The 45948-nt window shown below is 69.1% G+C and carries 45 protein-coding genes, 2 tRNA genes and 1 pseudogene (1 of these 48 only partly in view); 21 read left to right on the plus strand and 27 right to left on the minus strand.

Translation table 11 applies throughout. The annotated features are described in order from the left end of the window. A protein-coding gene (locus ACFYOH_RS30890; RefSeq protein WP_388632254.1) for a penicillin acylase family protein crosses the window boundary here: on the minus strand, positions 1-133 show its start. Its footprint begins 2690 nt before the window's first position; 133 of the gene's 2823 nt are visible here — the first part of the coding sequence; it begins with the start codon at positions 131-133; its stop codon lies off the left edge, out of view. A gap of 217 nt (positions 134-350) precedes the next feature. On the opposite strand from ACFYOH_RS30890, the gene ACFYOH_RS30895 reads away from it, so the two are divergent. The 6 genes from ACFYOH_RS30895 (at position 351) to mscL (ending at position 6162) form a co-directional block, all read left to right on the plus strand. After that, a complete protein-coding gene (locus tag ACFYOH_RS30895) occupies positions 351-1907 on the plus strand; it encodes a potassium/proton antiporter (RefSeq protein ID WP_388632257.1) in 1557 nt (518 codons plus the stop codon). 283 nt (positions 1908-2190) lie between these two features. Further along, complete coding sequence (locus ACFYOH_RS30900; RefSeq protein ID WP_388632259.1) at positions 2191-3489, plus strand: MFS transporter; 1299 nt, start codon at positions 2191-2193, stop codon at positions 3487-3489. Between the two features lie 68 nt (positions 3490-3557). Further along, the gene (locus tag ACFYOH_RS30905; RefSeq protein ID WP_388632262.1) at positions 3558-3857 is read left to right on the plus strand and encodes an FmdB family zinc ribbon protein; all 300 of its coding nucleotides are present in this window, start codon (positions 3558-3560) and stop codon (positions 3855-3857) included. 99 nt (positions 3858-3956) lie between these two features. Next, positions 3957-4790, plus strand: a complete 834-nt coding sequence (locus ACFYOH_RS30910; RefSeq protein ID WP_388632265.1) for an S-methyl-5'-thioadenosine phosphorylase — start codon at positions 3957-3959, stop codon at positions 4788-4790. Between the two features lie 244 nt (positions 4791-5034). Next, positions 5035-5547 (plus strand): hypothetical protein, encoded by a 513-nt coding sequence (locus ACFYOH_RS30915; RefSeq protein ID WP_388632378.1) that lies wholly within the window; start codon positions 5035-5037, stop codon positions 5545-5547. Between the two features lie 138 nt (positions 5548-5685). Continuing rightward, positions 5686-6162, plus strand: a complete 477-nt coding sequence (mscL, locus tag ACFYOH_RS30920) for a large conductance mechanosensitive channel protein MscL (protein WP_388632267.1) — start codon at positions 5686-5688, stop codon at positions 6160-6162. Positions 6163-6181: 19 nt separating this feature from the next. Here the strand turns inward: mscL and ACFYOH_RS30925 are convergent, their stop codons facing one another. Beyond that, positions 6182-6358, minus strand: coding sequence for a hypothetical protein (locus ACFYOH_RS30925; RefSeq protein ID WP_388632270.1), 177 nt, complete (start codon positions 6356-6358; stop codon positions 6182-6184). Between the two features lie 181 nt (positions 6359-6539). Between ACFYOH_RS30925 and ACFYOH_RS30930 the strand changes: the two are divergent. The 4 genes and pseudogenes from ACFYOH_RS30930 to ACFYOH_RS30945 form a co-directional block, all read left to right on the plus strand. Continuing rightward, positions 6540-6722, plus strand: a pseudogene (locus ACFYOH_RS30930) (low temperature requirement protein A); the annotation flags it as partial. 37 nt (positions 6723-6759) lie between these two features. Continuing rightward, positions 6760-7785: a P1 family peptidase gene (locus ACFYOH_RS30935; RefSeq protein ID WP_388632272.1), complete on the plus strand. Its 1026-nt coding sequence runs from the start codon at positions 6760-6762 to the stop codon at positions 7783-7785. A gap of 176 nt (positions 7786-7961) precedes the next feature. Beyond that, positions 7962-9179, plus strand: coding sequence for an Ig-like domain-containing protein (locus ACFYOH_RS30940; protein ID WP_388632381.1), 1218 nt, complete (start codon positions 7962-7964; stop codon positions 9177-9179). Positions 9180-9336: 157 nt separating this feature from the next. Next, on the plus strand, positions 9337-10083 hold the full coding sequence (locus ACFYOH_RS30945) for a DUF6227 family protein (RefSeq protein WP_388632274.1): 747 nt from the start codon (positions 9337-9339) through the stop codon (positions 10081-10083). A 37-nt stretch (positions 10084-10120) separates the two neighbouring features. On the opposite strand, the gene ACFYOH_RS30950 is transcribed toward ACFYOH_RS30945, so the two are convergent. The 5 genes from ACFYOH_RS30950 to ACFYOH_RS30970 all read right to left on the minus strand — a co-directional run bounded on the left by ACFYOH_RS30950 (position 10121) and on the right by ACFYOH_RS30970 (position 16494). After that, positions 10121-10375 carry a hypothetical protein gene (locus ACFYOH_RS30950; RefSeq protein ID WP_388632277.1) on the minus strand — a complete coding sequence of 85 codons (255 nt, stop codon included), beginning with the start codon at positions 10373-10375 and terminating at the stop codon, positions 10121-10123. A 120-nt stretch (positions 10376-10495) separates the two neighbouring features. Beyond that, the gene (locus ACFYOH_RS30955; RefSeq protein WP_388632280.1) at positions 10496-12694 is read right to left on the minus strand and encodes a fructose-specific PTS transporter subunit EIIC; all 2199 of its coding nucleotides are present in this window, start codon (positions 12692-12694) and stop codon (positions 10496-10498) included. Positions 12695-12977: 283 nt separating this feature from the next. Next, entirely contained in the window at positions 12978-13925 is a 948-nt protein-coding gene (pfkB, locus tag ACFYOH_RS30960; RefSeq protein ID WP_388632283.1) for a 1-phosphofructokinase, read from the minus strand. Then, positions 13922-14683, minus strand: a complete 762-nt coding sequence (locus ACFYOH_RS30965; RefSeq protein WP_388632286.1) for a DeoR/GlpR family DNA-binding transcription regulator — start codon at positions 14681-14683, stop codon at positions 13922-13924. The genes pfkB and ACFYOH_RS30965 overlap by 4 nt, the downstream gene beginning before the upstream one ends. A gap of 230 nt (positions 14684-14913) precedes the next feature. Further along, the gene (locus tag ACFYOH_RS30970) at positions 14914-16494 is read right to left on the minus strand and encodes an MFS transporter (protein ID WP_388632288.1); all 1581 of its coding nucleotides are present in this window, start codon (positions 16492-16494) and stop codon (positions 14914-14916) included. Between the two features lie 62 nt (positions 16495-16556). Between ACFYOH_RS30970 and ACFYOH_RS30975 the strand changes: the two genes are divergently transcribed. Beyond that, positions 16557-17546 carry a helix-turn-helix transcriptional regulator gene (locus tag ACFYOH_RS30975; protein WP_388632291.1) on the plus strand — a complete coding sequence of 330 codons (990 nt, stop codon included), beginning with the start codon at positions 16557-16559 and terminating at the stop codon, positions 17544-17546. 4 nt (positions 17547-17550) lie between these two features. Here the strand turns inward: ACFYOH_RS30975 and ACFYOH_RS30980 are convergent, their stop codons facing one another. Beyond that, positions 17551-18390 (minus strand): TetR/AcrR family transcriptional regulator, encoded by an 840-nt coding sequence (locus tag ACFYOH_RS30980; RefSeq protein WP_388632294.1) that lies wholly within the window; start codon positions 18388-18390, stop codon positions 17551-17553. Positions 18391-18577: 187 nt separating this feature from the next. Between ACFYOH_RS30980 and ACFYOH_RS30985 the strand changes: the two genes are divergently transcribed. Beyond that, entirely contained in the window at positions 18578-19669 is a 1092-nt protein-coding gene (locus ACFYOH_RS30985; protein WP_388632296.1) for a MerR family transcriptional regulator, read from the plus strand. Between the two features lie 474 nt (positions 19670-20143). On the opposite strand, the gene ACFYOH_RS30990 is transcribed toward ACFYOH_RS30985, so the two are convergent. Continuing rightward, positions 20144-21142, minus strand: a complete 999-nt coding sequence (locus ACFYOH_RS30990) for an RNA polymerase sigma factor RpoD/SigA (protein ID WP_388632299.1) — start codon at positions 21140-21142, stop codon at positions 20144-20146. Positions 21143-21334: 192 nt separating this feature from the next. On the opposite strand from ACFYOH_RS30990, the gene ACFYOH_RS30995 reads away from it, so the two are divergent. Continuing rightward, positions 21335-21853: a GNAT family N-acetyltransferase gene (locus ACFYOH_RS30995; RefSeq protein ID WP_388632301.1), complete on the plus strand. Its 519-nt coding sequence runs from the start codon at positions 21335-21337 to the stop codon at positions 21851-21853. Positions 21854-21890: 37 nt separating this feature from the next. On the opposite strand, the gene ACFYOH_RS31000 is transcribed toward ACFYOH_RS30995, so the two are convergent. Then, positions 21891-22682, minus strand: a complete 792-nt coding sequence (locus ACFYOH_RS31000; RefSeq protein ID WP_388632303.1) for a dioxygenase — start codon at positions 22680-22682, stop codon at positions 21891-21893. 107 nt (positions 22683-22789) lie between these two features. On the opposite strand from ACFYOH_RS31000, the gene ACFYOH_RS31005 reads away from it, so the two are divergent. Further along, positions 22790-23299, plus strand: a complete 510-nt coding sequence (locus tag ACFYOH_RS31005) for a MarR family winged helix-turn-helix transcriptional regulator (RefSeq protein ID WP_388632306.1) — start codon at positions 22790-22792, stop codon at positions 23297-23299. Between the two features lie 31 nt (positions 23300-23330). Here ACFYOH_RS31005 and ACFYOH_RS31010 read toward each other — a convergent pair whose 3' ends face one another. Next, a complete protein-coding gene (locus ACFYOH_RS31010; protein ID WP_388632309.1) occupies positions 23331-24887 on the minus strand; it encodes an MFS transporter in 1557 nt (518 codons plus the stop codon). A 179-nt stretch (positions 24888-25066) separates the two neighbouring features. Beyond that, on the minus strand, positions 25067-25714 hold the full coding sequence (locus ACFYOH_RS31015; protein WP_388632312.1) for a TetR/AcrR family transcriptional regulator: 648 nt from the start codon (positions 25712-25714) through the stop codon (positions 25067-25069). A 475-nt stretch (positions 25715-26189) separates the two neighbouring features. Here ACFYOH_RS31015 and ACFYOH_RS31020 point away from each other — a divergent pair, with 475 nt between their 5' ends. The 3 genes from ACFYOH_RS31020 (at position 26190) to ACFYOH_RS31030 (ending at position 29301) form a co-directional block, all read left to right on the plus strand. Beyond that, complete coding sequence (locus ACFYOH_RS31020) at positions 26190-27422, plus strand: M6 family metalloprotease domain-containing protein (RefSeq protein WP_388632315.1); 1233 nt, start codon at positions 26190-26192, stop codon at positions 27420-27422. 93 nt (positions 27423-27515) lie between these two features. Beyond that, the gene (locus ACFYOH_RS31025) at positions 27516-29126 is read left to right on the plus strand and encodes an IclR family transcriptional regulator C-terminal domain-containing protein (protein ID WP_388632316.1); all 1611 of its coding nucleotides are present in this window, start codon (positions 27516-27518) and stop codon (positions 29124-29126) included. Positions 29127-29228: 102 nt separating this feature from the next. Next, positions 29229-29301, plus strand: a tRNA-Arg gene (locus ACFYOH_RS31030). A 413-nt stretch (positions 29302-29714) separates the two neighbouring features. Here the strand turns inward: ACFYOH_RS31030 and ACFYOH_RS31035 are convergent. The 11 genes from ACFYOH_RS31035 to ACFYOH_RS31085 all read right to left on the minus strand — a co-directional run bounded on the left by ACFYOH_RS31035 (position 29715) and on the right by ACFYOH_RS31085 (position 39148). After that, positions 29715-31886, minus strand: coding sequence for a hypothetical protein (locus tag ACFYOH_RS31035; RefSeq protein WP_388632319.1), 2172 nt, complete (start codon positions 31884-31886; stop codon positions 29715-29717). Positions 31887-32315: 429 nt separating this feature from the next. Then, on the minus strand, positions 32316-33473 hold the full coding sequence (locus ACFYOH_RS31040; RefSeq protein WP_388632322.1) for a tyrosine-type recombinase/integrase: 1158 nt from the start codon (positions 33471-33473) through the stop codon (positions 32316-32318). Further along, a complete protein-coding gene (locus ACFYOH_RS31045) occupies positions 33473-33685 on the minus strand; it encodes an excisionase family DNA-binding protein (RefSeq protein ID WP_208032738.1) in 213 nt (70 codons plus the stop codon). Before ACFYOH_RS31045 ends, ACFYOH_RS31040 begins: the two co-directional genes overlap by 1 nt. Continuing rightward, the gene (locus ACFYOH_RS31050; RefSeq protein ID WP_388632384.1) at positions 33678-34979 is read right to left on the minus strand and encodes a replication initiator; all 1302 of its coding nucleotides are present in this window, start codon (positions 34977-34979) and stop codon (positions 33678-33680) included. Before ACFYOH_RS31050 ends, ACFYOH_RS31045 begins: the two co-directional genes overlap by 8 nt. A gap of 140 nt (positions 34980-35119) precedes the next feature. Beyond that, positions 35120-35365: a SpdD protein gene (locus tag ACFYOH_RS31055; protein WP_388632325.1), complete on the minus strand. Its 246-nt coding sequence runs from the start codon at positions 35363-35365 to the stop codon at positions 35120-35122. 25 nt (positions 35366-35390) lie between these two features. Then, positions 35391-35585: a hypothetical protein gene (locus ACFYOH_RS31060; RefSeq protein ID WP_388632327.1), complete on the minus strand. Its 195-nt coding sequence runs from the start codon at positions 35583-35585 to the stop codon at positions 35391-35393. A 16-nt stretch (positions 35586-35601) separates the two neighbouring features. Continuing rightward, the gene (locus ACFYOH_RS31065; RefSeq protein WP_103809705.1) at positions 35602-35793 is read right to left on the minus strand and encodes a mobile element transfer protein; all 192 of its coding nucleotides are present in this window, start codon (positions 35791-35793) and stop codon (positions 35602-35604) included. Between the two features lie 11 nt (positions 35794-35804). After that, complete coding sequence (locus ACFYOH_RS31070; protein WP_388632331.1) at positions 35805-36425, minus strand: DUF2637 domain-containing protein; 621 nt, start codon at positions 36423-36425, stop codon at positions 35805-35807. Between the two features lie 34 nt (positions 36426-36459). Beyond that, complete coding sequence (locus ACFYOH_RS31075; RefSeq protein WP_388632334.1) at positions 36460-37836, minus strand: FtsK/SpoIIIE domain-containing protein; 1377 nt, start codon at positions 37834-37836, stop codon at positions 36460-36462. Beyond that, entirely contained in the window at positions 37836-38192 is a 357-nt protein-coding gene (locus ACFYOH_RS31080; RefSeq protein ID WP_388632337.1) for a hypothetical protein, read from the minus strand. The genes ACFYOH_RS31075 and ACFYOH_RS31080 overlap by 1 nt, the downstream gene beginning before the upstream one ends. A 167-nt stretch (positions 38193-38359) precedes the next feature. Further along, a complete protein-coding gene (locus ACFYOH_RS31085) occupies positions 38360-39148 on the minus strand; it encodes a GntR family transcriptional regulator (protein ID WP_388632340.1) in 789 nt (262 codons plus the stop codon). Positions 39149-39257: 109 nt separating this feature from the next. Between ACFYOH_RS31085 and ACFYOH_RS31090 the strand changes: the two genes are divergently transcribed. The 3 genes from ACFYOH_RS31090 to ACFYOH_RS31100 are packed head-to-tail and all read left to right on the plus strand — an operon-like array spanning position 39258 to position 40529. Further along, positions 39258-39665 (plus strand): NUDIX hydrolase, encoded by a 408-nt coding sequence (locus tag ACFYOH_RS31090; protein ID WP_360738425.1) that lies wholly within the window; start codon positions 39258-39260, stop codon positions 39663-39665. Positions 39666-39711: 46 nt separating this feature from the next. Beyond that, positions 39712-40140 carry an ATP-binding protein gene (locus ACFYOH_RS31095; RefSeq protein ID WP_388632343.1) on the plus strand — a complete coding sequence of 143 codons (429 nt, stop codon included), beginning with the start codon at positions 39712-39714 and terminating at the stop codon, positions 40138-40140. Further along, positions 40134-40529 carry a hypothetical protein gene (locus ACFYOH_RS31100; protein ID WP_388632345.1) on the plus strand — a complete coding sequence of 132 codons (396 nt, stop codon included), beginning with the start codon at positions 40134-40136 and terminating at the stop codon, positions 40527-40529. The genes ACFYOH_RS31095 and ACFYOH_RS31100 overlap by 7 nt, the downstream gene beginning before the upstream one ends. 494 nt (positions 40530-41023) lie before the next feature. On the opposite strand, the gene ACFYOH_RS31105 is transcribed toward ACFYOH_RS31100, so the two are convergent. The 4 genes from ACFYOH_RS31105 to ACFYOH_RS31120 all read right to left on the minus strand — a co-directional run bounded on the left by ACFYOH_RS31105 (position 41024) and on the right by ACFYOH_RS31120 (position 45342). Next, positions 41024-42007, minus strand: a complete 984-nt coding sequence (locus tag ACFYOH_RS31105) for a restriction endonuclease (RefSeq protein WP_388632348.1) — start codon at positions 42005-42007, stop codon at positions 41024-41026. Positions 42008-42382: 375 nt separating this feature from the next. Beyond that, on the minus strand, positions 42383-43285 hold the full coding sequence (locus ACFYOH_RS31110) for a DUF4365 domain-containing protein (protein ID WP_388632350.1): 903 nt from the start codon (positions 43283-43285) through the stop codon (positions 42383-42385). Between the two features lie 208 nt (positions 43286-43493). Continuing rightward, complete coding sequence (locus ACFYOH_RS31115; RefSeq protein ID WP_388632353.1) at positions 43494-44561, minus strand: hypothetical protein; 1068 nt, start codon at positions 44559-44561, stop codon at positions 43494-43496. A gap of 199 nt (positions 44562-44760) precedes the next feature. Continuing rightward, positions 44761-45342, minus strand: coding sequence for a DUF4365 domain-containing protein (locus tag ACFYOH_RS31120; RefSeq protein ID WP_388632355.1), 582 nt, complete (start codon positions 45340-45342; stop codon positions 44761-44763). Positions 45343-45709: 367 nt separating this feature from the next. Between ACFYOH_RS31120 and ACFYOH_RS31125 the strand changes: the two genes are divergently transcribed. Continuing rightward, a tRNA-Arg gene (locus ACFYOH_RS31125) sits at positions 45710-45796 on the plus strand. Positions 45797-45948: the final 152 nt, after the last annotated feature.

Genomic DNA, 45948 nt, shown 5'->3' on the forward strand with positions numbered 1-45948 from the left:
TGCCTCCGATGATGGCCAGTACCAGCACGAGCACGATCAGTCGGGCTTTGCGCCCCTTCTTCCTGCCGGACTTGGCGGGCGCGGCACCGGTGGTGGCGGTGTCACCCGTTGTGGCGGTGGTGTTGGGGGGCATCGCTGTCCTTGCTGTCCTAACGCGAGCGGCAGGTCGGGCTGTGACTTTGAATGAGCGCTGGAGCAACCATAGGCGCAGGGCCCCGTCCCGCTTGACGCGGAGTCGGGAACCAGCGCGCACGAGCGTTCGATCTTGCCTCGGCGAGCGTCAAGAAAGCGTCAAGACTTAGGTAAGGTAACGAAGTACTTGGGTGCGGTGCGCCGCAGCCTCGGGTCTTGTGTACACGAGCTCGCGCCCCTGGCGCGCGGGCCAAGGAAGGGAACCGCCGCTGACTGTTCACCACCTCAACCAGCTCCTGCTCGTCTGCTCCGTGGTCCTGCTCGTCGCCGTCGCGGCCGTCCGGATCTCCTCCCGCAGCGGGCTCCCCAGCCTGCTCGTGTACCTGGGGATCGGCGTCCTCATGGGCCAGGACGGCATCGGCGAGATCCACTTCAACAGCGCCGTGGTGACCCAGGTCATGGGGTACGCGGCCCTGGTCGTGATCCTCGCCGAGGGCGGTCTCGGCACGAAGTGGAAGGAGATCAGGCCGGTCCTGTCGTCCGCCTCCGTCCTGGCGACCGCCGGAGTCGCGATCAGCGTGGGCGTCACCGCGGCGGGCGCGCACTATCTGGTCGGGCTGGAGTGGCGGCAGGCGCTCATCATCGGCGCGGTGGTGTCCTCGACGGACGCGGCGGCGGTCTTCTCGGTGCTGCGCAGGGTTCCCCTCCCCGCGCGCGTGACGGGCACGCTGGAGGCGGAGTCCGGCTTCAACGACGCCCCGGTGGTCATCCTGGTCGTCGCCTTCTCCATGGCCGGCCCGGTCGAGCACTGGTACGTCCTGCTCGGCGAGATAGCCCTGGAGCTGGCCATCGGCGCGGCCATAGGGCTCGCGGTGGGCTGGTTCGGCTCCTGGGGGCTCAAGCATGTGGCCCTGCCCGCTTCCGGCCTCTACCCGATCGCGGTCATGGCGATCGCCGTGACAGCGTACGCCGCCGGCGCCCTGGGGCACGGCAGCGGCTTCCTGGCCGTCTATCTGGCCTCGATGATGCTCGGCAACGCCAAGCTCCCGCACTGGCCGGCCACGCGCGGCTTCGCCGAGGGGCTCGGCTGGATCGCCCAGATCGGCATGTTCGTCGTACTCGGCCTGCTGGTCACCCCGCACGAGCTGGGCGACGACGTCGTACCGGCCCTGATCATCGGGCTGGTCCTCACCATGGTGGCCCGCCCGCTGAGCGTGGTGCTCAGCCTGGCGCCGTTCCGGGTGCCGTGGCAGGAGCAGACGCTGATGTCGTGGGCGGGACTGCGCGGCGCCGTGCCCATCATCCTGGCGACCATCCCGATGGTGAACGGTGTCACCGGCAGCCGCACCATCTTCAACATCGTCTTCGTGCTGGTCGTGGTCTACACCCTCGTCCAGGGTCCGACGCTGCCCTGGCTGGCCCGCACGCTGCGGCTGGGCGAGGAGGGCGAGGCCTCCGACCTCGGCATCGAGTCGGCGCCTCTGGAGCGGCTGCGCGGACATCTGCTGTCCATCTCGATTCCCGAGGGCTCCCGGATGCACGGGGTCGAGGTCAGCGAGCTGCGCCTGCCTGCCGGGGCCGCCGTCACCCTCGTCGTCCGCGAAGAAGAATCGTTCGTTCCGCTGCCCGCGACGGTGTTGCGGCGGGGCGACGAACTGCTCGTCGTCGCCACCGACCCGGTCCGCGACGCGGCGGAACGCCGCCTGCGCGCGGTCGCCCACGGCGGCAAACTGGCGGGCTGGCTCGGCACCAACGGGGCGAGCAGCTCGCGTTGAGGGCGCGTTCCCTGCCGTTCACGCTCCCGTCCCGTGAAATCCCAGGCGGGCCCACGCGTGGTGCTCGTTTTCACAGATGGGGGAGGCGATAGCCCCTGTACCATGAAGGCGCACCTGATCGAACCAACTCTGCCTGACGCAGAGCTGGCGCGACCGTATGGCGGCCGGGTCGCCTCCCACTCGCAGTGGGCGCCGGTATCTACCGCAGTTTGCGCAAGAGGACAGCTCTCGGCGCCCGGGTCACACGAGGCCCGCGCTACCAGGCGGCAGAAAGGCACGGGCCGTGGGATCCACGGTCACCACCAACGAGCCGGAGAAGACCTCCCCGGCCCCGTCCCGCCCGGGATACGGACAGCTGCTGCGCACCCGCGGCGCCTGGACCTTCCTGCTCCCCGGTTTCGCGGCGCGCCAGCCGTTCGCGATGCTCACCATCTCCATCGTGCTGCTCGTGCAGCACACCACCGGCTCGTACGGCGCCGCGGGCGCCACCGCGGCCGCCACCGGTGTCTCCATGGCGCTGTTCGCGCCGTACAGCGGGCGCCTCACCGACCGCTACGGCCAGCGCGCCGTGCTCACCCCCGGCGTTGTGGTGCACACCCTGTCCGGCCTGTCGCTGACGGTGCTCGCGCTGGCGCACGCCCCCCTGTGGGCGCTGTTCCTGGCGGCCGTGCCGACCGGCGCCTCGGTGCCGCAGGTCGGCCCCATGGTGCGTGCCCGCTGGGGCGCGACGCTGCAGGGCTCACCCCTGATGACCACCGCGGCGGCGTTCGAGTCGGTCACGGACGAGCTGACCTTCGTCTTCGGCCCACTGCTGGCGACCGCGCTGTGCACCACCGTGACGCCGGCGGCCGGCCTGGTCACGGAGGGCGGCCTGACCCTCGTCGGCGGTCTGCTGTTCGCCGCGCAGAAGGGCACGCAGCCGCCGGTGAGCGCGGAGAGCGGGCACGCGCGCGTGCAGCACGCCTCCGCGCTGCGCGTACCGGGCGTGCGCGTGCTGGTCGTGACCTTCCTGGGCATCGGGTCCGTCTTCGGCGGCATGCAGGTGGGGCTGGCGGCGTTCACCGAGTCGATCGGCGAGCCGGGCCTGAACGGTGTCCTGTACGGCGTCTTCGCCGCCGGCAACATGCTGTCCGGCATCGTCTGCGGCGCGATCGCCTGGAAGACCGCCCCTCAGTACCGCCTGGTCGTCGGCTACACGGCGCTCGCGATCGTCGCGTCCGCCCTGTGGACGGCCCATTCGGTGCTGCTGCTCGCCGGGCTCGGCCTGCTGGTGGGCATGTGCATCGCACCGGCGCTGATCACCGGCTACACGCTGGTCGAGGGCCTGGTCCCGGCCGGCGCCCGCACGGAGGCCTTCACCTGGCTGACCGGCGCGGTCGCGCTCGGGCAGGCGGCCGCCGTCACGGTCGCCGGACAGCTGGAGGACCGGCTGTGGAACGGCGCGGGATTCCTGGTGCCGATGGCCGGCACGGTGCTCGCGCTGGCGACCCTGCTGACGCTGCGGTCGCGGCTGGCCGCGCGGCCCCAGAACCGTACCGTCGCACGTGGCGTCGGTCACCGCGTGCCGGTGACGGTGGACTGATCCCCGGGAATACGTCACTATGGACTGTCGTTAGCACTCATTGAGTGAGAGTGCCAGGAGGAAGACAAGTGCCGACCTACCAGTACCAGTGCACCGAGTGCGGCGAGGGCCTTGAGGCGGTGCAGAAGTTCACCGACGACGCCCTGACCGAGTGCCCCACCTGCGGTGGCCGCCTGAAGAAGGTGTTCTCCGCGGTAGGCATCGTCTTCAAGGGCTCCGGCTTCTACCGCAACGACTCGCGCGGTTCCACGTCGAGCAGCAGCCCGGCGTCCAAGCCGTCGAGCACCTCGTCGTCGAGCACGCCGAGCTCGTCCTCGTCCGACTCGAAGCCGTCCTCGTCGAGCTCCGCCGGCAGCTCCGCGGCCTGACCTCTTCCTTCCCGGACCCTGCTGTCGTACGACGGCAGGGTCTTCGGTGCTTCCCGGCGCCGCTCCCCCGCGGTTTCACCGCCCGCTAGGGTGCTGGTCATGGCGAACGCAGAGATCGGCGTGATCGGTGGCTCGGGCTTCTACTCGTTCCTCCACGACGTGACCGAGGTCCAGGTGGAAACCCCCTACGGGCCGCCCAGCGACTCCCTCTTCCTCGGCGAGATCGCCGGCCGGCGGGTCGCCTTCCTGCCCCGGCACGGCCGCGGCCACCACCTGCCACCGCATCGCATCAACTACCGGGCCAACCTGTGGGCGCTGCGCTCCGTCGGCGTCCGGCAGGTGCTCGGCCCCTGCGCGGTGGGCGGACTGCAGCCCGAGTACGGCCCCGGCACCCTGCTCGTGCCGGACCAGTTCGTGGACCGGACGAAGTCCCGGGTGCAGTCGTACTTCGACGGGCTGCCGCTGCCCGACGGCACCGTGCCGAACGTCGTGCACGTCTCCATGGCCGACCCCTACTGCCCCACCGGACGAGCCGTCGCCCTGAAGGCCGCCCGGGGCCGGGACTGGGAGCCGGTGGACGGCGGCACGCTGGTCGTCGTCGAGGGGCCGCGCTTCTCGACGCGTGCCGAATCGTTGTGGCACCGGGCGCAGGGCTGGTCGGTCGTGGGCATGACCGGTCACCCGGAAGCGGCGCTCGCCCGGGAACTGGAGCTGTGCTACACGTCGCTGACCCTGGTCACCGACCTCGACGCCGGCGCCGAGACCGGTGAGGGCGTCTCGCACGAGGAGGTGCTGCGGGTGTTCGCGGCCAATGTGGACCGGCTGCGCGGCGTGCTGTTCGACGCGGTGGCGGCACTGCCGGAGACCGGGGCGCGGGACTGCCTGTGCGTGAACGCGCTCGGCGCAATGGATCCGGGCTTCGAGCTGCCGTAGCGCCTTCGCGGAAAGCCCGGGATTCCCCGTTCGGGTGGCCGAGTTGTCCACAACCGGCCCGTGATCCACCGGCTCCGGCGGAATTCGGCGCGAGGCCTCATCGTGGCATCGCAAGCCGAATTCCTCGTCGCAGGCGGTGATTTCCGTGCCTCGGTCCTCGTCCTTGAATCCGTCCCCGAATCCGTCTCCCGTTCCGTCCCCGTCCTCTCCGCTTTCTCCGCCTCCGCTCCGGCTTCCGCGTCCGCTGGGCACGGACGCCCCGGCGACCTGCGCGGTCCCTCAGTTCCCGCCGGTGCGGGTGCGCGGCGGGCGGTATCGGCTGCAGCGGCTCGTACGGCACCGCGGTCGGGCCATCGCGGCCGGCCTCGCGGTGACCGCGGCCGCGCTCGTCGCCGCGGGCCCGCACACGGGTGCCGCACCGCATCGTGCGGAACAGGCCCGGAGCCGCCCGGTCACGGTGCCCGTACGCCGGCACACGGCCGTGGACGTGGTGACGGCACCGGTGCGGATCGCCGACGCGGCCACCGTCCGGCTCCTGCGGCCCGGCGACCGTGTCGACGTCATCGCCGCCGGGGACCCGACGGCCGGGGGCGTCGCGCGCGTGCTGGCGCGCGGCGTGCGGGTGACCGAGGTGCCCGAGCCGCTGGAGGACGGGGCCGAGAGCGGGGCGCTGGTCGTGCTGTCGGTGCCGCGTGGCACGGCGGCGCGGCTCGTCGGGGCGAGTGCCACGGCGCGTCTGGCGGTGACGCTGTGCTGAACCGGCTCGGACGCTTTCTCGGCAGTTTGCTGTCAAGTCGTTCGATGGTGCCACGGGGCTGGACACCTTGGCGACACCGTGCCGTAGGTTGCGGAGCGTTTCGTTCCACACCCTGCGCATGCGAGGAGAGTCCCCGAGGTGAGCGAGAAGAAGGAACCGAGCGTCTGGCACGGCTTCAAGGCCTTCCTGATGCGCGGCAACGTCGTCGATCTGGCAGTCGCGGTGGTTATCGGCGCGGCCTTCACGAACATTGTGAACTCGGTGGTCAAGGGGGTCATCAGCCCGCTGGTCGGAGCGATCGGCACGCAGAACCTGGACCACTACAGCTCGTGTCTGAAGCCTCCGTGCCAGGTGGGGGCGGACGGCACGGTCAAGAGCGGTGTGCCGATCCTGTGGGGCTCTGTCCTCGGTGCGACGCTGACGTTCGTGATCACCGCGGCGGTCGTGTACTTCCTGATGGTCCTGCCGATGTCGAAGTTCCTGGCGCGGCAGTCGGCCCGGAAGGCGGCGCGGGAGGGCACCAAGGAGGTCATCGAGGTGACCGAGCTGGAGGTGCTCAAGGAGATCCGCGACGCGCTGGTCGCGCAGCGCGGATCGGGACACGACGAGCGCTAGCGGCGCTGCTGCGGAAGGCTCAGAGGTGGTGGGGCGGCTTCTCGTCGAGGAAGCGCTTCAGGTCGGCGGCGCTGTCGCCGTCCGTGCGCCCGCCCCACCCGCGATCGGTGTCGTCCGAGGACTGCTGGTCCAGCGGGTCGTCGAAGACCAGGGCGGGCTTCGGGTCGCGGGGCTCGGATGCGGGGGCGGTGCTCATGCCACCAGGGTACGGCCCCGGCCCAGGCGCTCGTGCGCGTCCGGCGCCCCGGCGGGGGCCGCTGGTGAATGCGTTCCTTGTCTGTGCTGTCACAAGGCCTTCTGGACGCTTTTCTGCTGTGCTGAGAGGCATGACGTCGAGTTCCGCTCCTGCGCCCGCCCCCTCGGGCGCACCCCAGTCCATCGCCCAGCAACTGGTGCTGCCGGCCACGGCGCTGCTGGTGATCTGCTGCACCTTCCTGGGCCACTGGGCGGTGCTCGCGGCGGGGCTGGTGTGCTCGGCCGCGGTCGCGGTCGGGGTGGCGCTCACGGCGCGCATGGTCGGCCGGAAGCGTACGGCGAGCGCAACCGCTTTGGCCGGCTGAGTCCGCACGGGCGCCTGGACGGACGAGACTGGCCCGCATGACAGTTGACGCAATCACCGACGTCGCCGGGTTGCGGGTGGGGCACGCCACCCGCACCGGGGACGGCTGGCTCACCGGCACCACGGTCGTCCTGGCCCCGGAAAGCGGCGCGGTCGCCGCCGTGGACGTGCGCGGCGGCGGCCCCGGCACCAAGGAGACCGACGCCCTCGACCCGCGCAACGTGGTGCAGCGGGTCGATGCGGTCGTGCTGACCGGGGGCAGCGCGTACGGGCTCGACGCGGCATCCGGTGTGATGGCCTGGCTGGAGGAGCAGTGGCGCGGAGTGCGGGTGGGGCCGGGCCCGGCGCACGTCGTGCCGGTCGTGCCCGCCGCGTGCGTCTTCGACCTGGGGCGCGGAGGGAACTTCAGCGCGCGGCCGGACGCGGAGACCGGGCGTGCGGCGGTGGAGGCCGCGGCGGTGAGTGTGCCGGGCGCGCGGGTGTGGGAAGGGTGCGTCGGGGCCGGGACGGGCGCCGTGGCGGGGCGGATCAAGGGCGGTGTGGGCACCGCGAGCACGGTGCTCGACTCGGGGATCACCGTGGGCGCGCTGGTGGTCGTGAACGCCGCGGGGTCGGTGATCGAGCCGGAGACGGGGGCGCTGTACGGGGAGTTGTGCCTGGGACGGGTGGAGTATCCCGCCGAGCGCGTGCACGAGGCCGCGCGCCGGCGCCTCGACGAAACCGCCGCCAAGAACGCGCCGCCCCCGCTCAACACGACACTGGCGGTGGTCGCGACCGACGCGAACCTGTCCAAGGCGCAGGCACAGAAGCTGGCGGGCACGGCGCACGACGGGATCGCGCGCGCAGTACGGCCGGTGCACCTCATGAACGACGGCGACACGGTCTTCGCGCTGGCGACCGGGGCGCGCTCTCTTTCCGAGCGTCCGCTGGAACTCAACGACATCCTCGCCGCCGGTGCGGATGTCGTCACGCGTGCGATCGTGCGGGGTGTGCGCGCCGCCGAGCCGGTCGACGGGCCCGGCGGAGTGTGGCCGTCGTACGGGGAGTTGTACGGGGCGCGATAGGGGGCGCTGCGCGGCGGGCTGAGGACGGGACACAGCCGCCGCCCGCGTTGCATTGTCGCGGTTCTGTCACGTGATGGCGTTCACGGGAGGACGGCGGGAACCTTCCCGGCCGCCAGTGCCCTCTCTCTTCACGCACTGGAACGGATCACGCACATCACATGAACCTGGAGCAGCCCGTGACAACGCCGGACATTGCAGCGCGGCGCGTACTGGGGGCCTGTGCCGCCCTGGTGGTCGGCAGCCTCGCCCTGACCGCGTGCGGTGGCAACGCCGACGCCACCGACAACGGCAACGGCGGCAAGAACTCCCCCAAGGCATCGACGGCGCAGATCCTGATCTCGGCCAGGGACGGTTCGACCGGCGCGTCCATCAACGCGACCGGCGTGCAGGTCAGCGGCGGCAGGCTGACCGAGGTGAAGATGACCGTCGCCGAGTCGGGGCGGACCGTGGCGGGCGCGATATCCGCGGACGGCGGCAGCTGGAAGCCGAAGGAGCGGCTGGAGCGCGGGACGAAGTACGAGATCGACGCGACCGCGAAGGACTCCGGCGGGCGTACCACCACGACCAAGTCCGTCTTCACCACCGTCACGACGGCGAACAGCTTCATCGGCACCTACACGCCGGACAACGGCACCACGGTCGGGGTGGGCATGCCGGTGTCGTTCAAGTTCGACAAGTCGATCAGCGACAAGAAGGCCGTGCAGTCGCACATCACCGTCGACTCCAGCAGCGGTCAGCAGGTGGTCGGGCACTGGTTCGGGGACCAGCGGCTGGACTTCCGGCCGCAGGAGTACTGGAAGGCCGGCTCCAGGGTCACGCTGAAGATCGACCTGGACGGGGTTCAGGGGGCGCGAGGCGTCTACGGCGTGCAGAAGAAGACCGTCATCTTCACCGTCGGGCGGTCGCAGGTCTCCACGGTCGACGCCAGCACCCAGACCATGACCGTGGTGCGGGACGGCAGGACGATCAAGACGGTTCCGATCTCCACCGGCGACCCGCAGCACACCACGTACAACGGGCAGATGGTGATTTCCGAGAAGTTCCAGCAGACACCCATGGACAGCCGGACGGTCGGCCTCGGCAACGCGTACAACATCCCGGACGTGCCGCACGCCATGCGCCTGACCGACTCCGGCACCTTCATCCACGGCAACTACTGGTACAACAAGGCCAATCCGCCCTTCGGTCACGAGGGCACCAGCCACGGCTGCGTCGGGCTCGCGGACGTGCAGGGCGGGCAGGGCGCCACGTCGGCCAAGTGGTTCTTCGACAACTCGATCACCGGCGACGTCGTGATCGTGAAGAACTCTCCCGACAAGACCGTCACCCCGGACAACGGGCTCAACGGCTGGAACATGTCGTGGAGCGCCTGGACCGCCGGAAGTGCCGTCTGATCGGCGGTTTTTGACGTCATGTCCGGCCGCGCGGGAACTTCTCGCGCGGCCCGCGCGTTTTCCCGGCGTACGTTTTCTCGGTTCCCGGACATGATGTCCGACCGAGGGGCTACGGTATGCACCCACAAGGTGACATGCAGCAACGCCGGGAGATGTCTTGAGCGTTCCGTACGAGACGGCAGCGTACGAACCAGCCGAGTCGCCCGAGTCTCCTGAGGAGCATCTCGAGCGGCTCCTCGGCCGTGCCCTGAACTCCTTCGAGCTGCCCGACGAGGTGATACGGCAGCTCGACTGCGCGCTGGCGCACGACAGTTCGCTGCACTCCGCCTACCACAGCGCGGGACTGCACCGGGAGACCTACCGGCACACCTGGCTGCTCGCCGACGGCTCCGCGGTCACGCTGTGGGAGCTCGCGCACAACCCCGCCCCGGGCGGCGCTCCGGAGAGCGAGGTGTACGTCGACGAGGAGGAGCTGCAGGCGGCCACGGCGCGGCTCGGGATGCCGCCGGAGGCACCGGGGTTCGAGCTGCCCGCGCTGATGCGGCTGTGGGCGGTTCCGGAGCCCCGGCACGTGTTCGCCGCCGACGACTCGGCGGACCACGCGCGCAGGCTTCTGCGCCGTGCGGAGAATCCGGACCGGCCCGGTGCTCGGACGGCGGCGCTGCTGGCGACGGCGACGGCGCACGAGATCACGCAGGCGTTCGGGCGCCCGGGGCGCGCCGGGCGCGCGGGACTGAGCTACGCGCTGTACGAGCACGCGTTCCTGCTGCCGGACGACAGCGAGGTCTCCCTGTGGGAGGTGGAGCACACGGCGACGCCGGACGGGCGGCACATGTGCGAGGTGTACATGTCGGAGGACGCGGCGCGGGACGCCATGGAGCGGCGCGCGGCGCGGCAGGGCTAGCGCGCGTCCCGCGGAGCGGATGACGGCGCTTGTCCGGTCAGTGATCGCTGCCGAGTCGCCGTATCAGTCCGGCGAAGGCGTCCTGTTCCGCGGGCGTCAGCTCCACCTTCTCCCACGCGGGGCCGGCCTGCGGCTGGGGCGGGAGGAACGGGAGACGAGCAGCCGGGAGGTCCCTCAGGGCCGCCGCGCGGAAGCGGCGCAGCAGGCGTACGACCCCGATCGCCCACGCCACGCCGGCCAGGGTGAGGACGGCCGCGCCGGCCGACTGGAGAGTCGAGAGATGCTCGGGCATACACGCCAGTACACACCACGGTCCGGGACTTTGGCCCCGGACCGTGACGTATCTCGCAGGTGCCGTGAACAACTCACAGCGAACTAAAGGGACAAGGCGTGGCAGGGGGCGGTGCGGTCGTCAGGCCGCCACGGGCTGCTTGGGCTCCTTCGTCGTGCGGGCCGCGTTCGCGGCGGGGTCGGTGGCCGTGGTCTCCGGGGTCTGCTTGCGCATGCCCTTGAGGAGCACGACCAGGGCCGTGGTGGCGCAGACGCCGGCCGCGATGGCGATGAGGTACAGGAAGGGGTTGCCGATCAGCGGGATCACGAAGACGCCGCCGTGCGGGGCGCGCAAGGTGGCGCCGAAGGTCATCGACAGGGCGCCGGTGAGCGCACCGCCCACCATCGACGAGGGGATCACGCGCAGCGGGTCGGCCGCCGCGAACGGGATCGCGCCCTCGGAGATGAAGGAGGCGCCCAGCACCCAGGCGGCCTTTCCGTTCTCGCGCTCGGTCTGGGTGAACAGCCTGCCGCGCACGGTGGTGGCCAGGGCCATCGCCAGCGGCGGGACCATGCCGGCCGCCATCACCGCGGCCATGATCTTCATCGCCGAGTCGCTGGGGTTGGAGACCGCGATGCCGGCGGTGGCGAAGGTGTAGGCCACCTTGTTGACCGGGCCGCCCAGGTCGAAGCACATCATCAGACCGAGCAGGGCGCCGAGCAGGATCGCGTTGGTGCCGGTGAGGCCGTTCAGCCAGTCGGTCAGGCCCTTCTGGGCGCTTGCGATGGGCTTGCCGATCACGACGAACATCAGGAACCCGACGATCGCCGAGGAGATCAGCGGGATCACCACCACCGGCATGATGCCGCGCAGGGCCGCGGGGATCCGCACCTTCTGGACGGCCATCACCACGCCACCGGCGATCAGACCGGCCGCGAGTCCGCCGAGGAAGCCCGCGTTGATGGTCAGTGAGATCGCGCCGCCCACGAAGCCGGGGACCAGGCCGGGCCGGTCGGCCATGCCGTAGGCGATGTAGCCGGCCAGCACCGGGACGAGGAAGCCGAAGGCGACGACGCCGATCTGGAAGGACAGCGCACCCCAGCTGTCGGCCTGGGTCCACACGAAGTGGTCCATCACCGACGGCGCCTTGTTGATCTTGTAGCCGCCGATCGCGAAGCCCAGGGCGATGAGGAGGCCGCCCGCCGCGACGAACGGAACCATGTAGCTCACACCGCTCATGAGCCACTTGCGGAGCTTGCTGCCGTAGCCCTCGGTGGAGTCGCCCGCGCGCTCGACCGGTGTGCCGCCCGACGCGGGCGCCGGCGCGCTCGTCTCGCCGCGCGCCGCCTTCGCGCGCACCTCCGTGATGAGTTCGGCGGGGCGGTTGATGCCCGCCTTCACTCCGACGTCGACGGTCGGCTTACCGGCGAAACGGTCCTTCTCGCGTACGGGGACGTCGTGCGCGAAGATCACCGCGTCCGCCGCCGCGATGACCGCCGGGTCCAGCCGGGTGAAGCCGGCCGAGCCCTGTGTCTCGACGACGAGTTCGACGCCCGACTCGCGTCCCGCGTTCTCCAGGGACTCGGCCGCCATGTAGGTGTGCGCGATGCCGGTCGGGCAGGAGGTGACGGCGACGATACGGAAGGGGCGCTCGCCGGAGTCCGCGGCGGAGCCGGCGCCGGCCGGGGTCGTCTGCGCCGGGGTGGATGCGCCCGGCGCCTGCGCGGTGGTGTCCGCTGCGGCGTCGGCGGAGGCCGCCACCGACGCCGCAGCGGAGTCTTCGGAGGCGCCGCCTGCGCCCGCGGCGCCCTGAGCGGCGCTCGCCGCAGCCTTCGCGCCGCCGCTCGCGCCCGTGCCCTCCTCGGAGGACTCCACCGGCGCCTGCGCCGTGCTCGGCGTCGCGTCGCCGCGGATCAGCGCCGCCGCCGTCTCCACGTCGGTCACCGCGCGCAGTGCCGAGGTGAACTCGGTGTTCATCAGCTGGCGGGCCAGGGAGGAGAGGATCGTGAGGTGGGCGTCGTCGGCACCGGCCGGGGCCGCGATCAGGAAGATCAGGTCGGCCGGGCCGTCCGGGGCGCCGAAGTCGATGCCGGCGGCGCTACGCCCGAAGGCGAGGCTCGGCTCGGTGACATGGGCGCTGCGGCAGTGCGGGATGCCGATGCCGCCGTCGAGGCCGGTAGGCATCTGGGCCTCGCGGGCGGCCACGTCGGCGAGGAAGCCCTCCAGGTCGGTCACCCGGCCCTGGGCCACCATGCGCTCGGCGAGGGCGCGCGCCGCCGCTTCCTTGCTGTCGGCGGACAGGTCGAGGTCGACCAGGTCCGCGGTGATCATGTCGCTCATCGCGGGCTCCTATGCACGCGTATCGCCCGGGGGGAGGCGTGGGCGGAAAGGGGGACGGGGGTGCGGTGGGGGGATGGGGCCGTTCGGGAGACGGGGCCTGGGAGACCCTGCCTCCCCTGGGCGGCGCAGCGGCTGGGCCGGCCCTGCCGCTCGGGGGCAGCGGCGAGTAACGGGGAACCTCGTCGCTTCGAGCCGGGCGGGGTGGGAGCGTCCTGGGGTCCGGGCGCGGGGCGAGCGCCCAGCCGCCGGGTGCCGGGGCGGGTGCAGCAGAGCGCGAGGGCGTTCATGACACCGGCTCCGTCAGTTCGCGGTCGAGCGGGATCTCGGCGGTGACGGCCACGGCCGATGGGTCCAGGTCGGCGGGGGTCGGCATGACGCTGCCGGGGAGCTGGACGGCGGCGGCGCCGTGGGCGACGGCGGAGGCGAGGGCCTCGGGGCCGCTGCCGCCGGCGATCAGGAAGCCGGCGAGGGAGGAGTCGCCGGCGCCGACGTTGCTGCGGACGGTGGCCACGCGCGCGGTGGCGAACCAGGCGCCCGTGTCCTCGACGAGGAGCTGTCCGTCGGCGCCCAGGCTCGCGAGCACGGCGCGCGCCCCCATGCCACGCACCTCCTCGGCCGCTTTCAGTGCGTCGCCCACGGTCGCCAGGGGGCGTCCGACGGCTTCCGCGAGCTCCTCGGCATTGGGCTTCACCACGTCGGGCCGCGCGCGCAGCGCCTCCAGCAGCGCGCGTCCCGAGGTGTCGAGTGCGATGCGTGCACCCCCAGCATGCGCCCGCGTGACGGCGTCTGCGTACCAGGAGGGTGCGAGTCCCCGGGGCAGGCTGCCGCAGCACGCGATCCAGTCGGCGTCGCGGGACTGCTCGCGCACGGCGTCCAGGAGGCGTTCCTGTTCGGCCGCCGACAGCTCCGGTCCCGGCGCGTTGATCTTCGTGAGCACCCCGTCGGACTCCGCGAGCGCGATGTTCGAACGGGTGGCTCCGGCGATCAGGACCGGCGCGACCTCGATGCCCTGCGCGTCGAGCAGATCGGCGATGAGCGCTCCCGGCGCACCACCCAGGGGCAGAACGGCGACTGTGCGCCGGCCGGCGGCCGCGACGGCGCGCGAGACGTTCACGCCCTTGCCGCCCGGATCCATGCGCTCGCCGGTGGCGCGGACGACTTCGCCGCGCTCCAGGGCGGGGATCTCGTAGGTGCGGTCGAGGGAGGGGTTGGGGGTGACGGTGAGGATCATGCGCGCACTACTTCCGTGCCGCCGCGTTCGATGGCGGCGGCGTCTTCGGGGCTCAGCCCGTTGTCGGTGATCAGCAGGTCCACATCGCCCAGGTCGCCGAAGCGGGCGAAGTGCTCCTGGCCGTGCTTGGAGGAGTCGGCCAGCAGCACGACCCGCCGGGAGGCGGCGACCGCGGCCCGCTTGACCGCGGCCTCGGCGAGGTCGGGGGTGGTCAGGCCGTGCTCGGCGGAGAAGCCGTTGGCCGCCACGAACAGCACGTCGGCGCGGATCTCGCCGTACGCGCGCAGCGCCCAGGCGTCCACGGCGGCGCGCGTGCGGTGCCGTACGCGCCCCCCGACCAGGTGGAGTTGGATGCCCGGGTGGTCGGCCAGACGGGCAGCGATGGGCAGGCTGTGCGTGACGACGGTCAGGGAGGCCTCCAGCGGGATCGCGGCGGCGACCCGGGCGACCGTCGTACCGGCGTCGAGGATCATCGTGCCCTCGGTCGGCAGTTCGGCGAGGGCAGCCTTGGCGATGCGGTCCTTCTCGTCGGCGGCGGTGGACTCGCGCTCGGCGAGGTCCGGTTCGAAGTCGAGGCGGCCGACCGGGATGGCGCCGCCGTGCACCCGGCGGACGAGGCCCGCGCGGTCGAGGGCCTTCAGATCGCGGCGGATCGTCTCCGCGGTGACCTGGAACTCCTCCGCGAGCGACAGCACGTCCACCCGGCCGCCGTCACGTGCGAGCCGGAGGATCTCCTGCTGCCGTTCCGGTGCGTACATGTCCGCTCGCCTCCGAGTCGATGTCCGTTCGCTTCTGACTGATGCCCGAACGTGTGGTTTCAGTCGGGAGGCTACGCCGGGATTTCCAGAAAGTAAACAGGTCCGGGCTGCAAACGGACATGATCGGGCGTCCGGCCCTGGCAGGGGCAGGGGGCAGAGGCAGAGGCAGGCAGCGGAGCGTGCGAAAGGGGCCCGGCACCCGCAGGTGCCGGGCCCTGGTCGGGCGCGTTTCAGTGCACCAGCTCCGGCTCCCGCGCCGGCGCCTCCGCCTCGGCTGCCTCCGTCTGCTGGGCCGGCCGCTTCGGCAGGGCGGACATCAGGAGGAAGATCGCGGCCATGATCCCGGCGACCCACCACAGCGCGTGCTGGAAGGCGTGCACGAAGGCCCGGCCGACCTGGACCGGGGCCAGCCGGTCGCCGATCTCGCCGAAGAACACCACCGACACGAGCCCGAGGCCGAGCGCGTTGCCCATCTGCTGAACCGTGTTGATCAGCCCGGACGCGGACCCCGCGTGCTCGCGCGGCACCTCGGAGAGCACCGCGTCGGTCAGCGGGGCCACGATCAGCCCCATCCCGGCGCCCATCACGATCAGCGGGAGGGCCATCTGCCAGGAGGCGATGGCGAGGCCGTACCGGTGCGCCTCCCACAGATAGAGCAGTACGCCCGCGGCCATGACCAGCGCGCCCGCCTGGAGCACCTTCCGCCCGAACCTCGGGACCAGCTTCTGCACCGACATCCCGGCCGCCGTCGACACCGCGAGGGAGAACGGCACGCCGGTCAGCCCGGCCCGCAGCGGGCTCCAGCCCAGGCCGATCTGCATGTACAGCGTCCAGACCAGGAAGAAGATGCCGAGCGCGACCCCGAAGACGGTCTGTACGGCGATGCCCGCGGCGAAGCTCTTCACCCGGAAGAGGGACAGTTCGATGAGCGGGGAACCGTCCCTGGCCGCCTTCCGTTTTTCGTACGACACCAGCGCGGCGAAGACGACGAGCGCGCCGGCCATGCAGAGGTACCCCCACAGCGGCCAGCCCAGCTCGCGGCCGCGGGTGAGCGGGTAGAGCAGCATCAGCAGGCCCAGCGAGACCAGGGCGACACCGACCAGGTCCAGTTTCAGCGCCTTGGGGGCCTTCGATTCGGTGATGAAGCGGCGTCCGAGTATCCAGGCCAGGACGCCGACCGGGAGGTTGATGAGAAAGATGGGCCGCCATTCGAGGCCGAACAGGTTCCACTCCGTCAGCAGCGCGCCGAGCAGCGGTCCGGAGACCGCGCCCAGGCCGACGATCGCGCCGAACAGACCGAACACCTTGCCGCGTTCCCGGGCCGGGAAGGTGGCGTGCACGATCGACAGCACCTGCGGCACCATCATCGCCGCCATACCGCCCTGCAGGATGCGGGAGGCGACCAGCATCTCCGGGTTCGCGGCGAAGCCGCACAGGGCGGAGGCGAGGGTGAAGCCGCCGATACCGGTCAGGAACAGCCGCTTGCGGCCATGGATGTCACCGAGACGTCCGCCGGTGATGAGGGCTGCGGCGAAGGCGAGCGCGTAGCCGGCGGTGATCCACTGGATCTGGCTGACCGAGGCGTGGGCGCTGCGCTGGATGGACGGGATGGCGATGTTGACGATCGTCACGTCCACCAGGTCCATGAAGGCCGCGGTCATCGCGATGGCCAGGGCCAGCCAGCGGGTTCGGTCGGGTGAGGGTTCGGGGAGTGCCCTGGCAGTTGCCGTCGTGTGCCGGCCGTCCGTCGTCCTGGGCTGGTCGCGCAGTTCCCCGCGCCCCTCGCCGGTGTTGCTGTCGTTCGGGGTCATGAGGTGAAGGTAGGGCGGCAATAGGTCAGATCCCGTCCTAGTTGTGCGGCATTCTCGTCCGTATGACTACGGACACACCGGCCCGGCTGCTGCAGCTCCTCTCCCTGCTCCAGACCCCGCGCGAGTGGCCCGGTGGTGAGCTCGCCGAGCGGCTCGGGGTGTCCCGGCGTACCGTGCGGCGGGACATCGACCGGTTGCGCGACCTGGGGTATCCGGTGCAGGCCAGCAAGGGGGCCGACGGCGGATACCGGCTGGTCGCCGGCAAGGCGCTGCCGCCGCTGGTGCTGGACGACGAGGAGGCGGTGGCGATCGCGGTGGGGCTGCGGGCCGGTGCCGGGCATGCGGTGGAGGGCGTGGACGAGGCGTCGGTACGGGCCCTGGCCAAGCTCGAGCAGGTGCTGCCGGCCCGGCTGCGCCACCGGGTGTCCACGCTCCAGGCCGCGACGACACCGCTGACCAGCGGGGACGGGCCGACGATCGCGCCGGAGACGCTGACCGCGATGGCCTCGACGGTGGCGGGGCACGAGCGGCTGCGGTTCGCCTACCGCGACAAGGACGGCAGCGAGTCACGGCGGCTGACCGAACCGCACCGGCTGGTGTCGACCGGGCGGCGGTGGTACCTCGTCGCCTACGACCTCGACCGCGCCGACTGGCGGACCTTCCGGGTGGACCGGGTGAGCGAGCCGTTCGCGACCGGAGTCCGTTTCACGCCAAGGGAGTTGCCGACCGGGAGCGCGGCGGAGTACCTGCGGCAGTCCCTCCACCGACGGCAGGAGACCTACGAGTTCGCGGTGCGGTTCGCCGCGACGGCGGAGCAGGTCTCGGCGCGCTTGCCGGCGGGGCTCGGGGTGCCGGAGGACGACGGCGAGGGCGGTTGTGTGCTGCGGGGCACCTTCGGTGCGCCGCTGGAGTGGCTGGCGGTGCGGCTGGCGATGACGGGGTACGAGTTCGCCGTGCGAGGTCCGAGTGAACTGGTGGAGCGCATAAGGGAGTTGGCTGGGCGGCTGAGTCGGGCCGGGGCGAATGCCCTGGAGGAGGAGTCCCTTCGGTGACGGCTCAGCCCTCTCCGGCGCCCCACTCGAAGTCCCGCAGGGATCGGAGGTTGCGCAGGGCCAGGGCCGCGGGGCCTTCCGGGCCGGCGGGCGGGGAGGAGGTGGCGGCCCAGGACTCCACGGCGACCCGGACGGCGGCGCCGGCGACGGCCGCGGCGAAGCGGAGGTCGGGGGTGACCGGCGCGGGGAGTGCGGACGCCGGGGCAACGTTGTCGCGCCGGTTGTCGCGCCGTCCTGCGGTTGCGTCGGCCTCACCGGTTCCGCGACCGCCAACTCCACCGTGCTCTCGGCCAGTTGCCCCGATCCGGTCCGCGAGGATCTCGGCCAGGGTCCGCTCCGACGCCTGGCACACCTCTGCCCAGACCTTGCGCAGGGCGGGGCTGGCGTCGGCCAGGCGGATCAGGGTGCGGACCCATTCCCAGGACGCGGCCGACACCCGGACGCCGGGGGTGAGGGTGTGTTGTACGGCGTGCTCCAGCGCCTCGGGGACGCCGAGGTGGGCCGGGGCCGAGCGGACCGCTTCCGCCCAGCGCTGGGCACCTGCCGCGTAGAGGGGGGCGACCGCTTCCTCCTTGGTGGCGAAGTAGCGGTAGAAGGTGCGTGGTGCGATGCCGGCGGCCTGTGCGATGTCCTCGGCGCGGGTCGCGCGCAGTCCCTGGCGGACGAACAGGGCGGCCGCCGCCCGGGCGATCTCCGTCCGGGTCTCGGCCTTCCGGCGTTCGGTCAGCGAGACCGGAGTGGAGGCGGAAAGCGGCTGATGGGCAGCGCTGGAGGTGGTGCCGGGGGTGGTACGAGGGGTGGCGCTGGAGGTGTTGCCAGGGTTGGTGCCGGGGGTGGTGCTCATCTGGGCAGGCTATGCCCATGTGGCAGAATCTGCCATCCGACGGTCCACCCCGGGGTTCAGGTACGGGGTGGACCGTCGTCCCATGATGCTCACCACCCCACGCGCTGGCCACCGCCCCACGCCGCCCACCGCCTCGCCGCCCGTGCAGACTTGAGTCTCCCGCAAGGGGAGACCGGAAGGTGGGCTCATGCACTCCGGCATCTCGTACTCGATCGGTGAGCTGGCCCGGCGTACCGGGCTGTCGGTCAAGACGATCCGCTTCTATTCGGACCAGGGCCTCGTGGTGCCGGCAAGCCGTACCCCGGCCGGTTACCGCCGCTACGGTCCCGAGGCGGTCGCCCGACTGGCGCTGGTGCGGACGCTGCGCGAACTCGGCCTCGGCCTGGAGGTGATCCGGCGGATCGTGGACCGGCCGCTCTCCCTCGGCCGGGTCGCGGCCGAGCAGGCTGCCGCGCTGGATGTGCAGATCAGTGTGCTGTGCCTGCGCCGGGCGGTGCTGTCCGCCGTGGCGTCCAGAGGTGAGCCGACCTTCGAGGAGATGGAACGCATGCACCGGTTGGCGACCCTGTCCGAAGCGGAACGGCGACGCCTGATCGACGGTTTCCTGGACGCCGTCTTCGAGGCACCACCACAGCCCGCCCCGACCGACGCACCCCGACCCGCCCTGCCCGACCCACCCCAACCCGCCCTGCCCGACACACCCCGCCCCTCCCCGACCGACGCACCCCAGACCCCGCCGCCCAACGCACCCCACCCTTCCCCGGCCGACCCACCCTTCCCCGCCGAGGCCGGGCTCCGGCGTTCCCTCACCCCCGAGTTGCCCGGCCACCCGACCGAGGAGCAGGTGACGGCGTGGGTGGAGCTGGCCGAGTTGTCGCTCGACGACGAGTTCCGCACGGCCGTACGGCGTCTGGTCCAGGAGCATGCCGTGAACCGGCCCGGGCGTGCGGGCGGCGTCGGCGCCCCGCCCCTGCCCGACGTCGTCGCCGTCGCGCGGGATGTCGTATCCACCGCCCTGACGTCCGGCACCAGGCCCGAAGCGCCGGAAGCGGATCCGGTCGTCGCGGCCCTCGTCACCCGGTGCGTGCCCCCCTCCGGGCACCCGGGCCACAGCTCGCCGCACCAGTGGCTGCTCCAGTGTCTGGAAGCGGCCCGCGACCCCCGCAGGGACACCTATCTCCGCCTGCTGGCCCTCGTCAACGACTGGCCGGCCCCGGAGCCGTTGACCCCGGTGATCGACTGGGCGGCCGCAGCACTGCGCGCACGAGCGGTGGCTTGATGGGAACGTCCGGACAGCGGTGGCGAGTTGCCGGACGGCCCCTTGGCCGGCGTGAGGGGCACAAGCAGAAGCCGGGCCTCGGCACCCGGGGGGGGATAGGTGCCGAAGCCCGGCTGGGGAGGTCCCGGCGCCGGGGGGGATGTGCGTCGGGACCTGGCTGTGTGGGTCGGGTCGTGCGGTGGGCGCGTGGGGTCGGCCCGTAGGTGCGGTTGGTGCGTCGGGAGTGCGGTCCCGGGCCTGGCTGCTGTGGGGCCCGGAAGGGTTGTTCCCGTGGGCCCGGGAGTTGAAGCGATGGGAGCACGCCATGTTTGCGCCGTCTTCCGCCACCGGCGTGCGCCCCCTCAGGCACCGTACGCCCACAGGCACCACGCGTCGCCGACCGCCGCGGCCCCGGCACCGCGTCCTTGCCTCACCCCATGAGCACCCCTCTCACAGCACCGGCACCGGCACCGGCGCCCGCATGCCGTAACCCCGTTACGCCGCCGCGTCGAAGCCGGTCTGGCGGGCCAGCTTCTTCAGTTCGAGCAGAGCGTGCTTCTCGATCTGGCGGATGCGCTCGCGGGTCAGGCCGTGTTCCTTGCCGACCTCGGTCAGGGTGCGCTCGCGGCCGTCCTCGATGCCGTACCGCATCTTGATGATGGAGGCGGTGCGCTGGTCCAGGCGGCCGATCAGGTCGTCCAGCTCCTCGCTGCGCAGCAGGGTCATGACGGACTGCTCGGGGGAGACGGCCGAGGTGTCCTCCAGGAGGTCGCCGAACTGGGTCTCGCCCTCGTCGTCCACCGACATGTTCAGCGACACCGGGTCGCGGGCCCAGTCGAGGACGTCGATGACGCGCTCCGGCGTCGCGCCCAGCTCCGTCGCGATCTCCGCGGGCTCCGGGTCGCGGCCGTGCTCACGGTTGAACTCGCGCTGCACACGGCGGATGCGGCCCAGTTCCTCCACCAGGTGGACGGGGAGCCGGATCGTGCGGGACTGGTCGGCGATGGAGCGGGTGATGGCCTGACGGATCCACCAGGTGGCGTACGTCGAGAACTTGAAGCCCTTGCGGTAGTCGAACTTCTCCACCGCGCGCACCAGGCCGGCGTTGCCCTCCTGGATCAGGTCGAGCAGGGGCAGGCCGCTGCGCGGGTAGCGCCGGGCGACCGCCACGACCAGGCGGAGGTTGGAGCGGATGAAGACGTCCTTGGCCCGCTCGCCGGCGGCGACCAGCGCTTCCAGTTCCTCGCGGGAGGCGTCCGTCCTGGACTCCTCCTCACCGTCGAGGACCTGCTGAGCGAAGACCCCCGCCTCGATGGTCTGGGACAGCTCGACCTCCTTGGCGGCGTCGAGCAGCGGCGTGCGCGCGATCTCGTCGAGGTACATGCCGACCAGGTCGCGGTCCGCGATCTCGCCGCCATGGGCGCGAACACTGCTTGCCGAGTCGACCGTCTCGCCGGTGGCGGACTGACGACGGGCGACGGCACGGGTTGCCATGCGTGCTCCCTTGCGATGGTGGGCTGGCGGGTGGTCCTGCTGAACGCTCGGCATCGGGGGAGTGTCTTTGGCGACTCTCTCCGAGTGCCCTGCATCCGTGGGAGACAACGACTGGAATCCGGACAGAATTCCCAACCCGCCCCCCAATTTTTCTGATCATGCAGTACCCTGTCCGCCACGCAGGGAGGCGAGATGCCGACGGAACGTACAAAATTGCAGGTCAGGCCGGGAGTCGAGGGAGATCTCGACGCTCTCACGGCGATCTACAACCACTATGTACGTGAGACGGCCATCACTTTCGATACCGCGATCTTCACTCCGGAAGAGCGCCGCCCTTGGCTGCTCTCCCACCCGGAAGACGGCCCGCACCGGCTGATGGTTGCCACGAATCCGGACTCTCAGGAGATTCTGGGGTACGCCACATCCAGCCCTTACCGGCCGAAACCCGCGTACGTCACGTCGGTGGAGACCTCGGTGTACGTCGCCCCGGACACCGGCCGGCGCGGCATCGGCGCGCTGCTCTACGAGGCCCTGTTCAAGGCGCTGGCCGACGAGGACGTGCACCGCGCCTACGCCGGGATCGCCCAGCCCAACGAGGCCTCCGAGCGGCTCCACGCCCGCTTCGGCTTCCGCCATGTCGGCACCTACCGCGAGGTCGGCCGCAAGTTCGGCCGCTACTGGGACGTGGCCTGGTTTGAGAAGGAGCTGTAGCCCGGCGGGCACCCGCGCCCCGGCAAGGGCCGGCACCTCACCCGAACTGCACCGACCGCTTCGCCATTCCCATCCAGAACCCGTCGATCACCGACTTCTGCGCGTCCAGCTCGCCGCCCGCCTCCGCCGCGCCCATGGTGACGAAGAGCGGGGCGAAGTGTTCGGTGCGCGGATGGGCGTACCGGCCGGCCGGGGCCTTGTCCAGGAAGGCCAGCAGAGCGTCCCAGTCGCGGGCCTCAAGGGCGCGGCGGCCCCAGTCGTCGAACTCGGAGGACCAGCTGGGTACGCCGCTACCCGCGTAGCGCAGGGCGGCGAGGTTGTGGGTGAAGAAGCCGGAGCCGACGATCAGCACCCCCTCGTCCCGCAGCGGGGCGAGCCTGCGGCCGATGTCCATCAGGCGCACCGGGTCGAGTGTGGGCATGGAGATCTGCAGGACGGGGATGTCGGCGGCCGGGAACATCTCGACGAGGGGGACGTAGGCGCCGTGGTCGAGGCCGCGGTCGGGGATGTCCTGGACGGGGGTGCCGGGGGCGCGCAGCAGCTTGCGGACGGACTCGGCGAGCTCGGGCGCGCCGGGGGCGGCGTACTGGACCCGGTAGTAGTGCTCGGGGAAGCCCCAGAAGTCGTAGACGAGCGGGACGGTCGCCACGGCGCCCAGCGCGAGCGGGGCCTCCTCCCAGTGGGCGGAGACCATGAGGATCGCCTTGGGGCGGGGCAGGTCCGCGGACCAGGCGGCGAGCTGGCCGGGCCAGACGGGGTCGTCGGCGAGCGGCGGGGCGCCATGACTGAGGTACAGGGCGGGCATGCGCTCCGGGCTGCTGATGGACATGGCGGCGGCTCCCAGGGACTACCAGCTTGCTTTAACTCTCAAGTTCCACGCCAACCGTACGCCCGACTTGTTCAAGTTTCAAGGAGACGCCTCGTACAGTGGACTGCATGAACACGGCATCCGACTCCGCCGCACAGCCCCGCTGGCTCAGCGACGGGGAACAGCGCGTCTGGCGCGCCTATCTGCACGCCACCACCCTGCTGGAGGACCACCTCGACCGGCAGCTGCAGCGCGACGCGGGCATGCCGCACATCTACTACGGCCTGCTCGTGGGCCTCGCCGAGGCACCGCGCCGCCGGCTGCGGATGACCGAACTGGCCATGCAGGCGAAGATCACCCGTTCCCGGCTGTCGCACGCGATCGCGCGGCTGGAGAAGAACGGCTGGGTGCGCCGCGAGGACTGCCCCTCCGACAAGCGCGGCCAGTTCGCGGTGCTCACGGACGAGGGCGCGGAGGTGCTGAGGCGCACCGCGCCGGGACATGTGGCCGCCGTACGGCAGGCGATGTTCGAGCGGCTCAGCCCGGAACAGCAGAAGGCCCTCGGCGAGATCATGGAGATCATCGCCGAGGGCCTCCAGCCCGATGAAGCGGGTGCGGACCTGCCCTGGCTCCGCTAGATCAGCGCACGGCCACGCGCCGCACGGCCGGTCAGTGGGCCACCACCGGCACCGGCACCTCGTCCTCGACGCCCTCGCCGGAGATCACCGCGGTGGTGCCCGGCCGTCCGGCGTTGACGAAGGTGAAGGCGATCAGGGCGGCGAGCCCGAGGATGCCGACGGCGAACCAGATCGCCGAGGTGTAGCCGTGCACCATGCCCTGGAGCCCGACCAGCTGCTGCTGCGGCTTGGTGGCCGCACCGGCGATGTGGTCCTTGATGTACGACGTCTTCGCCGACGCGGCGATGGTGTTCAGCAGGGCGGTGCCGATCGCGCCGCCCACCTGCTGCGAGGTGTTGACCATCGCGGAGGCGACACCGGCGTCCCGGGGCTCGACGCCCTGGGTGGCCAGGGACATCGCCGGCATGAACGCCGTACCCATGCCGAGGCCGAGCAGCAGCATTGCGGGCAGCAGCAGCATGCCGTAGGAGGAGTCGATCTTCAGCTGGGTCAGCAGCAGCATGCCGACGCCGGCGACCAGGAAGCCGGGGCCCATCAGCAGCCGGGGCGCGACGCGGGTCATCAGGCGGGTGCCGATCTGGGTGGACCCCGTGATCATGCCCGCGATCATCGGCAGGAAGGCGAAGCCGGTCTTGACCGGCGAGTAGCCCTTCACGACCTGCAGGTAGTAGGTCAGGAAGAGGAACAGGCCGAACATGCCGATGATGGCGAGGCCGAGGGAGAGGTAGATGCCGCCGCGGTTGCGGTTGCTGACCACGCGCAGCGGCAGCAGCGGAGCCTTGACCCGGGACTCGACGACCACGAAGGCGAGCAGCAGCACCGCCGACGCGACGAACATCGAGACGGTCAGGGAGTCGCCCCAGCCGTCGGACTCGGCGCGCGTGAAGCCGTACACGAGCGCGACGAGACCCAGGGTGGACAGGATCACGCCGGGGATGTCGAGCGGGGAGCGGTTGCGGCCGCCCTCGGGCTCACGGATGACGAAGTAGGCACCGGCCGCGGCGACGATGGCGAACGGGACGTTCACGAAGAAGGTCCAGCGCCAGTTCAGGTACTCGGTGAGGAAACCGCCGAGGATCAGGCCGACGGCACCGCCGCCGCCCGCGATGGCGCCGTAGATGCCGAACGCCTTGGCGCGCTCGCGGGCGTCGGTGAACATCACGGCGAGCAGCGACAGCGCGGCCGGGGCGAGCAGGGCACCGAAGACGCCCTGGAGGGCGCGGGCGCCGAACATCATCGGGCCGGTGGTGGCGGCACCGCCCAGCGCGGAGGCGAGGGCGAAGCCGGCCAGGCCGGTGACGAAGGCGCGCTTGCGGCCCCATTTGTCGGCGATCCGGCCGCCGAAGAGCAGCAGACCGCCGAAGGCGAGGGCGTAGGCCGTGACGACCCACTGCCGGTTGCCGTCGGATATGCCGAGGTCGCTCTGGGCGGAGGGGAGGGCGATGTTCACGATGGTGGCGTCGAGGACGACCATCAGCTGGGCGAGCGCGATGAAGACGAGCGCCTTCCAGCGGTTGGCGTCGGCGCCGCGTGCGGCGATGCCGGTCGGCGCGGCGGCGCCGGGAGCCTTTCGGGCTGTTTCGGACATGGAGGTACCCACTTCGGGACTTCGTGACGGATGTGACGGAAAACGTGCGAGAAAGATCGAGAAAAGAGACGGTAGGACGAAAAAACGGAAGCTCGGAGTGTGGCTCGTCGACGGTGACGGCCGGGGCGCCGGGTGTGCCGGCCTACGGGTGGACTGGGATCGGGAGCCGAACTAATCGGTCAGGACGCGCGCAGCTCCTTGATGGTCACGGCCGTGCCCGGCAGGGCGGAGCGGGCGGGCGCCCGCAGGCCGTCGAGGAACAGCTGGAGGTGGCGGTGGACGAAACGGTCGCCGCGCAGGCAGTCCGTGCCGGCCGGGGGCCGGCTCAGCTGGGCCACCACGATCATCAGGTCGCCGACGCCGACGTCGGTCCGGAGCTGTCCGGCCGCCTTGGCCCGGCCCATGACCTCCTCGATGAGCTGCTCGACGCGCTCGCGGGAGGCCTCCAGGTCGGGGTGGTGCTTGTCGAAGCTGCTGGCGATCATCGGGCACAGCGCGCTGATCCGCTCGTCGGCGGAGACGTGCACGAAGTGCTCCAGGGCGGCGAAGGCGTCCCCGGTCTCCGCGAGGGCCACCTCGGCCGCCTCGGCCGTACGGTCCATCACGGAGCAGACGACCTCGCGGACGAGGGCCTCGCGGTCGGGGAAGTTGCGGTACACCGTGGCGTTGCCGACGCCGGCCCGGCGGGCGATCTCGTCGAGCGGCACGTCCGGACCGTGCTCGACGAACATCTCCCGGGCCGCGGTGACGATCCGCTCCCGGTTGCGCACGGCGTCGGCGCGGGGCCGGGGTACCTTGCGCACTTCGGGGGTGGTCGCGGTCGGCACGGCGTGCTCCTCGGGGCGTTGGAGGCGATCCGGGGAAGCAGTCCCCGTTTTCGCTCGGACACAGGACTAAACGGGGAGGCGTTCCCCGGTTATTTCCCCAGCACGAAAAGAACCGCTGTGACCTGAGACACACTCATCTCTCGCCCGGATTCACCCTCCTGCGGCCCGGCATTCCCACGATCGGTCTCCTCCAGCGCGCGCCCCCGCACCCCGCCGACACAGGGTGAGCGCAAGGGTGCAGCCGGAGACCGGTGGCTGCCGTGGAGCGAAGGGTCCATGCATGCAGCCGCAGCCGCCCCGCCACATACCCCTTGCCCCCGCGGGAGCCCCCCGGGCCGGCACACGGGCCCACCGGGGTGGCACAGGGGCCCACCGGGGTGGCACACGGGCCCACCGGGGTGGCACACGGGCCCACCGGGGTGGCTTTGACCGCGAAGTACGCCCTCGCGTCCGCCGGCGCATACGCCCGCGCCGGGTGGCCGCTCTCGCCGTGGTGACCGCGCTGACCCTGACGGTCAGCACCTCGGCCGGGACCGGACACCTGATGGCGCCCACCACCGCCGGGCCCATCGGCACGGCCCGTTCCGCCCTCTCCCCCTGCACGGTCCAGGCCGGGGCCGACGTGGAGATGACCGAGGGCACGCCCACACCGCACGGCTACGCACACTCCACCGGCACGCTCCACGCCCTGACCCTGATGGTCGACTTCTCCGACGCGCCCGGGCAGGGCAAGGCCATGGACCGCTTCCACGAGTTCTTCCCGCAGACCCAGGAGTGGTTCCGCACCGCGTCCTACGGCCGCCTCGACTACCGGGCGGAGACCCCGATCACCACCTGGCTGCGGATGCCCAGGCCCTTCAAGGGGTACGGCATAGAGCGCGGCGCGCCCTTCGACCCCGGCTACCGGCAGCTCGTGCAGGACATCGTGGCCGCGGCCGACCCCCAGGTGGACTTCCGCGCGTACGACATCCTGAACGTCCTGATCACCCCCAACGCAGGCCCCTCCGCCCTGGACACGGTCCTGTCCGTGACCTTCGCCGGCAACGGCGACGCCCCGGTCGCCGACGGCGTCCCCGTCGCCAACGCGTCCTTCATCTACTCCCGGCAGGACGACGGCTCCGGCTCCTACTCACGCACCGGCTACCGGGTGCTGCCGCACGAGAACAGCCACACCTTCGGCCTGCCCGACCTGTACACGCAGGAGGGCGGAGGCGCGGTCGGGCACTGGGACATCATGAGCGAGGACTGGGGTGCCTCCAACGATCTGCTCGGTTGGCACAAGTGGAAGCTGGGCTGGCTGGACGGCTCCCAGGTGGGCTGCGTGGCGGCACGCGGCACCGTCGAGTACGACCTGACACCGCTGTACAAGCCGGGCGGCGGAAAACTGGTCCTGGTCCCCCTCGACACGCGGAGTGCGTACGTCCTGGAGGTACGGGAGCAGGGCGGCAACGACGGGGTGGTGTGCCATCCGGGTGTCCTGATCTACAAGGTGGACGGCGCGATCGACACCGGACGCGGACCGGTCACGGTCCAGGACAGCCACCCCGGCAGCGGCGGCTGCACCCGCAGCCCCAACGTCCAGGCAGAACTCTCCGACGCCCCCTTCTCCCCCGGCGAGACCTTCAAGGACCGTCGCCACGGCATCACCGTCCAGGTGATCAGCAGGGACGAGGACGGCGAGTACCGGCTGCGGGTGACACGTCAGTAGGGGCGCTCGGGCCCGCTTCGGGAACGCTTCGGGCAACGGCGTGCCGAGCGGCGGTTTACCGTAGGCGTGCCCGAACGCCGTACCGGAGAGCCGATGCCCGCGAAGACCGCACTGGATGCCGACGCCCGTGTCGAAGCGGGGGAAGCCGTCGGGCCGTTGCTGCGCGGGGTCGGGGTGCTGCGGCGGCTGACCGAGGCGGGCGGCACGCTGAGCCCCAGTGCACTGGAGCGGGCCACCGGCCTCGCCCGCTCCACGGTCGACCGCATCACCGCGACCCTGGCCCGCATGGACTACGTCCGCCTGGACGGCCGGGACGTGATCCTTGCCCCCCGCGCGATGGAACCGGGCAACGCCTACCTGGCCGCCCTCCGCCTGCCCGCACTGCTCGGCGCCCACGCCGAGGCCCTCGCCGACGAGCTGGACGAGTCCGTCTCGCTCGCGGTCGCCGACCTCGACGGCATCCGCTTCATCCACCAGGCCACCCGCCGCCGCGCGATGTCCGTGAGCTTCCGCATCGGCGACCTGCTCCCGGCCGAACGCACCGCGCCGGGCCCGCTGTTCGCGACCGAGTGGACGGAGCCGGACTGGACCCGCTGGCGCGCCCGCCGCGCGGCGGACCCGACGGACTCGACGTTCCCCGCCGTACCGCCGAGGCAACCGCCCGCCGACGACTCCACCTTCCCGGCACGCGTGGAGCGGGCGCGCCGGGACGGCTGGGCGGTGGACGACCAGCTGATCGAACCGGGCCTGGTCGCGGTCTCCGTGCCCGTACGGCACCCGGACACCGGCCGCCCGGCCTGCGTGGCGAGCGTGGTCAGCCACACCAGCCGCCACTCGGCGACCGACCTGCGCACCACTCTCCTCCCCCGCCTTCGTACGGCGGTGACGGCGATGGAGTCCGCCCTGCGCACGGCACCGCCGCCCGATCCGGGGCCGCCCCCCGCGGGCCTCGCGACCTGGACGACGGCGTCCAAGCACGAGCTGGGCCGGGACTTCGTGGAGTCCCTGGCGCGCGGGCTGACCGTGCCGACTGCCTTCGGCGAGGGCCGCTCGGCGCTGTCCCTGAGCGAGGTGGCACGGGCGACCGGCCTGGCCCGGGCCACGGCCCGCCGCGCGCTGCTCACCCACGAACAGCTGGGCCTGGTGCGCGCGCACCCCGACCGCACCTTCGCCCTGACCCCCCGCGTCCTCGACCTCGGCTTCCCGCCCCTGTCCCGCACCACGCTCCCCCGCCTGGCCGAGCCCCACCTCCGCCTTCTCGCGGACCGGCTGCACGAGCCGACGGCGCTGGCGGTGCTGACGCCCGACGGCACGGAGGTCCAGTACACGGCCGGAGCGGGCGCGAGCCGCGTCCTCACGGTCCACATCACGGTCGGCGCCCGCCTCCCCGCCGCGCAGACCTCCCTCGGCCGCGTCCTCCTGGCGGACACCACATCTCCCCTCCCCCCGCCCCTCGCCGAGGTCCGCGCCCAGGGATACGCCCTGGTCGACGAGGAACTGGAGTCGGGCCTACGCTCCATCGCGGTACCGCTGCGGAACCGGTCCGGCCGGGCGGCCGCCGCCCTGAACGTCGCCACCCACGCGGCCCGCCGCACCCTGGAGGACTGCGTCCAGGAGATCCTCCCCGCCCTCCGCACCACCGCCGCCCACATCGAGTCGGACCTCCACACCGCCTCCCGCTTCACCCACATCCCCGCGTCCTGACCCCCGCCATCCCCGGCCCGCCGTACGGCGACGACCCACCCGCTACACTGTCGCTCGGTGGCTCGTCGCCACCGACGGAGCAACGCCTTCTTGCCTTCGTCTGCCTTCGTAGCTCAGGGGATAGAGCACCGCTCTCCTAAAGCGGGTGTCGCAGGTTCGAATCCTGCCGGGGGCACAGAGAGAAGGGCCAGCTCAGGAGGGATCCCCTCCCAGGCTGGCCCTTTGTGTTGTTCAACTCCATGCCACACGCGTGCCACTAAGTCCACATCCCTAGCCGAGGAGCCGCCCTCGCGGATCACGGCCCGGAGCCGGTCGGCGATGGCGCGGTCACGGTCGCTGGTCAAGTGGTGGTCGGATCAGCGCGAGGCAGGAGCTGCTGTGCCCGATCACCTCGCCGATGCTGGCGCCGGCCGTTGCAGGGAGCGTTCTCCTGGGTGTCGAAGGCACGTGGAGTGCAGCTCGGCAGTGACGCTCGTAGTCTTCCGGGGCCTTGACCCAGCCGTCCTGGTAGTCGACTCCGCCTTGACCTGCCGCCCCTGCGGCCCGTGGGGGCGTACGTAAATACCTATGTGGACCTTGAAGCGTATTTCAACTAACCAACCAATCAGTAGGGCTGTTACTAGCAAGGCGGAGGAAGTCAGACGCTTTAACGTGCAGTTCGAGTTGCGTTTTGGGGGGTAGCGAAGATCGACCGAACCTCCCACCCTTGTGCAGCCTACTCATGTCTACGATCGCCTCCATCGACCTAGTTCCATTTCGATAGTTTGGTATCTTCAGAAAGGCCCGCGCCACCTCGTCATCAACAGCAATCCTTCCATCTTCTCCTTCCTTAATTCCCGCCCGCTTGAGGAACTCGTTAAGAAGTATTGCCCGCCGCGCTAGCACACGGAGGTCTACGATCGACCCCGAGGGCGGATTAACTCCCACCACATCAACGTAACCTCGAAGCCTACTCGCGAAGTCGACCACCTTTGCATTCTTGAATACACTTGACTTTTCAAGGAATTCTGCATAGCTCTTCGAGGTGCCGCCTGCAAATACAAAAATGCAGCGGCCAACATGGTGGGTAACTTGCTCTTCCTGGAATTTTCCGTCCTGCATAGGCGCTAGAAAGAAGCGCAACCAGCCAAGTTCTGAAGTGCCTAGCGTAGTGTCGAACTCGTCCCAGAAGACGAGTGGTACAACTCCTGCCAGGCAACCATCTCGCACCTGATGCAGAGCACCGATAAAGTCTCTCGGTGATGCAAACTGCGACAAATTGAACGTGAGCGCCTCTTCGGCGCCAAGCGATTTAGCTACCTGCGTCACTGCAAACGACTTCCCATCTCCCGGGGCGCCAAATACTGCAATGGACCTAGGTTTCGTTTTGTCTGCATCGTCGAGATATTCGGCGATTAGGTTTTGGACGGACCTCAGAGCCTCCAACTCTCTGCGATCAACGGAGAGGAAATCTTCAAATTGCCCAATCGGCACGTTACTCAGGTGTTCTCTGCCTCGATGAACAATCTCGATCGCTACGTCAAGTGCATCTTCCTTGGAATACACCTCCTCGAGTATGGACCAGGCGCCGACTCTAGAACTCTTGGGTGGGTGGATGGTAGATTTCCCTATTCGCGGAGCTGGTGGTCGCTCTCCCACTACCGCCGGCTTCACGTCCTCGTCCTTCATCCACGTGCTCTCGGAGTTGAGCACGCTGGGAGTATCACTGGGCTCAGCGAATCCGCGATCGTAGATCCTATGCATGCACCTGAGCCCGTATTCAATCCCGTCGCACACAGCGTTATGAAACTCGGCCGCCTGCTCGGATTCCGCCTCTAGAGGGGCGCACGCAGAAGAAACTATACGGCTCGCCACGGCAGCAGTTAGCGCCTGAGTATACCCAAACATTTTTCCATCTTTATGATCTCTATCCCAGCTCCCTTCGGTGTGCTCAGTATCAAAGATCAGCTCGTACGGTGGATCGTTATAGTAGTCAACCAGCAAGGCCCCTGACGGCCCAAAGGTAACAATCAACCTCGTGCAGTCCTGAAGGGTTTTGAGGGTAGGATTTCCATGAAGTTCTCGCAGCACGTCGAATGCGGACTTTTCCCATGAGAGGCCTCGACTGACTTCCGCCCCTACATTTCGCAAACTGTCCACTGTTGTCAGCACAACAAGCCTGCGTGCCATCAAGGCATCGGGCCCTATCTGCCCATGTACCAAATTCCAAAGATCATCCTCGCCGGTAGCTCTTCTCAAGCGAAGATTGAGAAATACCCATGGCCCGCCATCGCCTTCGACGTCTGCATCACGCAATCCTGGGACACGGGACCATGGACCTCCAGCCCTACTGAATCCCAAAGCCGAGTCATTAACCACGACGAGGTCTGGATTGCCTTGGAGGCTGTCAGCGGGATATGGCTCAAGCCCCTGTTGACAATGAAACCCGAGAAAATTACTAACTCGCCATTTCGCGTCCTTCTTCGGTTTACCGGTCTTGGAGTCACGAGGCAATTTGTCCAGCGTATTGAATGAGTGGTGTACTCTTTTATCATCGGGGGCAGGGTACTTTTCCATAGGTCGCAATCCACAGACAATTGCATTTTCAGCAGCCTGATCGACTAGATGCGTCAACAGAAAGGCTCCACCCCAAAGCCAATGTGTGCTGCACTCGGCCGTTAGGCGCTCTTCTGCGGCAAGAAAGCCTTCTCGCGCGCGTTTGACCGCCCAGTCAACCGTCGTATCGCCATCCACCACCACTAGAAGGTCATTCTTTGTCATGATGAATCACGCAATCGAATGTGAGGCGCACCATAGCCATATGTGCTCGATGCGGTTCAGTACCCCGGCTTGCTATACCCGTCCTGACCAACAGAACCCGCCCCTGCCCTCTCATCCACCGTAGAACGGAGTTGAGGGAGTCGCCACCGTGGATCCGGCGCCTCCCTTATCCGGACTGCGGCAACTGCCGGGCTCAGCGAGACGCATGACGGCATTAGCGCACAGCAGCAATCGCGTGCACCCTGCCGCGAACAAGTTGGGGTCTGACGCCAGCCTGCAGCTCAGATGCCCAGAGCAGTTGGTCGGACTCCTCAAGGCGGATGTCGCCGGTTTGAACCGTGCCGCGGACACAACGAGAAGGGCCAGCTCAGGAGGGCTTCTTCCCAGGCTGGCCCTTCGGCTTTTCGAAGTCGTGCCGCAGGCGTGCCACTACCGGCCCGCGGGGTCTTTCTCGGAGCCGTCGGAAGCCGATCGCCCACTCCCCCGGATCATGGCCCCGAGCCGATCCGCGATGGCCCGGTCCCGGTCGCTGGTCATGTGCTGATAGATCAGCGCGGCGCGCGAGCTGCTGTGGCCCATGCGGGTCATCAGCTCCCGGGTGCTGGCGCCGGCCGTGGAGGCGAGCGTGTTGCCTGTGTGCCGCAGATCATGGAAATGTAGCTCGGCCGATACGCCCGCAGCCTTCCGAGCCTTCACCCAGTCGTCCCGGAAGTTGCTCCGCCGCAGTTGTCCTCCCTGGGGGCCGACGAAGACGTGTCCGTCGCGGCCCGGGGCAGCGAAGTCCTCCAGGTGGCGCGTCACGTCGCCGAGCAGTTCGGCCGGGAAGGAAACGGAGCGAACCCCGGCCGCAGACTTCGGCGCCTTGTCGAAGAGTCGGCCGTCCTGCAGCTCGGCCTGAGCGCGGCGCACAGTGACAGTCAGCGCCTCCAGGTCGATGTCCCGGCGCCGCAAGGCCGCCAGCTCCCCGAACCGTAGCGTGGTGAAGGCCGCCAGGAGGACGAGCAGCCGGTAGCGCGGCGCAATGGAGTCGGCCACGGCGAAGACCTCCGCCACCGTGAGCACCGGCCGTTCGGGCACGTCGTAACAGTCGGCGCCCTTGATGCGGCACGGGTTGCGCCGGATCAGCTCGTCGTCCACGGCCGTGTTCATCAGGGCACGCAGCAACTGGTACGCCTTCACGACCGACGGCTCGCCGACGCCAGCCGCCAGGAGCTTGCCACGCCAACTCCGCACGCGAGGGGTCGTCACGTCGGCCACCGTTCCGGCCCCGAAGGTGGGCAGGATATGCAGCCGCATCACCGACTCGTTCCGCTCGCGGGTGCGGTCGGCCAGCTTGCGGTCCCGCAGCCATGCGGTGGCGTACTCGGCGAAGTTCATCTGCCCGGCTTCCGGGTCCGACCACTGCCCGCGCGCGATGTCCGACTCGATGTGCGTCAGGGCGACCTGAGCGTCGGTCTTCGTGGCGTACGTCTTCTCAGCGGGACGCAGTTGCCCCGTCTCTGGATCTCGGTACCGGACCTGCCAACGGCCGGACGGGAGCTGTCGGACCGAACCGAAGTCCCGACGCCTCCCTTTCTTGTTGGCCATTAGGCAGCCCTCCGTAGGGAGCTGCGCCGATGACCAATCGCCTGCACCGTGTTGGCGTCGATGAAGGCGTTCAGCGCGCTCTCCGGAATGCGGACGTGACGGCCAACCTTGACGAACACGATGCGTCGCTCGGCAATCAGGCGACGCGGGAAGCGTTCCGTAGTGCCAAGGAGTTCGGCCACCTGCGCCACTGTCAGGTAGCGGTCAGCCATGAGTGGGTTCTCCTTCCGTTCCGGGGGCGGGTTCGAGGGATGCGGCAAGCCAGGCTTCGGTGTCGGACAGGCCGGTGCCGGCGAAGACCCAGTGGGCGAGGACGTACGTCGTCTCGGGCTCCGGGCCGTTGGCCGCTGTCGCTTGCGCTCGGCGCCATGCGGCGCGGGCGTCGCGGAGAGCGCCGAGGGTCGTGGAGTAGCGGCGGGACTTGGTGGAGAAGTGGCCGCGGAAGCCGAGCATGTGGGCCCAGGCGCGCAGGCGGAGGTGTTCCAGGTCCTTGCGCGCACCGAGGGTCCAGGCCGTTCGGATGAGGCGGCGGGCGTGATCGCTGATGTCGAGCTGGGCGAGTTCGGCGGCGAACTTCAGCGGGCGGTCGAGGGCGCCCGTCGCGGTCTCGGCGCCCTTGGTCGCGTACTTGGCGATGTACGCCGCTACGGCCCGCTCGGTCAGCTCCTGGCCGTCGTTGAAGTCGGCGGAGCGGATGGTGCGGACGTCGAGCTGGCGGCCGAAGGTGAAGGTGTGAGCGCGACCGTCGATGACCGGGCCGTCGACGCGAGCCTTCGCAGCAGCGGCTTCGATGGCGTCAGTGAGGAGTTCGGCCGTTGCCCAGGGCGGGGGCGGAGTGTCTCCGCCGCTGGGGCCGTCGAGGCGGATGACCGCGTGGAAGTGGACGGCTCCGCGCTTCTGGTACTCGGCGACCTTGGCGAAAGACACGCGGGCGTGCTCGCGGAATCGCCGCTGTGACAGGCCCGCCTGCTTGGCGACCTCTCGGCGCAGGTAGACGGAGAAGCGCCGCCAGACCTGCCCGGCATGAGCGTTCCAGAGGACGGCTGCCTCGTAGTCGTAGGTGTCCGGGTCGAGCGGAGTACCAAGGGCGTCGTCGTCCTGGTCGTGGTGGGTGCCGCAGCGGCAGGGGCGGCCGTCGGTGCGGCGGTTGTGGACCGGGCCGAAGCCGGGGGCGGTGAAGGTGGCGAAGACGCGGGGGTGAGCGGCAACGTGTTCCGGGGTGCCCTTGCCGCCGCGCAGTCCGGCGGTGATGAGGTGGAAGGTGTCGCGGCGGTAGACCTCGGCGCAGGCCGGGCAGCGGGTGGTACGGCGGTTGTTGCAGCGGACGAGGAGTTGGCCGGCCGGGAGGGCGGTCGAGTCGAGGTGGCGGAGGACGCGGCCGATCTCACCGGTGGTGGTGTCGATGTCGTACTCGGTGCGGTGGCCGTCGAGGCGGATCGGGTTGGTGCAGCCGCCGAGCCCGGAGAACTGCCGGAGGATACCGGGCAGGGTGCCGCCTTCGGCCAGCCTTGCGAGTTCCGGGAGCGGGGGCGGGGTGGTGCGGGTGAAGATGGCGGTCTCCTTCTGACTGGATCGATCAGGAGTGATGGCCCGGGGCGGCCGGATGCTTGGCCGTGTCGTGGCCGCCCCGGGTGCGGTGCGGCTTGTCAGCGCCGGTACTGGTCGCGGAGCAGGGAGCGCACGACGACAGCGGCGACGGCCACGGATATGGCCGTGACGGCGACGGCGGCCAGGAGCGCGGTGAGGACCACACCGGCGACGAGCACCGTCGCGACCGTCTTCTGGTCCACGGGCAGCGACGGGAGGCCGCGCCGGACGGGAGCCGGGTCGGTCGGCGCGTGAGTGTGGGCGGGCGACGGGGTGGGGCTGTCCGGGTACTTGGGCAGGAACACAGCGGGCGTCTCCTTATCTACTCGTCTAGGCATGTGAGCCGTTTACGACTCTCACGCCGGAGCGGGTACCGGACTCGATGGCGGGAGCCAGGAAGGTGTGCGAGAGCCAGAAGCCGAACAGGGCGATCAGGACAACGATCCAGGTACGGACGCCGAGGAACTTGATCGCTCCCCAGGCGAAGAAGCCGAGGACGACGACGAGCGGCAGGCTGACGGTCACGGTTGTCCGGGTCCTTTCAGCGGACGGGGCAGCGGTGGGTGCGGGCGGCCAGTTCGGCGGCGGCGCGGCTGTCGTAGTCGGCGGAGAAGCCGCAGCGCGGGGCGGTGCAGGCCGCGGTGTGCTTCTCACGGCCCCGGCTGTCGTAAGCGGTGCCGACCTGAACGGGGCCGATGCGGGTGACGTTGCGGAAGCTGCGGTTGGCGGACACGGGGTCTCCTCTCAGAGGTGGACGGCGATGGCTTCGGCCATCGGGGCCGGGACGCCGAGGCGGGCGCGGAGAGTGGGGGTGTCGATCGGGACGCCGGTACGGGCGTGGTGCTCGGCGGCGACCTTGCGGGCGTGGTCGACCAGGGCGGACGGGACGGGTACGGGCGAGGGTTGCGGTGGTGCCTCGATGGCCGGTTGGGCAGGTGGCTCGGACGCGGTTTCGGGCTCGTCCTCCTGGTCCTCGATGACCTCGGCTTCGGAGTCCGTCTTGGGCGCGGTGTGAGCGAGGAGGGTCCCGCCGAGGAAGGCGATTGCGGGCCAGCCCGCGACGAGGATCCGCAGCCAGGCCGGGACGGCGGCGAGGTCGAGGAGGCCGGCGGTGGCGACGTTGGCACCGAGGGAGGCGGCGAGCGCGATGACGAACCAGCACCAGGCCGCCGCTTTGCCGTGCCCGGAGCGCAGTCGACGCCAGGCGGCGACCAGCAGCAGGTCGACGGAGACGGGGTAGGCCCACGCCTTCCATCCGTCCTGTCCGGCGGCCACGGCGACGTCGTGGAGGTGGGCGAAGGACAGCGCGGCGGCGATGAACGCCTGGACGAGTACCGCGTCGACGCGGGCCAGGTGGGCACGCATGATGCGGCTCCTTCCGGAGTTGGGCAGGGGAAGGTCAGTCGGTGACCGGGTGCGACAGGACGACCGGCGGCGTGCTCTCGACCGGATGCTCGGGCACGTCGGGCCGGAAGGGCTTCAGGGCGGGGAGGTCGGGCACCAGGTGGGCCGACTCGCGGCAGGCCTCGGCAGCGTCGCCGAGGGAGAGGTACGGCGTGCGGATGCGGGACCAGCCGCCGGAGGTGTCGCCCGCCACGGCCAGACCGGGCCGTTCCGGGGCGATGGAGCAGGCGGCGGAGACCGCTTCGGGGGCGATGTCGCCCAGAGCCATCTTGGCGGAGGCTTCGTCGTTGACGCGGTGGCAAACGCGCCCGGTGAGCTGGGCGCGGAGCATGGTGGCGCCCTTGCCGAGTTCGGCGCCGAAGCGCTGTCCGCACACTTCCAGGTAGATGCCGGCGGCACGGCCGAGCTGGGCGAGGCGGATGAGCTGGGTGACCATCTCGTCGCGCCGTTCCTCGTCCTTCTTGGTGGCGACCATGAAGAGTTCGGCCACCTCGTCCACGAACAGCACTATCGGCACCGGGCGTTCGTGCTCGGGCAGGCCCCAGATGTCGGAGGTGATTTCCTCGTCCGGGGTGCCGGGGGCGATGCCCTGTCGGGCCTTGATCAGGTCGTAGCGGTCCTCCATTTCCTTGACCAGCACCGGCAGCAGTTCAGCCGCCTGTTCCGGGTCGGTCGCGAGTGCGGAGAGCCGGGGCGCGAAGGGAGCCAGCTCGACACCCCGCTTGCAGTCGATGCCGACGAGGGCGACCGACTGAGGAGCGAGTCCGGCGATGAGGTGCCGCAGGTACATGGACTTGCCGGACAGCGTGGCACCGAGGGTGAGTTGGTGGGGGATGGTGCGGTAGTCGCGGACGAACGGCGTGGCGTCCTCTCGCAGTGCGACTGGCACCTTCAGGAAGCCGCCCGCGATCTTGCGCGGCATGCGCACCCGCCGTAAGACGTCGTAACCCACGAGCCGCAGCTCGACGACCCCCGGCTTGACGGTGGTGACGTACACGGCGTGAACGCCCCACGCGTGCCGCAGCCGTTCGGCGGAGGCGGCGACGTCGGCGGGTTCCTGGCCCGGTGCCAGGCGGAGGCGTATCCGCAGCCCGGTCGTGGTGGGCCGGATGAGGCCCCGACGCGGCGGCACGGGCCGTACCTCACGCTGCGTCATGGCCTTCACGGCGACCACCCGCAGCCGGGAGGGTGCCACCGTCAGGCCACACGCCTCCATGACCGAGCCGTACGAGCTGAGCAGCCGGACCGTGGACACCGGAAGACCGACCGTGGACCAGTACGCCGCCGGGTGCTTGGCCCGGGCGTAGGCGGCCCCGCCGCCGAGTGCGGCGACAGGACCACCCACTTCCAGAAGCGTCGTCAGGTCGGACATCAGGCGGCGGCCCCGGTCGCAGCCGGGAAGGCGGCCGGAGTGACAGCAGCAGCGCGGTAGGCGATGCCGTGGCGCTGCTGGCCGTTGAAGACCGACTCCCACGGCCGGGCGACGAGGCCCGGCAGCGAGACCGGAGCCCCGAGGGTCAGTCCCTCGGAGATGCCGCCTTCCGGAACGGTGACCTTGATCAGCGACGACTCGCCGTCCTCGATGTAGACGACGCCGATGGTCATCAGCGCCTCACCACTGTTGGCGTCCTTGGCGATCTCGCCGGTCTGCCGGTCGCGGACCTTCGGCTCAGGAGCCTCGGTGAGGAGGATCGTCGCTCCGGAGGTCTCCACGTGGATAGTACGCAAGGCACACTCCTATCTACTCGTCTATACAAGATGCGTTCTGTGAGTCCCTTGATCGGGATCGCGCACTCACCTTGCCACACAACTTGCCCACTCGTCTATACGAGTAAGCGTGTTGGGGTGTACGAGTTCGGAGAAGCGTCCCCGCGCACCACCGCAAAGCGTGAAGATCAGGTCGCAGGAAGCTGGTACGAGAGGACGTACGCGTCCGCCGCCATCACCGTGTCGCAGACCTCGACGGCCCGACCCTCGGTGTCGAAGGCCGTCCGGATGAGGTGGATGACCGGCACGCCGGCGGCCAGCCGAAGCGTCTTCACCTCTGCGGGCGAAGGCATCCGGGCGCGGATCTCTTCCTCGAAGTGGTCGAGGCGGTGACCCAACTCTTCCAGGCGGGCGTAGATGCCGCCGGGCCCGGGGTTGGGTTCCGCGATCGGGGTCCCGCGGGCGATGTCGAGCGGGAGGTAGGAGGTGGCGAACTCCACCGGTCGCCCGTCGAGCAGGTACCGGCGCCGACGAGCCAACACGCGCCGCACTGATCCCAGCCGGGCGGAGACGTCCTGGCTCGCCTTCTCCTCCTTGACCTCCAGGCTGTCCACCTGCGGGTGACTGCCGGCCGCGTCGGCCTCCACGATGAAGGCGGACTTCCCCTGCTCCCTGTGTCGCCGTGCGAACCGGTCCGAGGCGAGCCGCCGCACGGGGGGCCGAGGCCGGACGAAGACGCCCTTGCCGTGCTCGGCGTGCACCAAGCCCTCACCCTGGAGGATGGAGAAGGCGTTGCGCACCGTCATCCGGGACACGCCGAAGTGGTCGACAAGGTCGGCTTCGGAGGGCAGCTTCTCGCCCTCGCGGAATCGCCCACGGTCGATGGCCTCGCGCAGTTGATCAGCGATCTGCCGGAAGACCGCACGATCGCTCGTGGGGTCGAGATCACCGAGGAGGCCCGAAGAAAGAGGGCTCACGTGAGTACTCCTTTAGGTATCTAGACGAGTGGGCGAGTGTTGTTGCTACGGTGGAGAGCCTAGTCAGCCGAGAGGGCCGAGGAACGTGAGCACTGAACGCCCGCACTCCGTGAGCGTCGCCGGGGTCGTCGTGGACGACCAAGGCCGGGCCCTCCTGATCCAGCGCCGGGACAATGGCCACTGGGAGCCGCCGGGCGGTGTCCTCGAACGCGAGGAGACCATCCCGGAAGCACTCCAGCGCGAAGTCCTCGAAGAGACCGGCATCAAGATCGCCCTTCCGGCGACCCTGACCGGCGTGTACAAGAACATGACGGGCCTGATCGTCTCGCTGGTCTTCCGCTGTGAAGCCGCCGACGGTGTGCCCACCACCGGTGACGAGACCCGCGCACTGCGCTGGGCGACCCGCGAAGAGGTCACCGAGCTTGCCGACGAGGCATACGCGATCCGCGTCCTGGACGCACTCGACGCGACGACCCCGCCGGCCATCCGCGCCCACGACGGCGTGAAACTCGTCTAGCCCGAACCCGCTGCACATGGCGGCCTACCAGCACGAAGGAACTTGTATGCACGAGTATACGAGTACAGCCCGGGTCTGGGGACTGAGTTGCCCAGGATTCCCTGAAGAAGTGAGCCGGGCCCGCCGCTGGACCCGTGACATCCTGCGCGGCTCCCCCTTAGCCGAAGACGCCGAACTAATCGTGAGCGAGCTGAGCGCGAACGCGATCCTTCACACGGCCAGCGGCCGGGAGTACGGCAGCTTCCACCTGGCGGTCGCCGTCTCGGCTCAGGTGGTGGCGGTGTCGGTCACGGACGACGGAGGTACGGCCATGGCCCCGAAGGTCGAGCACCAGGACCAGGAGGCCGAGCACGGCCGCGGGCTGGGCATGGTCAGCGCCATTGCCCACCGGGTCGTCGTGCACGAGAGCGACCAGGGTCACACGGTCACCGCAGAGCTGTACGCGGACGCCCGCTTGGGAGGCCACCCATGCTGAAGCCGCCGCAGTGGGGCTACTGGTGCGAGTGCTGGACCGAGGATCTGACCGAGCAGTGGGTGCCGGCGCTGCTGGCATCGTTCGACGCCTACTCGGCGCCGCAGGCAGACCGTTGGGTAGCGGTCGCACTCCGCACGATCTCACCGGCCCTGGACGCGGACGCCTCCGACGAGGCATGGGAGTGGCTGTACGAGGGCCGCATCGAGACCCGTCGAGCCCTGTTGCGCGCCGAGCCGTGCACGGTGTCAGTGACCCACGCCAAGACCCGAATCACCTGGATGATGCGGCCGGTGCTCTTCCTGCCACTCGCGCACCGCCAAGCAGCCGAACTTCCCGCATGCACGTACGAGTTCAAGCCCCGCCCGACAAAGCCCCGGCCGACAGACTGAGTTACAACTTTCTCTACTGGTTCAAGGCGGCTCGCTCCGCTCGCCGCGCGCGGCCCGGCCCCCGGCCGGGCCTGCGCTCCTGCCTTCGTCCCGCTCCTGCCCGGCCGGTGTCCGTGCCGCGCGCATAGCGGCGAGCCGAAGGCCACGAGTCGAGTGCTGCATGGGAGCGGCCATGGTCAGACCGATGCCTCCGGCGGGGGATCGGCCGGCACCGGGATGGAGGGGGCGCCGTTCCCGCCCGCGGGTCCGTAGTGGCGTGCGCGGGGAGCTCCCATCCCGTCCACCGTCGACCCAGGCAAAGCCGAGCAGACGCGGCCCATGGCGTCCAGGTCGTTCGTACAGTGGCGCGCTCCACCTGGACGCCATGGACCACGCCCGCTCCACGGTGTGTGGGTCGACGGCGGACGGGATGGGAGCTGGGGTACGTGGGGGCGAAGTCGTGAATGTCCGCTATAGCACGCGTAGTCCCCGCGGTTTCGGGCCGTCGTGCAGTCCTATCGCGAGGAGCCTGATCCGGGCAGCCATGGGCCCGAGCCGGGTGTGCGCATCTCCGTCAGCCAGGCGACCAGTGTGTCGTGATTCGTCTCCTGTATTGGATAACCACGCGCCTCAACCGTGTGACGCGCGCCGGGAGACCACGACGAGGTAGTGGCCACCATGCCCTGACGGGCGCCTTCAAACATGACGTCCGTAGCGAGGGCTTTCACCACGACACGGTCCACCTTGCCCCGTGTGCGTTTGCACTGCACCAACATCACGGCTGGGTCGCTTTCTCCGGCCTCCGGATCCCAGGCCCGCACGTCGACGCCCTCATCTCCACGGCCTGGGCCGAGCTCCACCCGGAGCCCTTCCCGCCTCAACCGCTCCGCGACAAGCCCTTCGAACTGTCGCCAGTGCATCTTCTCCAGGGCTGAGGTGTTGGAGTCCAAGAAGTCTATGAAGCGCTGATCGAAGAACAAGCCAAGCGGCAAAGGCAGCGCTTCGGAGTCAAAAAGATCACGAAGATCGATACGAGAGGTGTACTCGCTGCGCCGTACTCGTGACCACGGGCTTGCCACGACGTTCCGATTGATCAGCAGCAGCAAGCGAGCTGCGATCATCACCCCTCGTGAACCCCACCGTTGCCTGACCTCGTCGATTAGCGGAGTCGGATCGATGACGTTGGATCCGGGCGGGGGCGTCATCTGCGGGAAGCGCTCAAGGGTGTAGTCGAGAGCCCCGGGATCTTGTAGGAGATCGGGGAACTCCCGCATGAGCTGAGGCATGACTGCGGGCGACGCCAGGGCGTCAGCCGCATCAGCATCGCCGAACGCTGCGAGGAGGCTTTGGGCAAGTTCTTCCATCGCCTCCGACCTATAGCTGTAGATAGCATCCATGTCTTCCGGCCACAGCTTTTCGAGCCCCTGGGCTACCGCCGCTCGTACCAAGTCCTCCTCAGACACAGTCAGCCCAAGCTTGAAGCCGACCAGCTCCGCCAAGGAATCGACAACGTTACGTCCACTGATCCGGATTCTCCCCATACGTCCCCTCCCCTGCCTGCGTTACACGTGCCCCTCGGTCTCGTGCGCGTCACGCTGCACCCCTTACGGCGCCCGCTGCGTACCCGCAGCACCAAGTGCGGGCAAGGGCAACCACCGCATGCTGCCATAGCGCAGAGAGGCATCAGAAAGTGGCCGTGCCCCTCTCGTGCCCGATTACGGAGGAGCAACGGGGGCCGCCGGGTGGCAACCGTAGCTAGACATAGCGCCGGACCGGGACTTCCCTGGAGTGGTCCGCAACGTTCCCCCGACGGTCGTAGCGGCTGACAGTCAGCAGGTCACCCAATTCGACCTGTGACACTAGTAGGGCCATCTCTAAGCCCGAAAGGCTGACCCCCTTTTTACCCATTGGATGGCGTCCAGGATCGCATCTTGCAACGCTTTCCCCACGCCATTTTCTCGCCAAGCGACGACATACACGGGAGGTGCTCCGTCGCCACCAGACCGCTGAGCGACTTTCCCAATAGCCCGAGTTCCCGTATAAAAAATGACAAGCGGCAAAAAGCTGCTCCGATATTCAGTTGCAATTCTTCGCACCCCGGACGGCGACCCCTGCAGGGCGAGCCGGACGCCAATTTCGTCACCCAGGGCGCCATCCATTACCCACAAATTCAAGTCCCAGGGCCCATCAAATTGATTCTTATCCACGACGACGCCTGGCACCATCGCGCACAATCGCGCAGACAGCAAATGTTCGAAGTAGGCCGCGCGTTGCGGCTCCCCTGCAGGGGGTGCAAAGGCCCAGTCTTCGAGGGCGGGCACCTCCGATACGGAGCGCGCAACCGAGCCAAGCACTTGCGCAGAGTGCGACGCAAGACTTTGAAGACGAGGAATTTGGATCTTCGCGTTTTTCCCTGTCGACTGAACAGTTTGCTCACTGACGTGCTGCCAGTACACCATCTTTTCTGTCGGGTGATAGAGCATCACGACAACTGGGAGTGAATGCCCAACCCAATAGGAGGTATGTTCTGCGCTACAACCGAACCACCAGCCGGCCTCCGAAGGTCTTCCGAAGTAGCTGAGGCCGGACTTGATCTGCACGCCGATAAGCCTGCCTGTTGCCTTAGAAGTTTCGGAGTCGACGATTTCAAGCTGTGCGTCGATCCCGAAATCGGCTGTTTCCTGCTGCCGGAACAGCCAGCCCAGCTCAGTGACAACTAGGTGCTCTATCCAAGACACGCCGGCCCGGTCGACTTGCTGTGTGGGCTTTACCCGCATACCCCTGCCCCCTTAGCCACATTAACCGCGCATCTCCCGTTCGGTACCGTGCCCCTCGCTCGATGCCTTGCTTCATCGTGCCTGATCACGGAAGCAGTTGAGGGGGCCCCAAGCTGATGTCACACGCACCTGCGCGAGCCAGAGCGCTCTGCTGGCGTGGAGCGGTGGCCAACGGCTGACTCCACCGACCTCGGGCATCATTACCCATCTATTGATTGCCCCGCGAAGGATCGGGCGATTGCTGAGGCAATTGACTGGCACCATTATCAAATAGGTCTATCTGCCCGGCCGAAACATTCCTTACAGATCGAGGCCGCTGATACTCGTCCACATGCCCCATTGTTCGGATGACAGTGGCATTGTAGAGCCAGCTCAGATTACCCTCTTTCTCAAGCTTCCCGGAAACCTGCAATGCCAAGTCTTCTTCGTGCGCCCTGATGGCCTCGTGATAGTCTTCCTCGTCAGCCAATCGAACGCGTACTTTCCGTGCCGGCCCCGACGTCAATGCCTCTACTCCAAAGACTCCTGGACTCCCTACGTCTTTTTTGGCCAGTAGATGTACGCGGCCGATCATAGTCACCATGCGAGATGACCTATCCTCTGCGAGTCGCACTGCCGCCTTACTCAAGGGCTCCGCGTCTGAACCCCTGAATTCAAAGTGCGTTGATTCGGGAATCGACTCCGGGCTGCTCGAATCCCATTCAACGGTGATATCGGCACCATCCGAATTAGCGGCGATACCTAGGAGAGCTTGGGTCATCTCATAGGAGATGCCCCGTGGCACGCCAGCTTCAAATCCAGACAGTGATCCACTAGTGCGGTAGTGCTCAACTGCCTCGGCAGTCGCCTCCACAGCACGGACGACCGCTTGTGAGACCTCCCGAGCATGTGCGACACCCACATCAGGGAGGGACGACATGTCGCCACCCGAGGCTGACAGCGAGATCCCAGCGTGCGGCGGAGCATAGGCGGTGACGATGTAGCTACCCGGCGCCGTCTGACCCATGAGCACTTCGTCAAGATAGCGACTCGCGAAGCGACCATGCCGATTGACGAAGTGCCGGCCGGGCCCCAGGAAGAACTTTGCCCCCGCTAGCAGCGTGCGACGGGCGGACTCGATCAACCGTTCACCGCTTCGCCAGTCAATTAATCCACTGGGTGCCGAAGATTCCCTTCTGAACCTGAATTCATCAGACGCGTCGACAGCAAGGCGCGGATAAATGACTCTGGTCCACGATTCGCGGTCCTCTGCAATCTGCATGAGCGCAGACTTCATGACGTCACTGAATTCAGGTGCGTGAACGTCGAGGGGAATCAGGAGGCTAGAGAACCGGGAATGAGCCTCTTCGGATCCCGGCGGAAAGTATCGCATATAGATGCCGCGCCTGCCACCTGCGGGTTGCCATCCGGCCTCCTCTAGTAGGGCCGTTAGCTTTCCCGGATCAACTTTCGAAGGGATCGTCACACTGGACCTTTTAGCCATTTAGCGATTCCCCCCTATCAATCTTGTCCAGGATCGCCGCCAAGGCGTTGGCATCCATAATATTCTTGGTCGGAATTCGGACGGTTGGCTTCTTTACCTTGGAGTCCGCCTCCACACCTTCTAAGTATGCCCAGTAACAGCAACGCCTAGTCCACAGGCCGTCATGTGTGACCTGCGTCCATTCGGCCTGCTTGGGAGGCGTAGTCATAACGATCAAGATGGCTTTCGGGTAACTTCTGACCTTCACCATATGATCGAAGTACTGACGCTTGCTGAACTGATAGCTAAAGAAGTCTTTGGTCGGGTCTGGCACGGTCTGCGTGGTGCACTTGAGTTGCGCGAAGACCATGGTCTCCTGCGCTAGGGCCGTCTGCGGAGGACGGATCAGCTGGGCGTCAACACCCCACTTGTCCTTGCTGATCAGCTCCATCGTGCAACCTGCCGTCGCAGCAACGCTCGCCATGTATCCCTGCTGAAGCTGCTCCATCATGTCCGTCACCGTCAACGGATCAACAGCTTCGATGTGGCTTGTGCGCGGTTGCCCAATCCCGCCCGCACCAACCAGCTCCACCACCGGCAGCCCCCCGCCTGAGTACAGAGGTTGGCAGGATAGGTCACCGGTGGTTGGTCTGAGTAGATCCCCGGCCGGCCCCATGGGGCCACGATAAAACTGGGCACTGACACGGCCCTTGTTCCAGGAGCAGTGACCATCCAGCCGAGGCACTGTCAGTCAATGCCCGTTGAAAGGGAGCAGACGGCAACGCCCAACGAGGCGCACTTGCGGATCATTCGGCCAGGTAAGAGGCACAACAACTCCGGTCCTGGCCCCGGCCTAAGTTGCTTCGGGACGAAGAGGTCTCCGTGCCACAGCCGTGCCAGATGCAGGGGTCAGCAGCGGTCAACAAGGGTGGCTGGCGGGTGCATACGTGCCCGCTGACTCGGCCGCCGAAGCAGCAGGTCACCGCCCCGACACCCCCGCCGCTCTCCTAAAGCGGGTGTCGCAGGTTCGAATCCTGCCGGGGGCACCAGTTCAGAGGGGCCTCACATACCAATTTTGGTAGGTGAGGCCCCTCTGACATCTACAGCTGACTGTGAGGATGTCGGTGGTGCCGCCCGAGACGGTCTGACCCGCCAACTGACCGACGTACAAGCTGTCTTGTTGATGAAATGTCGGCCGACT

It is taken from the genome of Streptomyces sp. NPDC007856 (assembly GCF_042868225.1).
Taxonomy (GTDB): domain Bacteria; phylum Actinomycetota; class Actinomycetes; order Streptomycetales; family Streptomycetaceae; genus Streptomyces.

What these genes read in the sequence shown, in the direction of transcription:
- ACFYOH_RS30910 (WP_388632265.1), top strand. Translation starts at nt 3,957, where the DNA reads ATGGCGAACGCAGAGATCGGCGTGATCGGTGGCTCGGGCTTCTACTCG.
- ACFYOH_RS30925 (WP_388632270.1), bottom strand. Translation starts at nt 6,358, where the DNA reads ATGAGCACCGCCCCCGCATCCGAGCCCCGCGACCCGAAGCCCGCCCTG.
- ACFYOH_RS30935 (WP_388632272.1), top strand. Translation starts at nt 6,760, where the DNA reads ATGACAGTTGACGCAATCACCGACGTCGCCGGGTTGCGGGTGGGGCAC.
- ACFYOH_RS30950 (WP_388632277.1), bottom strand. Translation starts at nt 10,375, where the DNA reads ATGCCCGAGCATCTCTCGACTCTCCAGTCGGCCGGCGCGGCCGTCCTC.
- ACFYOH_RS30955 (WP_388632280.1), bottom strand. Translation starts at nt 12,694, where the DNA reads ATGAGCGACATGATCACCGCGGACCTGGTCGACCTCGACCTGTCCGCC.
- pfkB (WP_388632283.1), bottom strand. Translation starts at nt 13,925, where the DNA reads ATGATCCTCACCGTCACCCCCAACCCCTCCCTCGACCGCACCTACGAG.
- ACFYOH_RS30965 (WP_388632286.1), bottom strand. Translation starts at nt 14,683, where the DNA reads ATGTACGCACCGGAACGGCAGCAGGAGATCCTCCGGCTCGCACGTGAC.
- ACFYOH_RS30970 (WP_388632288.1), bottom strand. Translation starts at nt 16,494, where the DNA reads ATGACCCCGAACGACAGCAACACCGGCGAGGGGCGCGGGGAACTGCGC.
- ACFYOH_RS30975 (WP_388632291.1), top strand. Translation starts at nt 16,557, where the DNA reads ATGACTACGGACACACCGGCCCGGCTGCTGCAGCTCCTCTCCCTGCTC.
- ACFYOH_RS30980 (WP_388632294.1), bottom strand. Translation starts at nt 18,390, where the DNA reads ATGAGCACCACCCCCGGCACCAACCCTGGCAACACCTCCAGCGCCACC.
- ACFYOH_RS30985 (WP_388632296.1), top strand. Translation starts at nt 18,578, where the DNA reads ATGCACTCCGGCATCTCGTACTCGATCGGTGAGCTGGCCCGGCGTACC.
- ACFYOH_RS30990 (WP_388632299.1), bottom strand. Translation starts at nt 21,142, where the DNA reads ATGGCAACCCGTGCCGTCGCCCGTCGTCAGTCCGCCACCGGCGAGACG.
- ACFYOH_RS30995 (WP_388632301.1), top strand. Translation starts at nt 21,335, where the DNA reads ATGCCGACGGAACGTACAAAATTGCAGGTCAGGCCGGGAGTCGAGGGA.
- ACFYOH_RS31000 (WP_388632303.1), bottom strand. Translation starts at nt 22,682, where the DNA reads ATGTCCATCAGCAGCCCGGAGCGCATGCCCGCCCTGTACCTCAGTCAT.
- ACFYOH_RS31005 (WP_388632306.1), top strand. Translation starts at nt 22,790, where the DNA reads ATGAACACGGCATCCGACTCCGCCGCACAGCCCCGCTGGCTCAGCGAC.
- ACFYOH_RS31010 (WP_388632309.1), bottom strand. Translation starts at nt 24,887, where the DNA reads ATGTCCGAAACAGCCCGAAAGGCTCCCGGCGCCGCCGCGCCGACCGGC.
- ACFYOH_RS31025 (WP_388632316.1), top strand. Translation starts at nt 27,516, where the DNA reads ATGCCCGCGAAGACCGCACTGGATGCCGACGCCCGTGTCGAAGCGGGG.
- ACFYOH_RS31035 (WP_388632319.1), bottom strand. Translation starts at nt 31,886, where the DNA reads ATGACAAAGAATGACCTTCTAGTGGTGGTGGATGGCGATACGACGGTT.
- ACFYOH_RS31040 (WP_388632322.1), bottom strand. Translation starts at nt 33,473, where the DNA reads ATGGCCAACAAGAAAGGGAGGCGTCGGGACTTCGGTTCGGTCCGACAG.
- ACFYOH_RS31045 (WP_208032738.1), bottom strand. Translation starts at nt 33,685, where the DNA reads ATGGCTGACCGCTACCTGACAGTGGCGCAGGTGGCCGAACTCCTTGGC.
- ACFYOH_RS31070 (WP_388632331.1), bottom strand. Translation starts at nt 36,425, where the DNA reads ATGCGTGCCCACCTGGCCCGCGTCGACGCGGTACTCGTCCAGGCGTTC.
- ACFYOH_RS31075 (WP_388632334.1), bottom strand. Translation starts at nt 37,836, where the DNA reads ATGTCCGACCTGACGACGCTTCTGGAAGTGGGTGGTCCTGTCGCCGCA.
- ACFYOH_RS31095 (WP_388632343.1), top strand. Translation starts at nt 39,712, where the DNA reads ATGCACGAGTATACGAGTACAGCCCGGGTCTGGGGACTGAGTTGCCCA.
- ACFYOH_RS31100 (WP_388632345.1), top strand. Translation starts at nt 40,134, where the DNA reads ATGCTGAAGCCGCCGCAGTGGGGCTACTGGTGCGAGTGCTGGACCGAG.
- ACFYOH_RS31110 (WP_388632350.1), bottom strand. Translation starts at nt 43,285, where the DNA reads ATGCGGGTAAAGCCCACACAGCAAGTCGACCGGGCCGGCGTGTCTTGG.
- ACFYOH_RS31115 (WP_388632353.1), bottom strand. Translation starts at nt 44,561, where the DNA reads ATGAAGTCTGCGCTCATGCAGATTGCAGAGGACCGCGAATCGTGGACC.